Annotated in this window: 50 protein-coding genes and 1 riboswitch (2 of these 51 cut by a window edge); of the genes, 15 read left to right on the top strand and 35 right to left on the bottom strand. The window is 70.0% G+C overall.

Features of this window, described 5'->3' with window-relative positions; translation table 11 throughout:
- The 6 genes in view from CXP56_RS14725 to CXP56_RS14700 are tightly spaced (at most 19 nt apart) and all read right to left on the bottom strand, a layout consistent with a single transcriptional unit that may run on beyond the window.
- On the bottom strand, window positions 1–994 hold the 5' portion of the coding sequence (locus CXP56_RS14725; protein WP_028847842.1) for an extracellular solute-binding protein. The gene continues 299 nt to the left of window position 1, outside the view; only the first 994 of its 1293 coding nucleotides appear in the window; the start codon lies at window positions 992–994; the stop codon falls past the left edge of the window.
- Complete coding sequence (locus CXP56_RS14720) at window positions 991–2088, bottom strand: lactonase family protein (RefSeq protein ID WP_286901516.1); 1098 nt, start codon at window positions 2086–2088, stop codon at window positions 991–993. The genes CXP56_RS14725 and CXP56_RS14720 overlap by 4 nt, the downstream gene beginning before the upstream one ends.
- 19 nt (window positions 2089–2107) lie before the next feature.
- Window positions 2108–3556: a GntP family permease gene (locus CXP56_RS14715; RefSeq protein WP_286901537.1), complete on the bottom strand. Its 1449-nt coding sequence runs from the start codon at window positions 3554–3556 to the stop codon at window positions 2108–2110.
- Window positions 3557–3561: 5 nt separating this feature from the next.
- The gene (locus tag CXP56_RS14710) at window positions 3562–4215 is read right to left on the bottom strand and encodes a bifunctional 4-hydroxy-2-oxoglutarate aldolase/2-dehydro-3-deoxy-phosphogluconate aldolase (protein ID WP_038045048.1); all 654 of its coding nucleotides are present in this window, start codon (window positions 4213–4215) and stop codon (window positions 3562–3564) included.
- Window positions 4215–5801, bottom strand: coding sequence for an N-acyl-D-amino-acid deacylase family protein (locus CXP56_RS14705; RefSeq protein ID WP_028847839.1), 1587 nt, complete (start codon window positions 5799–5801; stop codon window positions 4215–4217). Before CXP56_RS14705 ends, CXP56_RS14710 begins: the two co-directional genes overlap by 1 nt.
- Before the next feature lie 15 nt (window positions 5802–5816).
- On the bottom strand, window positions 5817–7103 hold the full coding sequence (locus CXP56_RS14700; RefSeq protein WP_038045047.1) for an amino acid deaminase: 1287 nt from the start codon (window positions 7101–7103) through the stop codon (window positions 5817–5819).
- 96 nt (window positions 7104–7199) lie between these two features.
- Here CXP56_RS14700 and CXP56_RS14695 point away from each other — a divergent pair, with 96 nt between their 5' ends.
- The 4 genes from CXP56_RS14695 (at window position 7200) to CXP56_RS14680 (ending at window position 10652) form a co-directional block, all read left to right on the top strand.
- On the top strand, window positions 7200–8216 hold the full coding sequence (locus tag CXP56_RS14695) for a sugar kinase (RefSeq protein ID WP_038045046.1): 1017 nt from the start codon (window positions 7200–7202) through the stop codon (window positions 8214–8216).
- Window positions 8213–8968, top strand: coding sequence for an IclR family transcriptional regulator (locus tag CXP56_RS14690; protein ID WP_286901513.1), 756 nt, complete (start codon window positions 8213–8215; stop codon window positions 8966–8968). Before CXP56_RS14695 ends, CXP56_RS14690 begins: the two co-directional genes overlap by 4 nt.
- On the top strand, window positions 8968–9348 hold the full coding sequence (locus CXP56_RS14685; RefSeq protein ID WP_028847835.1) for a RidA family protein: 381 nt from the start codon (window positions 8968–8970) through the stop codon (window positions 9346–9348). Before CXP56_RS14690 ends, CXP56_RS14685 begins: the two co-directional genes overlap by 1 nt.
- Window positions 9349–9440: 92 nt before the next feature.
- Window positions 9441–10652, top strand: a complete 1212-nt coding sequence (locus CXP56_RS14680; protein ID WP_286901510.1) for a PP2C family protein-serine/threonine phosphatase — start codon at window positions 9441–9443, stop codon at window positions 10650–10652.
- A gap of 60 nt (window positions 10653–10712) precedes the next feature.
- Here the strand turns inward: CXP56_RS14680 and CXP56_RS14675 are convergent, their stop codons facing one another.
- Both CXP56_RS14675 and CXP56_RS14670 read right to left on the bottom strand, forming a co-directional pair.
- A complete protein-coding gene (locus CXP56_RS14675; RefSeq protein WP_051310192.1) occupies window positions 10713–11357 on the bottom strand; it encodes a class I SAM-dependent methyltransferase in 645 nt (214 codons plus the stop codon).
- A gap of 72 nt (window positions 11358–11429) precedes the next feature.
- Window positions 11430–12473, bottom strand: coding sequence for a glycoside hydrolase family 113 protein (locus CXP56_RS14670; protein WP_286901509.1), 1044 nt, complete (start codon window positions 12471–12473; stop codon window positions 11430–11432).
- 100 nt (window positions 12474–12573) lie between these two features.
- Between CXP56_RS14670 and CXP56_RS14665 the strand changes: the two genes are divergently transcribed.
- The 3 genes from CXP56_RS14665 (at window position 12574) to CXP56_RS14655 (ending at window position 14737) form a co-directional block, all read left to right on the top strand.
- A complete protein-coding gene (locus CXP56_RS14665) occupies window positions 12574–13230 on the top strand; it encodes a TetR/AcrR family transcriptional regulator (RefSeq protein WP_028847832.1) in 657 nt (218 codons plus the stop codon).
- Window positions 13231–13466: 236 nt separating this feature from the next.
- The gene (locus CXP56_RS14660) at window positions 13467–14147 is read left to right on the top strand and encodes a DsbA family protein (protein ID WP_286901507.1); all 681 of its coding nucleotides are present in this window, start codon (window positions 13467–13469) and stop codon (window positions 14145–14147) included.
- Window positions 14144–14737: a vitamin K epoxide reductase family protein gene (locus CXP56_RS14655; RefSeq protein WP_084609222.1), complete on the top strand. Its 594-nt coding sequence runs from the start codon at window positions 14144–14146 to the stop codon at window positions 14735–14737. The genes CXP56_RS14660 and CXP56_RS14655 overlap by 4 nt, the downstream gene beginning before the upstream one ends.
- Here the strand turns inward: CXP56_RS14655 and CXP56_RS14650 are convergent.
- Entirely contained in the window at window positions 14685–15293 is a 609-nt protein-coding gene (locus tag CXP56_RS14650; protein WP_084609276.1) for a sigma factor-like helix-turn-helix DNA-binding protein, read from the bottom strand. The two genes, CXP56_RS14655 and CXP56_RS14650, sit on opposite strands and share 53 nt — an antisense overlap.
- A gap of 61 nt (window positions 15294–15354) precedes the next feature.
- Here CXP56_RS14650 and CXP56_RS14645 point away from each other — a divergent pair, with 61 nt between their 5' ends.
- Window positions 15355–15996, top strand: a complete 642-nt coding sequence (locus CXP56_RS14645) for a zf-HC2 domain-containing protein (protein ID WP_286901490.1) — start codon at window positions 15355–15357, stop codon at window positions 15994–15996.
- 99 nt (window positions 15997–16095) lie between these two features.
- Here the strand turns inward: CXP56_RS14645 and metE are convergent, their stop codons facing one another.
- The 11 genes from metE to CXP56_RS14590 all read right to left on the bottom strand — a co-directional run bounded on the left by metE (window position 16096) and on the right by CXP56_RS14590 (window position 31165).
- Complete coding sequence (metE, locus tag CXP56_RS14640; RefSeq protein WP_028847829.1) at window positions 16096–18366, bottom strand: 5-methyltetrahydropteroyltriglutamate--homocysteine S-methyltransferase; 2271 nt, start codon at window positions 18364–18366, stop codon at window positions 16096–16098.
- 123 nt (window positions 18367–18489) lie between these two features.
- A riboswitch (cobalamin riboswitch) is annotated at window positions 18490–18709 on the bottom strand.
- A 219-nt stretch (window positions 18710–18928) separates the two neighbouring features.
- Complete coding sequence (locus CXP56_RS14635; protein ID WP_028847828.1) at window positions 18929–19543, bottom strand: GyrI-like domain-containing protein; 615 nt, start codon at window positions 19541–19543, stop codon at window positions 18929–18931.
- Between the two features lie 269 nt (window positions 19544–19812).
- Window positions 19813–21084, bottom strand: a complete 1272-nt coding sequence (locus CXP56_RS14630) for an acyl-CoA dehydrogenase family protein (protein WP_286901487.1) — start codon at window positions 21082–21084, stop codon at window positions 19813–19815.
- Window positions 21081–22610, bottom strand: a complete 1530-nt coding sequence (locus CXP56_RS14625) for a class I adenylate-forming enzyme family protein (protein WP_028847826.1) — start codon at window positions 22608–22610, stop codon at window positions 21081–21083. The genes CXP56_RS14630 and CXP56_RS14625 overlap by 4 nt, the downstream gene beginning before the upstream one ends.
- Before the next feature lie 18 nt (window positions 22611–22628).
- Window positions 22629–22988, bottom strand: a complete 360-nt coding sequence (locus tag CXP56_RS14620) for a hypothetical protein (RefSeq protein ID WP_156899218.1) — start codon at window positions 22986–22988, stop codon at window positions 22629–22631.
- 14 nt (window positions 22989–23002) lie between these two features.
- Window positions 23003–24019: a phosphotransferase family protein gene (locus CXP56_RS14615; protein WP_028847824.1), complete on the bottom strand. Its 1017-nt coding sequence runs from the start codon at window positions 24017–24019 to the stop codon at window positions 23003–23005.
- Between the two features lie 9 nt (window positions 24020–24028).
- The gene (locus tag CXP56_RS14610; RefSeq protein WP_084609220.1) at window positions 24029–25579 is read right to left on the bottom strand and encodes a sugar ABC transporter ATP-binding protein; all 1551 of its coding nucleotides are present in this window, start codon (window positions 25577–25579) and stop codon (window positions 24029–24031) included.
- Window positions 25576–26673 (bottom strand): SMP-30/gluconolactonase/LRE family protein, encoded by a 1098-nt coding sequence (locus CXP56_RS14605; RefSeq protein ID WP_084609219.1) that lies wholly within the window; start codon window positions 26671–26673, stop codon window positions 25576–25578. The genes CXP56_RS14610 and CXP56_RS14605 overlap by 4 nt, the downstream gene beginning before the upstream one ends.
- A gap of 12 nt (window positions 26674–26685) precedes the next feature.
- Window positions 26686–28812 carry an ABC transporter permease gene (locus CXP56_RS14600; protein WP_286901536.1) on the bottom strand — a complete coding sequence of 709 codons (2127 nt, stop codon included), beginning with the start codon at window positions 28810–28812 and terminating at the stop codon, window positions 26686–26688.
- Window positions 28813–29032: 220 nt separating this feature from the next.
- A complete protein-coding gene (locus CXP56_RS14595) occupies window positions 29033–30112 on the bottom strand; it encodes a sugar ABC transporter substrate-binding protein (protein WP_051310189.1) in 1080 nt (359 codons plus the stop codon).
- Window positions 30113–30166: 54 nt separating this feature from the next.
- Window positions 30167–31165 carry an ABC transporter permease gene (locus CXP56_RS14590; RefSeq protein WP_286901481.1) on the bottom strand — a complete coding sequence of 333 codons (999 nt, stop codon included), beginning with the start codon at window positions 31163–31165 and terminating at the stop codon, window positions 30167–30169.
- 136 nt (window positions 31166–31301) lie between these two features.
- On the opposite strand from CXP56_RS14590, the gene CXP56_RS14585 reads away from it, so the two are divergent.
- Together CXP56_RS14585 and CXP56_RS14580 are read left to right on the top strand one after the other, a co-directional pair.
- Window positions 31302–32489 (top strand): CaiB/BaiF CoA transferase family protein, encoded by a 1188-nt coding sequence (locus tag CXP56_RS14585; protein WP_286901478.1) that lies wholly within the window; start codon window positions 31302–31304, stop codon window positions 32487–32489.
- A 219-nt stretch (window positions 32490–32708) separates the two neighbouring features.
- Window positions 32709–33536: a TetR/AcrR family transcriptional regulator gene (locus tag CXP56_RS14580; RefSeq protein WP_286901476.1), complete on the top strand. Its 828-nt coding sequence runs from the start codon at window positions 32709–32711 to the stop codon at window positions 33534–33536.
- Here the strand turns inward: CXP56_RS14580 and CXP56_RS14575 are convergent.
- Window positions 33527–34546 carry a zinc-dependent alcohol dehydrogenase gene (locus CXP56_RS14575; RefSeq protein ID WP_286901474.1) on the bottom strand — a complete coding sequence of 340 codons (1020 nt, stop codon included), beginning with the start codon at window positions 34544–34546 and terminating at the stop codon, window positions 33527–33529. The two genes, CXP56_RS14580 and CXP56_RS14575, sit on opposite strands and share 10 nt — an antisense overlap.
- Before the next feature lie 20 nt (window positions 34547–34566).
- Here CXP56_RS14575 and CXP56_RS14570 point away from each other — a divergent pair, with 20 nt between their 5' ends.
- From CXP56_RS14570 to CXP56_RS14560, 3 genes are all read left to right on the top strand, one after another.
- Window positions 34567–35358, top strand: a complete 792-nt coding sequence (locus CXP56_RS14570; protein WP_342665112.1) for an SDR family NAD(P)-dependent oxidoreductase — start codon at window positions 34567–34569, stop codon at window positions 35356–35358.
- Between the two features lie 231 nt (window positions 35359–35589).
- On the top strand, window positions 35590–36402 hold the full coding sequence (locus CXP56_RS14565; protein WP_286901471.1) for a class I SAM-dependent methyltransferase: 813 nt from the start codon (window positions 35590–35592) through the stop codon (window positions 36400–36402).
- A gap of 271 nt (window positions 36403–36673) precedes the next feature.
- Window positions 36674–38200: an aldehyde dehydrogenase family protein gene (locus CXP56_RS14560; protein ID WP_286901468.1), complete on the top strand. Its 1527-nt coding sequence runs from the start codon at window positions 36674–36676 to the stop codon at window positions 38198–38200.
- 21 nt (window positions 38201–38221) lie between these two features.
- Here CXP56_RS14560 and CXP56_RS14555 read toward each other — a convergent pair whose 3' ends face one another.
- Window positions 38222–38848 (bottom strand): TetR/AcrR family transcriptional regulator, encoded by a 627-nt coding sequence (locus CXP56_RS14555; RefSeq protein ID WP_156899217.1) that lies wholly within the window; start codon window positions 38846–38848, stop codon window positions 38222–38224.
- 303 nt (window positions 38849–39151) lie between these two features.
- Between CXP56_RS14555 and CXP56_RS14550 the strand changes: the two genes are divergently transcribed.
- Window positions 39152–40747, top strand: coding sequence for a helix-turn-helix domain-containing protein (locus CXP56_RS14550; RefSeq protein ID WP_028847815.1), 1596 nt, complete (start codon window positions 39152–39154; stop codon window positions 40745–40747).
- Between the two features lie 196 nt (window positions 40748–40943).
- A complete protein-coding gene (locus tag CXP56_RS14545) occupies window positions 40944–42458 on the top strand; it encodes a class I adenylate-forming enzyme family protein (protein WP_286901465.1) in 1515 nt (504 codons plus the stop codon).
- Window positions 42459–42512: 54 nt separating this feature from the next.
- Here the strand turns inward: CXP56_RS14545 and CXP56_RS14540 are convergent, their stop codons facing one another.
- The 13 genes from CXP56_RS14540 to CXP56_RS14480 all read right to left on the bottom strand — a co-directional run.
- Complete coding sequence (locus tag CXP56_RS14540) at window positions 42513–43859, bottom strand: MFS transporter (RefSeq protein WP_084609217.1); 1347 nt, start codon at window positions 43857–43859, stop codon at window positions 42513–42515.
- A 43-nt stretch (window positions 43860–43902) separates the two neighbouring features.
- Complete coding sequence (locus tag CXP56_RS14535) at window positions 43903–45384, bottom strand: amidohydrolase family protein (protein WP_286901463.1); 1482 nt, start codon at window positions 45382–45384, stop codon at window positions 43903–43905.
- Window positions 45381–46322, bottom strand: a complete 942-nt coding sequence (locus CXP56_RS14530) for a fumarylacetoacetate hydrolase family protein (RefSeq protein WP_286901461.1) — start codon at window positions 46320–46322, stop codon at window positions 45381–45383. Before CXP56_RS14530 ends, CXP56_RS14535 begins: the two co-directional genes overlap by 4 nt.
- Before the next feature lie 116 nt (window positions 46323–46438).
- Complete coding sequence (locus CXP56_RS14525) at window positions 46439–47467, bottom strand: enoyl-CoA hydratase/isomerase family protein (RefSeq protein ID WP_286901460.1); 1029 nt, start codon at window positions 47465–47467, stop codon at window positions 46439–46441.
- Between the two features lie 91 nt (window positions 47468–47558).
- Window positions 47559–48716 carry an iron-containing alcohol dehydrogenase gene (locus tag CXP56_RS14520; protein ID WP_286901459.1) on the bottom strand — a complete coding sequence of 386 codons (1158 nt, stop codon included), beginning with the start codon at window positions 48714–48716 and terminating at the stop codon, window positions 47559–47561.
- Between the two features lie 99 nt (window positions 48717–48815).
- On the bottom strand, window positions 48816–49457 hold the full coding sequence (locus tag CXP56_RS14515; RefSeq protein ID WP_051310264.1) for a flavin reductase family protein: 642 nt from the start codon (window positions 49455–49457) through the stop codon (window positions 48816–48818).
- Window positions 49458–49462: 5 nt separating this feature from the next.
- Window positions 49463–50632 carry a thiolase domain-containing protein gene (locus CXP56_RS14510; RefSeq protein ID WP_286901457.1) on the bottom strand — a complete coding sequence of 390 codons (1170 nt, stop codon included), beginning with the start codon at window positions 50630–50632 and terminating at the stop codon, window positions 49463–49465.
- A gap of 5 nt (window positions 50633–50637) precedes the next feature.
- Entirely contained in the window at window positions 50638–51582 is a 945-nt protein-coding gene (locus CXP56_RS14505; protein WP_028847810.1) for an MBL fold metallo-hydrolase, read from the bottom strand.
- Between the two features lie 115 nt (window positions 51583–51697).
- Window positions 51698–53176 (bottom strand): amidohydrolase family protein, encoded by a 1479-nt coding sequence (locus tag CXP56_RS14500; RefSeq protein WP_286901455.1) that lies wholly within the window; start codon window positions 53174–53176, stop codon window positions 51698–51700.
- Window positions 53173–54039: an NmrA family NAD(P)-binding protein gene (locus tag CXP56_RS14495; RefSeq protein WP_286901454.1), complete on the bottom strand. Its 867-nt coding sequence runs from the start codon at window positions 54037–54039 to the stop codon at window positions 53173–53175. The genes CXP56_RS14500 and CXP56_RS14495 overlap by 4 nt, the downstream gene beginning before the upstream one ends.
- Entirely contained in the window at window positions 54036–55355 is a 1320-nt protein-coding gene (locus tag CXP56_RS14490) for an amidohydrolase family protein (protein WP_286901453.1), read from the bottom strand. The genes CXP56_RS14495 and CXP56_RS14490 overlap by 4 nt, the downstream gene beginning before the upstream one ends.
- A gap of 455 nt (window positions 55356–55810) precedes the next feature.
- Window positions 55811–56428 carry a TetR/AcrR family transcriptional regulator gene (locus tag CXP56_RS14485; RefSeq protein ID WP_028847809.1) on the bottom strand — a complete coding sequence of 206 codons (618 nt, stop codon included), beginning with the start codon at window positions 56426–56428 and terminating at the stop codon, window positions 55811–55813.
- A gap of 47 nt (window positions 56429–56475) precedes the next feature.
- Window positions 56476–57296 carry the 3' portion of an NADP-dependent oxidoreductase gene (locus tag CXP56_RS14480; protein ID WP_286901451.1) on the bottom strand. It continues 160 nt past the right edge of the window, so only the last 821 of its 981 coding nucleotides appear in the window; its start codon lies beyond the right edge, outside the window; the stop codon is at window positions 56476–56478.

Raw genomic sequence — 57296 nt, 5'->3', positions numbered from 1 at the left:
ACTCCACGGCCAGGCCGGACTTCTTGCTCGCCCGGAACACGCCGATCAGGTTGCCGCCGGCGAACGGCGGCGCGATCGAACCGCGTTCGGCGCCGGGCAGCGGGATCACCTCGTACTTGCCCTGCACCGCCCCGGCGTCCACGGCGGGCAGGTTGAAGTCCCCGCCGATCACCATGCCCGCTTTCCCCGCGGCGAACGCGGCCACCGCGTCGCTCCCGGTCATCTGCGCACACGCCGAGGGCGGGCAGATGTCGTCGGAGATCAGTTCCGCGTAGCGGCGCAGCCCCTCCTTGGCCTCCGGGGTGGTCAGCGTGGCTTTCCACGTGCCGTCCCGCTGCTCGGCCACGTCACCGCCGTAGGCCCAGATGTAGGGCAGGGCGGAGTAGACCGACTTACCACCGGTGGCGATGCCGTACATGTCCGGCTTGGCCTTGCGGATGGCCCTGGCCACGTCGGTCAGCTCGGCCAGTGTCTCCGGCGGCTCCAGGTCCAGCTCGTCGAACACGTCGGTGCGGTAGAACAGCGCACGCGTACCGGTGAACCACGGGATGCCGTAGACCTTGCCGTCGACCTTGGCGGTCTCCAGCACGCTCGGCACCAGGTCCTCCGCCTCCGGCCATGTCGCCAGCTCGTCGGTCAGGTCGGCGAAGCCGTTGGAGGCCACGTATCCGGCCAGGTCGGTGTTGCCGAACTCGGCGACGTCCGGTGAGCTGGTGCTGTCGTTGAACGCACCGTTGAACCGGTTGGCCCTGCCGTCGACCGGCAGGTACTCGACCTTGACCGTCACGCCGTCGTGTGCCGCCTCGAACTCCTTCTTCGCCTCGGCGACCACCTGCCGTTTCGGCTCGTCGTTGGGCTCGGCGAACAGCCACACCTGCAGCTCGCCGGTGGTCTCGCCGGGGCCTTGCGGCTGGTTGTGGGAGGCCTGGGGCGGCGCGCAGCCAAGCGTCATGGCTCCGACGGTGGCCAGCACGAGCAGGGCCGCACGTCTCATCTCCAGCTCCTTTCGAACAGCACGAAACAGACGGAGTCGACGGCCGTGCTGCCCGCGGGCGCGGTGAGCCGGCCGGTCCGGGGATCACGCGGCAGCCACGCGACGGTGTGCTGCCGCTGGTTGGCGACGTAGACCCAGCGACCGGTGGGGTCGATGGTCAGGTGGCGGGGCCACGAGCCGCCGCACGGTGTGGTGCCGGCGAAGGCGAGATCGCCGTTCGCCGTGACGTCGAAGGTCGCGATGCTGTCGTGGCCACGGTTGGACGCGTACACGTAGCGACTGTCCTGCGAGACGACGATCTCGGCGGGGTAGTTCTCGGGCGGCTGGGCGTCACCCAACGTGGAGATCACTTGCCCGGCGGTGAACCTGCCGGTCGCGGGATGCCACTCGGCCACGGTGATCTCCGACCGCAGCTCGCCGAGGATGTAGGCGCGGCGGCCGTCGGGGTGGAACGCCAAGTGGCGCGGCCCGTACCCGCCGGGCATCCGCAGCCGATGGTGGGGATGCAGCTTCCCGGTCTTCTGGTCCAACCGGTAGACGTAGACCGCGTCCGCACCGAGATCCACCGCGACGACCCAGCGGCCGCTGGGATCGGGGAGCACCTGATGGGCGTGCGGCTCCGGCCCGTCGTGCGTCCGAACGTCGGTGACCTCGCCGATCAGCCCGTCCTCGCCCAGCCGGTGCACGACGACCGAGCCCGACCCGTAATTTGCCGTGAGCAGGAACCGCCCGTGCACGCTGGTGTGCGTGGGGGCCGAGCCGTGGGTCGGCTGCCTGGTCAGGATGGTTCCGCGTGCCGCATCCACCGCCGTGACGGCACCCTCGGACAGCTCGTTGGTGACGTAGAGGATGCGGCGGTCGGCGGAGAAGGCGAACCACGACGCCTCCGGCACCTCTGGCACGGTGCCTGCCACCGTGAGCCGGCCGGTGGCCGGATCGGCCACCGCGCGCTGCATGCCCGCGCCGGGGCGGTCGCCGGAGGTGTAACTCCCCAGGTAGACGGTGAGCTCCCGGTGGTGGGCCGCCGCGGACCCCCCGGCCATCAGCGCCCCGGTACCGGCCGCCGCGAGTCCCAAGAACAGTCGTCTGGCCATGACGTGCACGCCGTCCCCCTCACACCACGGTGATCAGGATCGCGGCCACCGCGAACCCGACCACGGACAAGATCGTTTCCAGCACGGTCCAGGTCTTGAGCGTGTCCTTGACCGTCAGACCGAAGTACCGGGAGACGATCCAGAACCCGCCGTCGTTGACGTGCGAGGCGATGATCGATCCGGCGCAGATCGCCGCCACGACGAGTGCCAGCTGCGGCTGGGACATGCCCACCTCGGCCGCCGTCGGCCCGATGATGCCCGCGGTCGCCGCGATCGCCGCGGTGGCCGAGCCCTGGGCGATGCGCAGCCCGCAGCTGATCACGTACGCGGCGAAGATCACCGGCAGTCCGGCGTCGGCAAGCGACTCGGCCAGCGCGGTGCCGATGCCGGTGGCCTTGAGCACCGTGCCGTAGAACGCCCCGGCCCCGACGACCAGCAGGATCATCGCCACCGGTCGCAGCGCGACGGCGGCGATCTCGGCGATCTGCTCCCTGGTCATGCCCCGCCGGGACCCGAGCAGCCAGAAGGCCAGCAGCACCGCGACGGTCAGCGCGATGGCCGGGGTGCCGACGAAACCGGCCACACCCGCGGCCACCGACGTCTCGGGCAGCACGATGCTGCCGAACGTCCCGGCGAGGATCAGCACCAGCGGGATGGCGATGATGAACAGCACCAGGCCGAGGGCGGGTTCGGCATCGCCGGAGCCGCCGGGCTCGCCGGTGTCGTCGCCGTCCCCGGCCGTCCCGCCCGGCCGCACCTTGTCCCTGGCCAGCTGGGCGGCCGCCAGCATCTCCTCCGGCACCGCGACGTGGATGCGCCTGCCGATCCAGGACGAGAACAGCACCCCGCCGACGTACCAGGCGGGGATGGCGCAGGCGGCGCCCATCACGATCACCCACGCCAGCTCGACCTGCAGCAGGCCGGCCGCGGCGACCGGGCCGGGGTGGGGCGGCAGGAAGGCGTGCGTCACCGACAGCCCGGCAAGCAGCGGCAGACAGTACAGCAGGATCGACCTGCGGCCCTGTTCGGCCGCCACGTACACCAGCGGGGCCAGCACGAAGATGCCCACGTCGAAGAACACCGGGATGCCGAAGAGCAGCCCGGCCAGGCCCATCGCCAGCGGTGCGCGGTGCTCGCCGAGCAACCGCAGCAGCCGCCGGGTGAGCACCTGCGCCCCGCCGGAGGCCTCCAGCATCGCGCCGAGGATCGTGCCCAGCCCGATGATCGCGGCGACGTGGCCGAGAATCCCGGCGAAGCCGGACTCCAGCAGCGAATCACCGGGGTTCTGGGCGGAGCCGGTCAGCTCGGCCACCGGCACGCCGGCGGCCAGCGCGGTGAGCATACCGACGATCAGCAACGCGATGAACGGTTCCAGCTTCAGCCGCACGATCAGCACCAGCAGCAGCGCGATACCGGCGGCGGCGAGCAGCAGCAAACCGCCCGTGGTGTCCTGCAGCCAGCTCACCACCCCGGTCACGACTCCGCTCCTTGCCCGGCAGGCTCCCCCGGCCCGGCCGCCCGCTTGACCGCCGCGACGAACTGCTCTGCTCGCGCGCGGATCCCCGCCACGTCGGACGGATCCCTGCCGACCACCGCCGAGCCCGCGGTCACCGCGAGCGCTCCCGCGGCGAGATAGTCGGCGGCGTTGCCCGCGTCGACCCCGCCGCTGGCCACCAGCGGCGTATCCGGGTACGGCCCGAGCAATTCGGTGAAGTAGGACGGGCCCATCCGGGAAGCGGGGAACACCTTCACCGCCGCCGCGCCGAAGTCGATGGCGTCGGCCACCTCGGTGGGGGTCAGTGCGCCGAGCACGGTGGGCACGCCGAGCCGGGCCGCTTCCTCCGAGACCCGCGGACGCAGCCCCGGGGTGACCAGGTACCGGGCGCCCGCAGCGACGGCATCGCGCGCCAGCTGGGGCGTCATCACCGTCCCGGCGCCGACCACCGCGCCGTCCACCGTGGACGCCTGCGCGATGACCCGCAGGGCCTCCTGGTTCATCAGCGCGAACTCGACCAGGGGCAAGCCCGCGTCCACCAGTGCGCGGGTGAACCCGGCCGGATCCGGAACATGGTCGGCGCGCACGATGCACAGCGCGCGGTGGGCGGCCAGCTGGGCGAGCAGGTCCATCAGTTCCTCCGGTTGCGCAGCGAATGACCGGGCAGGGCTCCGGTCGGCTTGCCGTCGTCGATCACCGGGACGCCGTTGACCAGCACGTACGGGATGCCGGTCGCGGGCTGGCGCGGTTCGTCGAACGTCGCGGTGTCGGCCACCGTGTCCGGGTCGAACAGCACCAGGTCGGCGGCGTAGCCGGCCCGCACGATGCCGCGGTCGGCCAGCCGCAGCCGCTTGGCCGCCCGCCCGGTCAGGTGCGCCACGCACTCCTCCAGCCCGAGCACGCCGAGTTCACGGACGTAGCGGGCCAGATAGCGCGGGAAAGTGCCCCAGGCGCGCGGGTGGGGCCGTTCACCGACCAGCAGGCCGTCGCTGCCGCCGGTGTGCGCGGGGTGCCGCATGATGGCCTGCACGTTGTCCTCGTGGCCGACGTGCATCAGGCACGAGGTGCCGAGGCGCTCGGCGATCAGGGTGTCGAAGTACAGGTCCGCGGGCGCCACGCCCGCGATGCGGGCGGACTCGGCGACGCTGCGGCCCACCAGGTGTGCGTTGGCCTCCTCGCGCACCCCGTTGATCTCGATGGATTCCCAGTCGACCGGCACGCCGTGACATCCGTCGGAGCCGGTCTCTTCGATGTCGCGGCGGATCCGCTCACGTGTCGCGGGATCGGACAGCCGGGCCAGGGTCGCCTCCAGCCCGCCCTCGGCCGCCCAGCTGGGCAGCAGCGCGGACAGGTAGGTGGCGCCCGGCAGGTAGGGGTAGGTGTCCAGCGTGACGTCCACCCCGTCGGCGATCGCGTCGTCCAGCAGCGCCAGCAACTCGCCCGCGCGGCCCGCGTTGACCGGGAAGTTCATCGTGGCATGTGCCAGGTGCAGCGGGCAGCCGGACCGCCGGGCGACCTCGACCATTTCCGCGTAGGCAGCCAGCGCGCCCGCGCCGTAGCTGCGGTGGTGCGGGCAGTAGTAGCCACCGCCTTCGGCGACCACTTCGCACAGCGCCACCAGCTCGTCGGTGTCGGCATAGCAGCCGGGCGTGTAGGTCAGGCCGGACGACATGCCCACGGCGCCCTCGGCCAGCCCGGTCGCCACGATCCGGCGCATCCGGTCCAGCTCCTCCGGGGTGGCCGGCCGGTCGTCCCAGCCGACCACCAGCATCCGCACCGTGCCCTGAGGCACCAGGTAGGCCGCGTTGACCGCCACGCCCTCGTCGAGCCGGTCCAGGTATTCCCCCACCGTGCGCCAGTTCCAGTCGAACCCGGGCGGATCGTCGTTCCAGCCGGCCAGCTGAGCCCGCAACGTGTCCAGCACGGTGTCGTCCACCGGCGCGTACGACAGCCCGTCCTGGCCGAGCACCTCGGTCGTCACGCCCTGCGACACCTTCGCCAGGTGGTCCGGGTTCGCCAGGATCTGCACGTCGGAGTGCGAGTGCATGTCGATGAAGCCCGGGGCGAGGACCAGCCCGTCGGCGTCGACCACTCGCCGCCCGGTGAGCCCGCCCTGTTCGATGGCGGCGATCTTGCCGTCGGAGACGCCGACGTCCGCCAGGTAACCCGGCTGACCGGTGCCGTCGACCACCCGGGCGTTGCGGAAAACGATGTCCATGACTGCCCCGCCTCGTCAGAAGTAGGTGCGGATCAGGTCGACGACCGTCTCGCCGTCGTCGCCGACCACCGGGATCAGCGGCCACTTGTCGAACGCGGTGCACGGGTGCGACAGCCCGAGGCCGATCCAGTCCCCGACGCGGACACCACCGGCCGGCCGGAGAAACGCGTGCTGATCGTTGACCTTCGCGACCGCGCAACCGTCCAGGCCAGACACCTCGCCGTCCCGGCGGAGCACCTGGGGTACCGGCAGTCCTTCGTCGAACGGCAGATCGCGCTTGCCCGCGGTGAGCAACGCCAGATCGTGCGAGGGGCGGGAGGTGACCTGAGCCCACAGGCGCATCGCCGGGCGCAAGCCGGGGAAGCCGGTGATGCGCGGCTGCTCGCCGAGCGGCGAGATGCCCCGGTAGAAGCCGTCGTCATGGGTGACGTAGGCGCCGGAGCGCAACACCGGCAGCACGTCCATCGGCTCCGGCCACGGCGCGGTGAGCGCGCGGGTGACCTGGTCGAAGTAGGCGCTGCCGCCCACCGTGACGATCACCTTCGGCCCCTGGAACCGGCCGGCCAGCGCGACGGCCAGCTCGCGGATGTCGTGCAGGTAGCTGTCGATTCTCGCGCGGGATTCCGGCGAGGCGTCATGCGCCAGTGCGCCCTCGTAGCCGCCGACCCCGGTCAACCGCAGCCGCGGGCTCCGGGCAGCGGCTTCGGCGACCTCGACGGCGGCGTCCAGGCCGCGTGCCCCGGTGCGTCCGTCGTCGGCGCCGAGCTCGACCAGAACGTCCACCTGGACGTCGTCGTCGAGCACGTCGGTCATCAGCTCGACCCCGGCCACCGTGTCCACCCAGCAGCAGAACTCCAGGGACGGGTCCCTGCGCAGCTCCGCCGCCAGCCAGCGCAGCGCGGCGGGATCGACGAGCTGGTTGGCCAGCAGGATCCGCTGCACGCCGAACGCCCGGTAGACCCGGGCTTGGCTGGCGTTGGCGGCGGTGATCCCCCACGCGCCGTGCCGCAGCTGCCTGGCGAACAACTGCGGGGCCATGGTCGTCTTGCCGTGCGGCGCCAACGCCACGCCGTGCTGGGCGCACCACTGCGCCATCGTGGCGAGGTTGTGCTCCAGCGCGTCGTCGGCGAGCACCAGCAACGGCCCCAGGAAGCCGTCCCGGAACACGTTCGGCCGCCGCCGCACCGCCTCGTCGATCGACAAGCCGGCCAGCGACTCCGGCATGCCCTTGAAACGCCAGTCGATCACCTCGTCCCGGATGGCCGCGACGCGACGGTGATCGATACCCACCGGGTGGTCCATGATCCGCCTCGTTGCATATTCTGCAATGTCCGTTGCACAATGTGGCGAGAAAGTGTGTACCATCCGCTCGACGGCAGGTCAACGGATCGGAGGGATATGGGTACCGAGGTGCTGTGCCTCGGCGAGTCGATGGCCCTGTTCGTGCCCGCCGAACCCGGCGCGATCGAGCGGGTGCGCACATGGACCCGGACGGTGGGCGGCGCGGAGTCCAACGTGGCCTGCCATCTGGCCGCCCTGGGCCTGCGGACCAGCTGGGTCAGCGCCGTCGGCGACGACGCGTTCGGCCGCGCGGTGACCGCGGAAATCGCCGCGGCGGGCGTGGACGTTTCGCAAGTGACGGTCGACCCGCACCGCCCGACCGGCCTGTACGTGAAGGAATGCCACGTCACCGGAAGCACCGTGCGCTACTACCGCTCCGGTTCGGCCGCCTCCGCCATGGGGCCGGACCTGGTGGGCTCGTTGCGGCTCGACGGCGTGCGGCTGGTGCACGTCACCGGCATCACCGCGGCCCTGTCCGACAACTGCCTGGAACTGATGCGCGCGCTGGTCGCCGTCCCACGGGCCACGCACCGCTTGTCGTTCGACGTGAACTGGCGGGCCGTGTTGTGGGCGGGCCGCGATGTCTCGGTGCTCGGCGAACTGGCGAACGCGGCGGACATCGTGCTGGTCGGCGACGACGAAGCCGCCGAAGTGTGGGGGGTGACGTCGCCGCGAGACATTCGCCGGCTGCTCCCCCGGCCGGACACGCTGGTCGTCAAGCACGGCGGGCGGGGAGCCACCCTGATCGAGCGCGACCCCGCCAGCGGCCGGGATCGCGCTCCGCTCTTCCAGCCCGCGCTCGCCGTCGACGTGGTGGAACCGGTCGGCGCGGGGGACGCCTTCGCGGCGGGCTTTCTCTCCGCCACCCTCCGGGGTGCCTCCCCGCAGCGGCGGCTGCGGGCCGGGCACCTCCGCGCCGCGGGCGCCCTGCGCTCCCCCAGCGACCTCGGCCTGCCCCTGCCCGACGACGTGGTCGCCTGCCTGCTGGAAGCCGACGAGAGCACCTGGACCCGGGCGCGGATCACCGAGCACGGGCTGGCGGTCCCGGACGAAGGGCCGAAGATGAGCTCATGAGCCAGAGCCTTGACCGCGCACTGACCTTGGTGGAGCAGCTGGCCAGCGGGCGCAAGACGCTGAACGAGCTGGCCGCCGCCGTCGGGGTGCACAAGTCGACCGTGCTGCGGCTGCTGCGCACGCTGGAAGCCCATCGCTTCGTGCAGCGCGAGGGGCCGCACCACTACCGGCTGGGCACGGCGCTGTTCGACCTGGCCCAGCGATCGCTGGAGGACCGGGACGTCCGGCGGTGCGCGGAAGCCGCCCTGCGCGAGCTCAACCAGCGGACCGGCCACACCGTGCACCTGGCCAGCTACGAGGACGGCGAGGCGATCTACATCGACAAGTTCGAAAGCAAGCACGCCGTGCGGATGTACTCGCGGATCGGCAAGCGCGCGCCGCTGCACTGCACCGCGGTGGGCAAGGTGCTGGTCGCGGCGCTGCCACCGCAGCGCCGGCGGGTGATCGCGGAGAGCCTGGACTACCCGAAACTGACCGAGAACACCATCACCTCGGCCGAGGAGTACCTGGCGGAGCTGGAGAAGGTCGCCGAGCGCGGCTACGCGGTCGACAACGGCGAACACGAGGACTTCATCAACTGCATCGCCGCCCCGATCAGCGGACCACGTGGCGTGGTGGCGGCGGCGTCGGTGTCCGTGCCCAAGGTCATCGCCGGCCTGGACGAGCTGATGTCGCTGCTGCCCGACCTGCTGGCCGCGGCGGAGAAGGCATCCATCGAGTGCGGCGCCCCGGCGCCGGGAAAGGAGCGTTGATGTCCCGCACCGCCTATTACCCGGAAGGCGCCAAGAAGCCGCCCGCGCCGTTGTCCCCGGCGGTCCGCAAGGGCGCCTTCGTGCAGGTCTCCGGGCAGATCGCGGCCGACCCTGCCACCGGGGAGGTGGTGGGATCGACCGTCGGCGAGCAGACCAGGCAGGCGATGCGCAACGTGCTGGCCACACTGGAAGCGGCCGGGGCGAGCGAGTCCGACGTGATCATGTTCCGGGTGTATCTGACCGACGTCGCGCACTTTGCCGAGATGAACGCCGTGTACGAGGAATTCCTGTCGGACCCTTACCCGGCGCGGACGACGGTCTACGTGGGGCTGCCCCCTGGCCTGCTGGTGGAGATCGACGCGCTCGCCGTGGTCGGCTGAGCGCGGTCGACAGCCGATCACCACAGGTCACCTCGGGCGGTGAATCGCGTCGTACGGCCTTGACATCGGGTGTCCAGGGCTACGGTTAGGGAATGCCCCGTGATGCGCCCGATGTGGACAACCGCGCTGAACAGCTCGCGGTGGTCGCCGACACCGCGCTGTCGCAGTTCGACTTGGAAAGCACGCTCGGCGCTTTGCTCGGCCGGGTGCGGGAGCTGCTGTCCGCGGACGCCGCCGTCATCCTGCTCTGGGACGACGACGCCGAGCACCTGCGGGCCGCGGCGGCCAACGGGCTGGAGGAAGAAGTCCAGCAGGGCGTGCGGGTGGAACTCGGGGCGGGCTTCGCCGGGCGAGTCGCCGCCGAACGGAAACCGATCCACCTGCGGCACGTCGATCCGACCACCGTGGCCAATCCGCTGCTGTGGGAAAAGGGCCTGCGATCCATGCTCGGCGTGCCGCTGCTGGCCGGCTCGAAGCTGATCGGCGTGCTGCACGTCGGGTCGTTGCGCGAGCGCACGTTCAGCGACAACGACGAGCACGTGCTGCAGCTGGCCGCCGACTGGATCGCGCTGACCACCAGGGCCCAGCTGATGGCCATCGACCGGGCGGCCGCCTTAGCGCTGCAACGCAGCCTGCTTCCGCCGCGGTTGCCGCACGTTCCCGGGTTCGAACTGGCAGCGCGGTACGTGCCGGGCTCACGCACCGGCGTCGGCGGGGACTGGTACGACGTGTTCGAGCTGCTGGACGGCCGCTGGGGGGTCGCCATCGGCGACGTCGCCGGGCACGGGCTGGGCGCCGCCACGGTGATGGGGCGGATCCGCAGCGCGCTGCGGGCGTACGCGATCGAAAGCAGCGACCCCGCCGACACACTGATCCGGTTGAGCCGCAACATCTTCCACTTCGAGGCCAACGGCATGGCCACCGTCGGGTACGCGGTGCTGGATGCGGCAGGCGGCCGCGCATGGATGTCCAGCGCGGGACACCTGCGGCCGATCGTGGCCTCGGCGCATTCGCCTGCGGCACCGGCGGCGATCCCGGTGGACCCGCCGATGCACTCCGATCTCCGCCCGGTCCCCCGCCGCACCAACCCGGTGGATCTCGAGCCCGGCGCGGTGCTGGTGTGCTACACCGACGGGCTGGTGGAACGCCGGGGCGAGTCGATCGACGAAGGCATCCACCGGCTGTGCCAGCTGGTGACGCCGGACCATCCGGAAGGCGTGTGCGCGCGAATCATGGCTGACCTGGTGGGCAACAGCACCCCGGACGACGACGTGGCGCTGTTGGTGCTGCGCCGGACCGAGTAGCCGGGCCGCGCGGGCACGCACACCGCCGGATCGGTCTCTTCGCCCGGACACGCGGCCGCGTCACGAACCGCCGTCCGTGCCTGCCCGGCGGCTTCCGTTGCCGGATCCGGCCGAGCGTCGCGCGGAGATCGCTCCGTGCGACCGGGCATCCGTGTCCTTCCTGGTCTCCTTGCGCAGCACGTCGAACCCGGCGTCGCGGACCAGCTGCTCCAGCTCGTCGACCGGCCAGTAGTACGCCGTGGTCACCTGGTGGTCGAACGGCTCGACCTTGTCGCCGGTGAAGAAGCCGAGCAGCAGCCCGCCGTTCGGCTTGAGCGCCCGGGCAAACTCGGCGAGCACGTCCGGGATGCAGGGCGGTGGCAGGTGGATGAGCGAGTACCAGGCGAGAATCCCGGCCAGGCTGCCGTCGGCGTGATCCAGGTGCTCGGCGCGCCCGAGCCGGAAGTCGGCGTCCGGATAGTGCTGCCGCGCATGCGCGATGAACTCCTGGGCCGGGTCGATTCCCGCCACCTTCACGCCCTGCAGGCGCAGCCAGTGCGTCCAGTGGCCGGGGCCGCATCCGACGTCCAGGACCAGCCCCTTGGGGAGCCCGCGCGCCCAGGAGCGGACCAGGCGGCGGTCGTCCTCCGCGGTCGCGTCGATGCTGCCCAGTCGCTCGATGTACTCCGCGGCCCGCTTGCGATACGCCTCCTGCACACTGTCCACACTCGGATCATCGCAGCAGCCGCAGCGGGCGGAGGAACGCCCCCGGCCGATGTTCCTCCGCCCGCTCCCCCGTCACCGGCTTCGGCGTCGGTCGTCCTGCTTCCGGTAGTAGTCGGCCACGGCGGTGAACGCGGCCTTCGGCTCCCACGCCATGTCCGGATACGTCTCGCCGCGCCCGTTCTCGAGCACCTTCACGATCCCGACGCTGGCCAGGTCCAGGTCCCGCTCCGGGTCGTCGGGACGATGCGGGTACGACTCCAGCGCGAACAGGAACGGGAACGTCCCCTCGACCCCTGCCTCGTCGTAGATCTCCAACAGCTCCCGCAGGTAGGTGGCCTGCCCTTCCTCGTCGCGGACGTAGTCGCCGTTGATCCTGAGCGGACGCCCGTGCTCGTCGCAGTCGACGATCTCCATGCTGCGCGGCGCGATGTCCGCGGAGCCCTTCCAGGTGGCCGTGCCGAAGCCGGTGATCACCACGGGCTTGGGCTGGGCGACGAGGTTCCGTACCGCGTCGACGAACCTGTCCTGCACCTCGGCGGTGCGCATGAGCTCGACCGCGACGTAGTCGAACTGCGACCAGTCGACCCGCTCGAACGGAATGCACGCGTAGGTGAGCGGCCCGGCGAAGTGCTCCCGGACCACCGCGACCGCTTCGGCCAGGAAGTCGTTGAGCCGGGCACTGACCCCGGCGAAGTTCTCCGCGCGCAGCTTCGGGTCGCTCACCAGTGCTGCGACGCGTTCGGCCGGATCGTTTCCCGGCACGAACCCCGGGTTCATCACGGTGAGCTCCACCCCGGTGACGAACACGACGTCCGCGCCCTGTCGCCGCAGCCGCTCGGCCCGCTGGGCACAGTCGGCGAACAGTTCGAGCATCTGGTGACGATCGAGCTCGAGCGGGTACGGCGAGAACCAGACGGCGAGGCCGAGCTCGGCGGCGCACTGCGCGGCGAGCTCGAGCCGGCCCGGGTCACCACCCACGATGTGCACGGCGTTGCAGTGCAGGTCGTCGCGGATGATGGTCAGTTCCCGGCGCACGGTGGCCGGGTCGAAGTGCTCTCGCGAGCAGTTGCCCGGCCGGATGAAGCCGGTGTCGTAGGTCATTCCCTTGATTCGCATCGCCCGATCCCTTCCAGTCCTGTGGGCGACGGCCACGGTACGGAAAAAGTTGCGTGCACGCAAGTTTGCGCACACGCAAGATTCGTGCGACACTGGCCACGTGCCGAGCCGAACCGGTGGTTTGCGGGAACGGAAGAAGGAGGCCACGCGCAAAGCCCTCCGCGAGGCCGCCCTGCGGCTGGCCTTGGAACGCGGCGTGGACCAGGTACGGGTGGAGGACATCGCCGACGCCGCCGGGGTCTCCCCGCGGACCTACAACAACTACTTCGCCAGCCGGGAGCAGGCCATCGTGGCCGCGGTGACGGCCGAACGCGAGCAGCGCGTCGCCGAAGCGCTGGCGAACCAGCCGGCGACGGCCGGCCTCGCCGAGGCGGTGATCAACGCCGTGGTCAGCGAATTCACCGAGCCGTCCGAGCGGCACCGGGACACCTTGCTCACCATCACCGGCCACCCCGGCGTGCGGCAGGCCTACCTGGAGTCGGCGACCGCGATCGAGGCGCCACTGGCCAACGCGATCGCGGCCAGGCTGGGCGGCGACGAGGACACGCGGCGCCTGAAGGCGGAAGTGCTGGCCGCCGGTGTCGCGTCCGCCGTGCGGGTGGCGCTCCGCAGATGGGTGCAGCCGGCCGCCACGAGCAGCGCGCTGATGGTGCCGTCCGGTTCGCTCGCCACGTTGCTCACCGAGGCACTGCGCCAGCTCGCTCCGGCACTCGAGGCCGCGGAAGACGCCTGTGCCGGGGGTTCTTCGGAGGGGTAGCCGGGCGTCACCGCGCCGGCCGCCTGAGCGGGCACCTTCGGTGTCTTTGCGGGCCCATCGAGCGAGTCCATGGGAAAACCCGTCCGTGTGACGGTACCGGGACTTCACCGGAACTGTGCACCCTGCTGTCGACGATGTCGGTGAGCGTGATTGGTCAGGAGTGAGGAAGACACATGCCCACCCAGTCGCCCCGCCGGCGGAGCCCGCTGGACGGCCCCCGCCGACCGTCGATCAACGTGATTCTCACCAGCGTGGTGGTCGTGCTCGCGCTGGTCGTCTTCGGCGCGATCCTGCTTTTCGGCGGCGATGACGACAACGGCACGACCGCGGCCGCCCCGTCCGAGACGCTGGTACCCGAGGACGCCCACACGTTGAGCGAGGCGGACCCCGACGGTCCCCAGGTCACGCTGGTCGAGTTCCTGGACTACCAGTGCTCGGCGTGCGCGGCCTACTACCGCAACATCACCAGCAAGATCGAGAAGGACTACGCGGGCCGCATCACGTTCGTGCCACGCAACTTTCCGCTGGACATTCACCCGCTGGCCCCCCTGGCCGCACGCGCCGCCGAGGCCGCGGGCAAGCAGGACAAGTTCGCCGAGATGTACACGAAGCTGTACCAGAACTGGACGGACTGGGCCGTGCAAGGCGAGTCCCTGCGATCGGACCCGAAGGAAGCAGCGCGCCAGTTCGAGCGCTACGCCCGCGAGATCGGCCTGGACGTCGCACAGTTCCGCGCGGACATCGAGGCGGCCGATGTGAGCAAGAAGGTGCAGCGCGACATGGCCGACGGTGAGAAGCTCGGGGTGGAGGCGACGCCGACGTTCTTCATCAACGGGAAACGGTTCGAGCCGTCCGGGGAGACCTTCGCCGACGTCGAACGTCAGCTGCGCGCGGAACTGGACAAGGCGCTGGGATGAGCACACGAACTGAGACCGGCCGGCCTGCCGCGGAGGCTGCCGCCCCGTCCCGCGGGCTGGCGTGGCTGTACGTCATCGCGGGCGGCATCGGACTGCTGGCGTCGGGCGCGCTGACTCTGGAGAAGATCGCCAGGCTGCGCGATCCCGACTACATCCCGACCTGCTCGTTCAACCCCGTGTTGTCCTGCGGGTCGGTGATGGACAGCTCGCAGGCCGCGGTGCTCGGCTTCCCCAACCCGCTGCTCGGAATCGGCGGCTTCGCCGTGGTGGTCACCACCGGCGTCGCGATGCTCGCCGGATTCCGCCCGCCGCGGTGGTACCGCGCCGGCATGGTCGCGGGCAGCACCGTGGCGGTGGTGTTCATCCACTGGCTGATCGCGAGCAGTCTCTACGACATCGGCGCGCTCTGCCCCTACTGCATGGTCGTCTGGGCGGTCACGATCCCGATCTTCTGGTACTCGGCACTGGACGCCTGGCCGGCGCTGGCGCCGCTGCGCCGCGTACACAGCGCGATCCTCGCGTTGTGGTACGTGGTGATCATCGCGCTGGTGGTGCAGAGATTCTGGTCGTACTGGACCAGTCTGGTGTGAGTTGCGACCCCGCGCCCGCGGCCGCGTGATGCCCGGCGGCTCGCACCAGCTGAGCGCGGGCCCTGGCCACTCGCGAGCGGATCGTGGCCACCGAACAGCCCACGACCACGGCGGCTTCCCCATACGGCAGTGCGAGGGTCTGCGTCAGCACCACTGCTTCGCGGCAATCGTGATCGAGGGTGCCGAGCAGCAGGTTCGCCTCGACGAGATCGTCGGCCCCGGCTGGCGGCTGCTCTCCTGCCCCGCCCGGCCGCGGGGTGGCGGGCGCGGCCTGCGAACGCGTGCCGCCCCAGCGGAGGTGCTCGAGCACGACGCGGCGAGCGATGGCGAGCAGCCAGGTCCGCGCCGACAAGCGCCCGGAGTACCGAGGCAGGACGGCCATCGCCCGCTCGAAAGTCTCCACCGCGAGCTTCCCGGCGACCCCGACGTCTGCCAGCAGCGCCGCGAACCACCACACGTCGTGCTGGGTGGCGCGCACGAACCGGGCCAGCGCGCCGCGATCACCGGCGCGCGCATCCAGCGCCAGGCTGGTCACCCCGTCGAGATCGTCGTTCATTGCGTCGGATGGTATTGGGCACGGGCTGGAATTGCGTCGCCGTTCGACCCACCATGTCTTCGTGGACTGCGAAACTTCCCGTGAGGCTCTGTCGGCGCGTCTGGACGGCGAAGCCGAGCCCGCCCTGCGTGAGCATGTCGACCGGCACCTGGCGCAGTGCGGCGAGTGCAGGCAGTGGCACACCCAGGCGGATCAGCTGACCAGGCGGCTGCGCGTCCGGCCGGTGGCCACCGGCCCCGACCTGGCCGCCGCGGTGCTGGCCCGCCACCGCCCGGCCAAGGCGGACGACACCGGAACCCGCGCGGCACTGGGGGTGCTCGCGCTGGTCATCGGCGGGCTGGGGATGGCCGAGCTGCTGGCGGAGCCCGGTCCCGTGCACCAGGCAGGCACGACCTCCAGCCGCCTGGTCCAGGAGACCGCGACGTGCACACTGGCGCTGGCCGTCGGGCTGTTCGTCGCCGCCGCGCGGCCGCGCTACGCGGCGGCCATGCTCCCGGTGATGGTGTGCTTCACCGGGGTATTGACGGTGCTTGCCGCGCTCGATCTCGCCGCAGGGCTGGTCACCGTGTCCGACGTGCTGGCCCACCTGCCTGTCCTGGTCGCATCCGGCCTGCTTTACGCGGTCTACCGGAGCCGGCGCTGCGCAGCGCCGGCGGCCGCTTTCGACGGCTTGCCCGGGCAACTGCCGGAGCCGGCGCCGTGACGGCGGCAAGCACGTCGTCATCCATGCAGCAGGTGGTGGAGCGGGCGAGCACCGGACAGATCGGCGCCCGCCCGCCGCACAAGACCGACCGCGCCGAGGTCAGCGACGGGCTCGGGCTGCCTGCACCAGATTCCGCAAGGCCGGTTCGACTTCGGCGTACGCGCGGGTCTTCAGCCCGCAGTCGGGATTGACCCACAGCCGTTCCCTGGGCACCACGCGCAACGCCGCGTCCAGCAGCTCCCCGACTTCTTCGACGCTAGGCACCCGCGGGGAGTGGATGTCGTACATACCCGGTCCGACACCGCGGGCGAAGCCGGCGTCCGCCAGGTCGTCGAGCACCTCCATACGGGAGCGCGCCGCCTCGATCGTGGTGACGTCGGCGTCGAGCGCGTCGATCGCGGTGATCACGTCGCCGAACTCGGAGTAGCAGAGGTGGGTGTGGATCTGCGTGCCCGGGCTCGCCCCGCCGGTCGCCAGCCGGAAGGCGCCGACCGCCCAGTCCAGATACGCCTTGCGGTCGCGCTCCCGCAGCGGTAGCAGCTCGCGCAGCGCGGGCTCGTCGACCTGGACGACGGACAACCCGGCGGCCTCCAGATCCGCGATCTCGTCGCGCAGCGCCAGGGCGACCTGGTCGGCGGTGGCGGCCAGCGGCTGGTCGTCCCGCACGAAGGACCACGCCAGGATGGTGACCGGGCCGGTCAGCATGCCCTTGACCGGACGGGAGGTCAGCGACTGCGCGTACTTGCTCCACTCCACGGTGATCGGCCCCGGCCTGCTGACGTCCCCGTGCAGGATCGGCGGACGAACACAGCGCGTGCCGTAGGACTGGACCCATCCGTGCTGGGTGGTCGCGAAGCCCTCCAGCCGCTCGGCGAAGTACTGCACCATGTCGTTGCGCTCGGGTTCACCGTGCACCAGCACGTCGAGCCCGATCTCCTCCTGCAGGCGCACGACCGACTCGATCTCGGCGCGCATCAGCTGCCGGTAGGTCTGCTGGTCGATGCGTCCCGCCCGCAGGTCGGCTCTGGCCTTGCGGACCCGCCGGGTCTGCGGGAAGGAACCGATCGTGGTGCACGCCAGCGGCGGCAGGTCCAGCCGCTGACGGTGCGCGGCCGCTCGTTCGTGGTACGGGGGCCTGGCACGGTCCGCTGGGGAAAGCTCGGCCAGGCGCCGGCGAACGGTCTCGTCCCGGCGTGCGGCGCTCCGCCCGCGCTCGACGGCCGCCGCGGCGTCTTCCACCTCCGCCGCCACGTCCTCGCCACGGAGCGCCCGGCCGAGCACCACGACCTCGGCGAGCTTCTGCCTGGCGAACGCCAGCCGCTCGCGCAACGCCGGATCCAGGTCGGTTTCCCTCGCCAGGTCGTAGGGAACGTGCAGCAGCGAACACGACGTGGACACCGCCAGGCCCGCTACTGCGTCGCGCATCGGCTCGACTTGCTCCAGCGCGGCACGCAGGTCCGTCCGCCAGATGTTGCGTCCGTCGACCAGCCCGGCCACCACGATCTTGCTCCGCAACCCGGGAATCGCCGGAATCCGTTCCGCCGCCCCTGGCCCCGCCACGAGATCGACCGCGATCGCTTCCACCGCGGTCGAGGCCAGCACCGGCAGCGCGTCGCCGAGGTCACCGTAGTAGCCGGTGACCAGCAGCTTGGGACGGTGCGGCAGGGACGCAAGCCGGTCGTAGGCGCGGCGCAGCGCGGCCAGTTCGGCGGCGGAACGGTCCGCCGCGAACGCCGGTTCGTCGAGCTGGACCCATTCCGCTCCCGCCGCGGCGAGCTGGGTCAGCAGGTCGGCGTAGGCCTCCACCAACGGCTCGAGCAAGCTCAACGTGGTGAACCCCGGCTCGGAACCCGGCGCCGGTTTGGCCAGCAGCAGGAACGTCACCGGTCCCAGCAGCACCGGGCGGGTGGTGATCCCGGCCTGCGCGGCCTGCCGGTAGTCCTGCACCGGGACGTCGTTGCGCAACCGGAACGAGGTGGCTGGACCGAGCTCGGGGACCAGGTAGTGGTAGTTGGTGTCGAACCACTTGGTCAGCTCGAGCGGCGCCACCTCGGTCGTGCCCCTGGCCATCGCGAAGTACGTGTCGAAATCGCCGAGGCCCAGGTCGCGATACCGCTGCGGGATGGCGTCGACCATCACCGCGGTGTCGAGCACGTGGTCGTAGTAGGAGAAGGTGTTGCCGGGAACGCTGTCCAGACCGGCATCGGACAGTTCCCGCCACGTCGCGTGGCGCAGCTCGGCGGCGACGGCTTGCAGTGCGGGCTCGTCCAGGTCGCCGGACCAGTAGCTTTCGACGGCGCGTTTGAGTTCCCGGTTCGGCCCGATCCGCGGGTACCCCAGCACGGTGGCGCCGATGGCGGTTTCGGTCATTCGCTCTCTCCTCGCGAGCTGGAATGGACGCGCCGGCGCCGCGCGGGCAGCAGGCAGGGCGCCCTTGGCTCACGAGGGCGTGTCCGCAAGCCCACCCGAGTGGCGCCGGACCAGCGCACGCCGGCGGCGTGCGCGCCGATGGCAGGTCTTCGGACTCACGAGCACCCACCGGGCGACCGGTGGACCTACTGGCCGTCGCTTCCCAGGCGATGCGCACGCCCAGTGCTTCGATGACGGTGGTCGTTCTCGTTCACCGCTGCGGGGCAGTCCCGGATTCGCACCGGGTTCCCTCTTGCCCCGCCTCCGCGCGGCGCGGAGGCGGACCATCGGCGACAGTCAGCCTAGTCCCGCCGGGCAAGCCCGGCCACGTCGTGGAAAGCCCGGCCCCCGAGCGGCGCATTCGCCACGACCCAGCCGCGCAGGCAGCACAGGACGGGCACGCAACCGACACCACGACCACCAGCCAGCACTCGCCACGGCCCAGCCACACAGACAACACAGGACAGGCACGCAACCGACACCACGGCCACCAGCGGCGCCCACCCACGGGCCGCGGCAGCCGTCACGCCGGGCGCACCGGCTGCCGCAGGATGGTGCGCAACTTGTCCGGCGCGGCCCGCCGCAGATCGGACAGGTAGATCTCGTGGTGCTTGCCGGTCAGCGCGAAACCCTGGGCCGGGATGACGTCGTGGTGCATCGTCGCCAGCGTCTCGGCCTCCTCGTCGAACGGCCCGATGTGCAGCGTCTGCACACACCGGCCCTCCTCCAGGGTCTCCAGACGCACCTCGTCGAGCCGGGGCGCCTGCCCGGCCGCGGCCACCTTCCGTTTCGCGGCCTGCAACATGTCGCCGGTGATCCACTCCGGCTGCATGATCATCACGGTGAAATGCCACTTGGACTTGTCCCGCGCGGTGGTGAAGCTGTCCATGTCGTCCGCCCACCACAAGCCCTCCAGCGGCATGACGACGTAGTCCAGGCCCAGCTCCTGCTTGCTGGCGAACTTCAGCTTGTAGGCCAGCGGGAACAGCGTCTCGACCGCTTCCCGGAAGGACGCGCTGGTGTTCGGATCGCCGTATCCGTCGATCATCAGGTACTGCAGCGGCGGAACGTCGACGACGCGGAACTCCCCGCTGCGGGCGCGGTAGCAGTCGAGCTTCTTGAAATCGGCCTTGGACACGCGCGCACCTTAGCCGGAACCACCGACACCGACGACGCGAACGAGGGTGCCGATCCCCCGGCGACGGCTCTGCTCGGCGCGGTGGGACGGCCGACAATGCCTTTGTGGCTTTGTGGTCTTTGTAGCCTTTGTGGCGCCTTGCGGCTTTTGCGGCACCGTCGGCCGTCGCGGGACCGCATCGCCCGTGCACCTGGGCTCGCTTGCAGACCGCGATGGTGGTGGCGCAGCTCATCGTGCATCGCCCGTGCGCCTGGGGCTCGCTTCCCGCGTCACTCCGTCAATGCGAAGACCTCCATCGCCTTCTCCCGCCGCCGCGGCACCCACTCGGTGGGAAGTTCGTCGGCGGGCGCGGAGTACTCCCGCAAGACATGCCGGGCGACGACCTGCCGGTGCACCTCGTCCGGACCGTCGTAGATCCGTGCCGCACGCGCCTTCCGGTACATCTGCTCCAGCGGCAGGTCCGACGAGTAGCCGAGGGAGCCATGGGCCTGCAGGGCCCGGTCGATGACGTCGTGCAGGACCTTGGCCCCCCAGTACTTGATGGAGCTGATGTGCACGCGTGCCGCCCGCACCCCCTGGGTGTCGATGATCCAGGCAGCCTGCAAGGTCATCAGGCGCAGCGCGTTCAACTCGGTCCAGGAGTCGGCGATCCAGTTCTGGATGGTCTGCTTGTCGGCGAGCAGCGAGCCGTGGGTGAACCGGTACTTGGCCCGCTCGCACAGCATGTCCAGCGCCCGCTGCGCCTGCCCGACCCAGCGCATGCAGTGGTGGATCCGGCCGGGACCGAGCCTGCTCTGCGCGATGGCGAATCCCGCGCCACGCTCGCCGAGCATCGCCGACGCGGGCAACCGGACGTCGGTGAACGACACCTCCGCGTGGTTGTCCAGCCGGCCCGGCCGGGGCCGGGGATCCTCCATCGTGCCGAAATCCCGCTCGACCACCAGGCCGGGGGTGCCCGCGGGAACGATGAACTGCGAGGCCCGCTCCCGCGGCGGCGCGTCGGGGTCGGTGACCGCCATGACGATGAAGAAGTCGGCGACCGAGGCATTCGTGATGAACCACTTCCGGCCGTTGATCACCCAGTGGTCGCCGTCCAGTTCGGCGCGGGTGCTCAACAGGGTCGGGTCGGCTCCCGCGCCCGGCTCGGTCATCGCGTACGCCGATCGCAGCTTTCCGGCCAGCAGGGGCTCGAGGTACGTCCTGCGCTGCTCCTCGGTGCCGTAGCGCGCCAAGATCTCCGAGTTGCCCGAGTCCGGCGCCTGATTGCCGAACACGTAGGGGGCGACCCAGCTGCGGCCGATGATCTCGTGCATCAACCCCAGCTTGACCTGCCCGAACCCCTGTCCGCCCAGCTCCGGGTCGAGGTGGGCGGCCCACAGGCCGCGCCGTTTGACTTCCTCCTGCAGCGGCGCGATGGCGGCGCGGAAGGCGTCGTCGTCGAGGTCGACGGTCTCCAGCAGGGACACCCGCTCGTCGACGAACTCACGCATCCACTTCAGCTTCTCGGCGAATTCCGGCTCGGTGGCGAACTCCCACGTCATGACTGCAGCAACTCCTTGACACGGAACTTCTGAACCTTGCCGGACGTGGTGCGTGGCAACGGTTCGGTGGTCAGCGTGATGCGCTTGGGGATCTTGTAGTTGGCCAGCTCGGCGCGCATGTGCTCGAGCAGTTCGTCCTCCGTGACGGTCGCCCCCGGCCGGACGACCACCAGGGCGTCGCCGACCTCGCCCCACTTGTCGTCCGGTTTGCCGACCACGGCGGCCTCGATGACGTCGTCGTGCTGGGCCAGCACGCGTTCCACCTCGGCCGGGTACACGTTCAGCCCGCCGGAGATGATCATGTCCTTGGCCCGGCCGGAGATGAAGATGTATCCCTCCTCGTCGTAAGTGGCCAGGTCCCCGGTGTGCAGCCAGCCCCCGGCCAGCGCCGCCTTGGTGGCCTCCGGCCGGTTGTAGTAGCCGATCATATTCGCCGGGGAGCGGCAGATGATCTCGCCGACCACACCGGGCGGCACGTCGTTGCCTTTGTCGTCGACGATCCGCAACTCGGCCGCGCTGCACGCCCGCCCGGCGGACCCGAGCTTGCGAACCGCGTCCTCCGCGGGCAGGTAGCTCATCATGGTCGGGAACTCGCTCATGCCGTAGACCTGCAGCACGGCACAGTTCGGCAGCTTCCGCTGCGCGTCCTCGATCGCCGTCACCGGCACCGGCTCACCACCGGACACGATCAGCCGCAGCGACGAGGTGTCGTAGTCGCCGAGCGTCGGCTCGGCCAGCACCCGCTTGAGCACGGTCGGCACCATCAGCGTCGCGGTGACCCGCTCGCGCTGCACGGTGGCCAGCAGACGGGTGGGTTCGAACCCGGTGCTCGGGCTCAGCACCACCCGCCCGCCCCGCCACAGCGTGGCGAGCGCGATGTCGTGCAGCCCGGCCGCCCAGCACAGCGCGGGCACGATCAGGTAGACGTCCTTGGCCGTGATCTCGTAGTCGACGATCTGGTGGAAGCTGTTCCACAGCACCGTGGAGTGCGTGTGCATGGCCCCCTTCGGGGTGCCGGTGGTGCCCGAGGTGTACTGCAGCAACACCAGGTCGTCGGCCTTCGCGGCGTCACGGGGAGCATCGTCCGCATCGGCCGACAGCAGCTCCTGGTAGTCGATGCCGCCGTCGACGGAGGTGTCGATGGTGACGATGCGGCGTGATCCGTCCACTGGTGCCACGTCGGCCAGCGCCTTCTCGAACACCAGCCAGCGCGCTTGGCAGTCGTCGAGGATGAACTCGACTTCCTTGCGTTTCAGCAGGTAGTTGATCGGCACCACGACGCCGCCGAGCTTGGCGACGGCGAAGAACAGCTCCAGCCACTCCAACCGGTTGTACAGCAGCACCCCGACCCGGTCGCCGTGCGCGAACCCCCGGGCTCGCAACCCGGCGGCCACCCGGTCCGAGCGCGCGTCGAGCTCGTCGTAGGTCAGCGACGCCCCTTCGAACGTCACCGCGATCCGCTCGGCGTTCACACTGCCCGCCGTGCGGTGCTTGCGCAGCACCTCCGCCAACGTGTAGCGGTCCATCCCTCGCTCCGTTCCTCGTCACCGAGTTCGCTTCAACTGCAGCTCCAGGTCGGCGTGCAACACTCCGCGGATGTCCGGCAGCAGCGCGCTGTCCGCTTCCCCGTCCCAGATCCGCCTGATCAACTCCGTGATCGCGGCCAGCAACTGCCTGCGGTACTGGCGCGCGTCCGCCACCTCGTCGGGAACCTCCACCGGCCACCGCCGCACCCCGGCCGACAGCACCCGCACCGAGTCGGCCAGCCACGCGTCGTCCTCCCTGACCTGCAGGGCCAGCACGCCGAGGATGCCGACCGTCGCGATCACCGAGGAGCGCGCACGGTCGTCGGTGATGGCCGGCAGCACGGAGGTGGTCAGTTCCTTGCGGATCGCCAAGAGCATCTGTGCCGGGCTGATCATGTGTATGCGAGACAGTCGGCGACCATGGCGCGCATGGTCGGCATCGTGTAGTGCATTCGCGCGAGGCGAAGATCGTCGATCTGGCCGTCACGGACTTTCTTGCCCGCGTCCAGCCACATGACCGCGTGCCGGACCTGGTGGAACGTGATCCAGAAGTGCAGCGCGTCCCGGTCCACCCGGCATCCGGCGTGCCGCTCGTAGCGGGCCAGGAACTCCTCCTGGGGCAGGATCATGCACACCAGGTCGCTGTCGACGCGGTTGGACGGACAGCACACCCACCCGACGTCGTAGAGCGGGTCCCCCAACCGCGCGAACTCCCAGTCGATGACCGCGTTGACCCGGTCGTCGCCGAACAGCACGTTGCCGGTGCGGTAGTCGCCGTGCACCAGGCCGATCCGTTCGCTGGCAGGCACGTTGGCCCGGAGCCAGCCGAGGCCGTCGACGATGATCGGTTCCGGCTCGTCGGCGACCCGCCGCAGGTAGTCCTCCAGCTGGGCGATCTCCGCCTCGGCGAACGCCGTGCCTGCCGGCGGCACGCCGAGAAAGCCCACGTCCGCGGTGTGTTGGTCGATGGCGTGGATCTCGGCAAGGATCCGGCAGAAGTCCTCACCGATCGGCCCCCGGCCGACCTCGGCGAGGTACTTGCGCCCCTCCGGCGACCACGGCACCACGGCGATCCCCGGTACCCACGCCACGACCGAGTAGCTCTCGCCGAACAACGAACGATCCGCATCGAACCACAGCGGTTGCGGCACCGGGACCGGCGTGGCGGTCAGTGCCACCAGCAGCCGGTGCAGGCGCCGCGGATCGACCTCGTGCCGGGCCATCGCGCCGGGGCGGAACAGGCGCACGACCACCTTCCGCAGCTCGCCGTCGTCGTCCAGCACGAGCACACCGGTCTCGTCCGACAGGCCTTCCCCGGCCAGCTTGCGTTCCACCAGCCGTACCGGCCTGCCGAGCTGCCTGCCGAACCGTTCTTCGATCGCCTGTGGTGGCGCGTCCAGAATGCCCATGGCCCACCTTCAGAAGATCGCCGCGTACATGATCTTTTCCTGCGTGGCCTCTTCGGCGCTGAATTCCGCCACCGCCCGGCCGAACCGCGTGACCAGGATGCGATCCGACACGGCCAGGATCTCCGGCAGATAGGACGAGATCACGATCACCGCTTTTCCTTCGTCGGCCAGCTGACGGATCATTTGGTGGATTTCCTCGATGGCCCCGACGTCGACCCCGCGGGTCGGCTCGTCGAAAATCACCACTTCCGGGTCGGCGACCAGGGATTTCCCCACGACGACCTTCTGCTGGTTGCCGCCGGACAGCTCGACGATCTTGGCGTCGGAGTTGATCGCCTTGATCCGCAGCCGCTTGGTCCACTCCCGCGCGATCTCCGCCCGCCGCCTGCGGGACAGCAGCCATCGCTTGCGGCCGCGGCGCGACGCCAGGTAGCCGAGATACAGGTTCTCTGCGATGGTCATCGTCTCGAAGAACCCGTCGGCCTTGCGGTCTTCGGTGATGTAGACGATGCCGTCGTCGATGGCTTGCTTGGGCACCCGGTACCGCACCGGCTTGCCGTTCACCAGGACCCGTCCGCCGTGGATCCGGTTGCGTTTGAGCGCGCCCGCGATGATCTTGGCGGTCTCGGTCCTGCCGCTGCCGATCAGGCCCGCGATGCCCAGCACTTCCCCGGCGTAGGCGGAGAACGACATGTTCCGCACGACGTTGCCGAGGATGAGGTTTTCCACCTCGAGCACTTTCCGCCTGCGCTGCGGCTTGCCGTCGCCGCCGGACCGCCGCCGGGTCTGCGTCCCGGTCAGCGCCCTGCCGACCATGTGCTTGACCAGCTCGTCGCGCGTCGTCTTCTTGGCATCGAGGGTCACGATCCGCTCGCCGTCGCGCAGTACGGTGACCCGGTCGGCGATCTTGAGGGATTCCTCCAGCATGTGCGAGACGTAGATGATGCCCAGCCCCGCCTCGCGCAGCTTGTTGATGACGTCGAACAGGTGCAGCGTCTCTTCCGGCGTCAACGTCGCCGTGGGCTCGTCGAAGATGACGATGCGCGCGTTCGACCGCAACGCCCGCGCGATCTCCACCATTTGTTTCTGCGCCGCGCCCAGCGTCGACACGTAGGCCGTCGGGTTGACGTGGAAGTTCATCGACATCAGCAGCTGCTGGGCACCGATGTTCAGCGACCGGAACCGGGTCAGCAGCCGCTCGTGGCCGAGCTCGATGTTCTGCGCGGCCGTCATCGTCGGCACCAGGCTGGTCTCCTGGTAGACCATCGCCACGCCGTGCTCGAGCGCGTCGTGCGGCCGGCGGAACGACACCCGCTCGCCGGCGATGAACATCTCACCGGAGGTGGGCTGCACCGCGCCGGAAAGGATCTTGCACAACGTCGACTTGCCCGCACCGTTCTCGCCGACCAGGGCGTGCACCTCCCCCGCGTCGAGGGTGAAGTCGATGTCCTTGATGGCATGCACGCCCCGGTAGGTCTTGGTGACCTTGCGCAGATCGACCAGCCTGGTGTCCCGCTGGTCCGGGGAGATGTCGAGCAGGTCGACCATGGACTGGCTCATGGGTGACTCACCTCCACGACGCAGTCCCCGCCACGGGACGCGATCAGCACTCGCTGCCCGCACTGCCGCACCGACGTCACGCCGTGCCTGCTCCCTCCGCCTCTGCTGTGCAGGCTGCTCGCCGGATATCCGTCCGGGTCCAGCCGGACGGCCAGCCCGTAGGACCGCGGCGGGGCCCACGGCTTGACCACGCCGAGCTTGCGGATCTGACCGCCTTGCAGCGGCTCCAGGCCGCTGTTGAGGCCGCGCAACGCGGGCCGGATCCACAGGTCCGGCTCGATCGTGCGCATCATCTCCTCGACGTAGTAGCGCTGCGTGAGCACGAACTCCACCAGCTGGGTACGCAGCGCGAACATCGCCAGCCAGTAACCGCCGCCCGCGGCGGGCTGCAGCCGTCCGGGATAACCGGGCAGGTTCTGCTTCAGCACGCTCGGCTGCCCGCCGTCGAGCGGGAACGTGCTGATCCGGTGCGTCCAAGCCTCACTGACCACCGCGGCGGCGCCGTCCTCGGTCAGCGTCACCCCGCTGGCGTAGCCGAGTTCGTCGGCGAGCAGGTCGGCCGAGCCGCTGTCCGGGTCGAAACGCACCAGCCTGCCCAGCCGGTTGCACTCCATCAGGTCGTGCACCCACTGCTGCCCGGCGTGCTTGCTCGACCCGTCGGTGACGAGCACCGAACCGTCGGCAGCCACCGCGAAGTCGGTCGGACACCGCAATGGCCGTCCAGCCACCTGGTCCAGCACCACCTCGGTGCGGCCGTCCGCGGTGACCGCGACGACCCCGACGCCGGCGACCGCCACCAGCAACCGGCCGTCCACCAGGCGCGCCAGCGCCCCTGCCTCCCCGCCGAACTCGGCGACGGTGACCGGGTCACCGCCGTCGGCCGGCATGCGCAGCAGTGTGTTCCCGCTGGTGACGTACAGCTGATCGGCGTCGAGCAGCACGTCGTCCGGCTCGGGAAGCTCCACGACCAGCTTCGCTTCCTCCAGCGCGTCGTTGGGGGTCAGCCCGCCGTCGAGCGGCGGAATCGCCGTCCCACTGTGCCTGCCGGGGAACAGGAACTCCTTGATCAGCTGCAGAGCTTCGAATCGTGACACCGCCGGCTCCTTTCAGTTCGCCGCGGACCCGGCGACGGAACGCACCGCCCGGCCGGACGAGGAAGCCGTCGGCTCGGCCTCGTCCAGCTTGATCCGGCCGATGCGGTTGTTCTCCAGGCCGCCGATGTACAGGTAGCCGCCGTGCTCGCGCATCGAGGTGATCGTGGCGTGCGCGGTACCGCCCGGGTCCCACCACGTGCCGAGCACTTCGCCCTGCTCGGACACCTTGACCACGCAGCCGTGATTCATGCTCGGGTACAGCCACTCGTCCCGCGGGATGCGCTTCATCATGCGGCGGCGGAACGTCGGCATCCGCATGGCGAGGTCGTAGGCGGGGGAACGCATGCCGTTGAGCGCCACCCAGTACGCGCCGTCCGACGCCCGGTTGATGTTGTCCAGGTAGCCGGGGAAGTTCTCCATGAACACTTCCAGCCGGCCCTTGTCCGGGCCGTCGATGTGGAACCGCAGGATGCGGCACAGCCAGGTCTGCGCGATGAGCAGCGACTTGCCGTCGTGGCTGACGCACACCCCGTTGGGGAACACCAGGTTGCGGATGACCGTCCTGGTCTTGCCGGTCGCCGGGTCGTAGCAGAGCAGCCGCCCGTTCGGCCGCCCTTCGATCCCGTCCAGGATCCAGTCGGCCATCTCGAACCGGGTGGTCGCCTCGCTGAAGTAGATCTTGCCGTCGGGCGCGATGTCCAAGTCGTCGGCCAGGCGCAGCCGGCTGTCGTCGCGCAGCTGCAACCAGTTGCGGTTGGTCTCGTCGGTGAGCTTGCGCACCTCACCCTGCGGCGTCACCGCGTACAAGCCCATGCCTGCGACGCAGACGACGAGGTTCTCCTCCGCATCGAACGCCAGCCCCAGCGGATGGCCGCCGATCCTGGCGAAGATCTCCCGGTGCTCGAAGTTCTCCCCGGAGAAGCGGAGAATCCACCCCTGCCGCGTGCCGCAGTACAGGCGGCCCTGCTTGTCCAGGATCACGTCCTCGGGACCCTCGACCTGCCCGAGGCCGATCGCCTCGGCGCCGACCAGCCGGTCGTTCTGCTCGAACGGCGTGCCGGATCCCGGCCGGGTGTCCTGCAGCTCGCCGTACTCGACGATGGTGGGGTTGACGTAGGTCTTCTGGATCGCCTTGCCGCGGTTCTTGCCCCACTTCAGGTCCAGGCCGACGGCGACGATCAGCACCGCGGCCAGCACGGTCTGGAACACCTCGCCGCCGACGTTCATCAGCAGCAGGCCCTTGCCGAGCAGGCTGATCGTGGCGGCGCCGATGAACGCCCGCCACACCGTGCCCTTGCCGCCGGACAGGCTGATGCCGCCCAGGATCACCGCGGTGAGCACGGTCAGCTCCATGCCCTCCCCGACCCGCGCGCTGGCGCTGGACAGGCGCGATGCGTAGAAGATCGCGGCGAGCGCGCACAGCAGCCCGGAGAACACGTAGCTGATCAACAGCACCCGCTCCACCCGGATGCCCGCGTGCCGCGCGGCCCGCCTGCTGGCGCCGACCGCGGTGATGTGCCAGCCGAGCCGGGAGCGGCTGAGCACGATGTGGCCCACGATCAGCACACCGATCAGCGTGACGAAGCTGAACGGGATGCCCGCCACCTTGCCGGTGCCGAACCACTCCCACACCGGATCGGTCACGAACACGGTGGCGGTCTGCGCGGAGTAATTCAGGTCGAGCAGGTTGAGCACGCCGCGGAAGATGATCAGCGTGACCAGCGTGGTGAGGAACGGCCGTGCCTTGAGGTAGGCGACGATGCTGCCGTTGACCGAGCCGAGCAGGGCGCCGATCAGCAGGCCGAGGGCGATCGCCACGGGCACCGGCAGGCCGCTGAGGGTGACCAGCAGGATCACTGCCATGTTGCACAGGCCGAACATGGAACCGACCGACAGGTCGATCCCGCCCGAGATGACCACCACCGCCATGCCGAGGCACACCAGCGACAGCTCGGCCAGCTCGGCGGAGGTGGACAGCAGGTTCTCCTGGCTGGCGAACCCAGGTGTGGTGGCCGAGAAGAACACGAACACGCCGATCAACAGCGCCAGCGGGATGGCCGGCTCCATCCAGCGCTTCTCGAACAACTCGGCGAAGACCTGTTGCAGGGCGATGCGCCTGCGCAGGTGTCGCAGCTTCATCACGAGGGTCTCGTTCGCCGGCACGTTCCGTTCCGGCGGCCGGGATCCGAGACGCAGCCGTGGCACGGTTGCGGTCATGGCAATTCTCGCTCTCTTCATGGCACCGAGCGCGGCGGCCTTGACAGACGAGGTGGCTAGCGGAAGGTGAGGAGCCCGGGGCGCCCGCGGGGGCATGCACGAGCGCCCCGGACCGCAGTCGCGGATTCGTGCCGGACGGCGATCAGGAGACGGTCAGGCCGTCGGTCTTGCCGTCGTAGCACATGTTCGGTTCGTCCCAGTTGGTGCGATCGATCTTCACCAGCGGGGTGTAGTCGGCGATGCGGGACGACCCCGGCGGACGCCCGGACTGCAGCAACTGCTTGGCGATCGCGACGATGTCCGCTCCCTGGGTCGGCACCGAGTAGCCGTAGGACTGGTAGAACAGCTTGTCCCTGAGCGCCTCGCAGGTGATCGAGCTGTGGTCGGAGGTGAACACCTTGACCTGGTCGATCTTGCCCGCTTCCTTGATCGCGGTCGCCGCGCCGTACTGCATCTGGTCCCAGAAGCCCCAGCTGGCGCACAGGTCCGGGTGCTGCTGGATGACCGTCGCGGTGATGTCGTGCGCCTTGGTCCGGTCCCAGTTCGCCGCCTGGGTGGACACGATCTTGATCTCCGGGTGCTTGTCGAACACCTCCTTGGCCCCGGCCATCACGTCGAGCGTGAAACCGGAGGTGGCGTCACCCTGCACGATCTGCACCTTGTGCGACGTGTCGGTGCCCTTGCCGCACACCTTGACGATGTCGGTGGCGATCCGCCTGCCCAGCTCGATGGTGTCCGCGCCGACGAACGCATCGGACTTGTAGTTGGACACCATGTTGATCTGGATGACGTAGATGCCCGCCTTCTCCGCCTGCTGGATCAGTTTGGCCAGCACCTGCACGTCGAAGTTGTGCACGACCAGCACGTCCGGCTTTTCGTTGATCAACGACTGCACCGCCTCAGCCTGGCGCGCGGTGTCCCAGTTCGGGTCGCGGACGACGAACTTCATGCCCGCGGCTTCGAACCCGCGTTTCATCTGGCGCGCCCATTCCTCGGTCAACGGTGTGCCGAGGCCCACCGGGACGAACGCCGCCGTCTTGCCTTTCAGGCTGTCGATGGCGTGCTGGCGCAATTTCGCCGAGGAAACGTCCGGCGGCAGGCCCTCGCCTCCGTCGTTCCCGCCCGCGTTCGAATCGCCGCCGGTCGAACATCCGGCCAGCGCTATCAGCGCCGCGGCGGCGAACGCGACCGACCGCCGCGCTTTTCGGTGGACCGTGCGCATGACGACCTCCTTGTCGCAATGACCTCCGGGGTGAGTGATGGGTGATCGAGGCTTTCAGTCGCCTTGCCGAACCGTTTCTTCGTCTCGGGGGTGCAGCCGGTTGTCCAGGACCAGTGCGGCCAGCAGGATCAGCCCTTTGACGATGTCCTTTTCGTGGGTGTTCATGTTCAAGATCGTCATTCCGTTGAGCATCACGCCGATCAGTGCAGTGCCCGCCAGTACGGACAGCACCCCGCCGCGGCCACCCACCAGGCTGATGCCGCCGACGACGACCACCAGCAGCACGTCGTAGATCAGCGACCCGTCGATGATCTGGGTGTTGAATCCGCCGACCGATCCGGCCATGACCAGCCCGCCGCAGAAGCCGATCGCACCGGCGATCATGTACTCGATCAAGGTGAGCGGGCGGACCGGAATGCCGGTCAGCGCCGCAGCGCCCGCATTGTCACCGTGCGCGTAGATGAATCGGCCGGTCCTGGTACGGCTGAGCAAGAAGTGCGCCACCAGGGCCACGACGGCGAAGATCACGATCGGCGCGGGAATGCCGAACACCACGCCCTGCCCCAGCCAGCGCACGAACCCCCGGTCCGGCGGCAGCTCGACGATCAAGCCGTCGAGTACCAGCGTGCGCGCCACGCCGTAGATCAACAATCCGGAAGCCAACGTGGCGAACAGCGCGGGAATCTCCACGAACGCGATCAGGAAACCGTTGATCGCACCGAGCAGCAGCACGATGCCCAGGCCGATCAGCAGGGCTTCCGGCGTGCTCAGTTCCGAGCGCATGAGCTGAATGGCGATCGCGGTGCTCACGCCCATCGACGCCACCAGAGACAAATCCATCCCCCGGGCGATCACCACGACCGCCATCGCCACGCTCAGGATGCCGAGTGAGGAAACGCTGCGGAGCAGGTTCAGCAGGTTGTCCGCGGTGAAGAACCCGTCCAGCAGGACGCTGAACACCACGAACAGCGACGCCACGACGATGAGAATGATCTGCTCCTGCGACAACCGGAACCGGCCGTCGGCCCGAGCTTTCGCCAGAACCGCTCCCATTCGCACTCCCAGGCGATCCGTGGAGAAGGTCGTTTCGGGTGACGTACTTTTGTACTGACCGAACGGTACACTAAGTCGGACGTGAGTCAAGACACCCTTTCACTCGATTCGGTAGTCCCCGACGAAGGAGGCCGCCATGTCGCGCTCCGCTGACCGCCCCGGACCCGCGGGCCCGCTACGCGGAGTCCGGGTGATCGAATTGGCCGGCTTGGGCCCGGCACCGTTCGGCGCCATGCTGTTGGCCGACCTGGGCGCCGACGTGATCCGGGTCGACCGGCCCGAGGGCCGCGCGGCGGGCAATCCGCTCGACCACCGGCACGATCTGCTGGCCAGGGGGCGCCGCTCGGTGGCACTCGACCTGAAACGCCCCGCCGCCCGGGACGCGGTGCTGCGCCTGGTCGACGGCGCCGACGTGCTCATCGAGGGGTTCCGGCCGGGAGTGACCGAACGCCTGGGACTCGGACCGGACGTGTGCCTGGAGCGGAACCCGCGGCTGGTCTACGGCCGGATGACCGGATGGGGACAGCACGGCCCGCTGGCATCGCGCGCCGGTCACGACATCAACTACATCGCGCTGGCAGGCGGCCTCGATCCGATCGGCCACCGGAACGGCCCGCCGGTGATCCCGCTCAACCTGGTCGGCGACTTCGGCGGGGGCGGCATGCTGCTGGCGTTCGGCGTCGTCGCGGCGCTGCTGAGGGCGCGGGAAACCGGAAAAGGCCAGGTCGTGGACGCTTCCATCGTCGACGGCACGGCACTGCTGACCACGATCCTGCACGGCCTGCGCGCACAGGGCAGCTGGGTCGACCGACGCGAGTCCAACCTGCTCGACGGTGGCGCGCACTTCTACGCGGTCTACGAGTGCGCGGACGGCAAGTACCTCAGCGTGGGTGCGATCGAGCCGCAGTTCTACCACAGGCTGCTCGACCTGCTCGGGCTCGCCGACGACCCGGAGTTCCTCGCCGGCCACACCGACCGGGCACACTGGCCGAAACTGCGCAAGCGCCTGGCGGACGTCTTCATCAGCCGGCCGCGCCAGTACTGGCTGGATCTGCTGGGCGGCACCGACACCTGCGTCGCCCCGGTGCTGTCCATCGGGGAAGCCGTGCAGCATCCGCACAACCGGGCCAGGGGGACCTTCGTCGACGTGGCGGGCATCGTCCAGCCCGCGCCCGCGCCGAGGTTCAGCGAGGATCAGCCGACAGCCCCCCAGCCGCCGCCGCGCCCGGGCGAGCACGGCAGGGCGATCCTGGCCGAGATCGGGCTGACCGAGGAGGAGATCGAGCGGGCACTGGCCACCGGCGACCGCGGCGCGTCCGGCTAGCAGGCAGCCGCCGCCGGAAAAACGTCCAAAGTGCGCGAGCTGACAGATCGATCGGTACACTTCGACGCGTGACGGCGCGCGGGAACGATCTTCGGACAGCCGTGGGCGGTTTGTGCGAACCGCGCAGGCAAACGCGGCATCGTCGGTACCGTGAAATCACGAGAGAGCATCGGCCAGGCGCCGCCACGAGCGGCGCCGAAAGCAAGAAGGTGAGGGGTCATGCCGAAGCAGCAGGGGGTACGCGCAGCCGGATCCACAGCCACGACCGAATCGTCGCAGGCTCCGGCCGAACTCCCGCACACCGCGATCGGCGACGACGTCCCCGCCGATTCCGACCCGGTACCGGGCAGACCGTCCGCAGAATCGACCGCCCAGCCTGACGGGCACGCACCGGAAGCAGGGGCGCAGGACCAGGCACCTGCGGAGGAATCCACGCACGAGCGCATTCTGCGCGTCGCGGCCGAAGTGTTCGCTCGCAAGGGCTACCACGGCACCGGGGTGGCCGAACTCGGGGATGCGGCGGGCCTCAAGCGCGGCGCGCTCTACTACCACATCGGGTCGAAGGAAGACCTGCTGTACAACTTGTCCAAGCGGCACGTCGAGGAAGCCTTGGCCAGGGGCAAGCGGGTGGTCGAGTCCGATCTGCACCCGATCGACAAGCTGCGTGCGCTCGCCCGCGAACACATCAAGACGATCGCCGCACGGCGCGACGAGGTCATCGTCGTGTTGCGGGAAATGCACGCCCTGACCGGCAAGCGGGCCAAGCAGTTGGCGGAATTGCGCCATCAGCACCAGGACCTGTTCGCCCAGGTGCTGCAGGAAGGCGTGGACGCCGGTGTTTTCCGGTCGGCCGATTCGGTCGCCGTGATGAGCGTGCTCGGCATGCTCAACTGGACCTACGTGTGGTTCGACGCCACGAAGGGCCCGCTGACCCCGGAGCAAGTGGCGGACAAGATCACCGACATCGCACTGTACGGGCAGCTGCTGCCCACACAGCGGCGGTCCGGAAAGCGCAAGCCGAATTCCGCCGAGGCGGATCAGGAATAGGTGATCACGACGCGCACCGAACCCGCTCGCTTGGCGCGGGTTTCCTCGAGCGCGGTGCCGAAGTCCTCGGGCCGGAAACGGCCGCTGACGCTGTGGGAAAGGTCGAGACGGCCGCCGGCCACCAGTCCGGCAAGTTCCTCGATTTCCGCCCGGGTCGCTCCGAAACTGCCGATCAGCGACAGCTCGCGGGCGACGACGGTTTCCTGGCGCATGCGCAGATGCAGTCGGTCAGGAGTGATACCCACGACGACGCATCGCCCCTGCGGACGCAAGCAGCGCAACGCGGTGTCGATCAGGCCGGGCGAGCCCACCATGTCGAAAGCGGCGTCTGCGCCGTCGCGGCCGTCACGGGCCGATGCCGCCACGTCCGCCGCATCGGCGACGACGGCCTGAGCGCCCAGCTGGAGCGCCCGCCGACGCGCTTCCGGTCGCGGATCCACCCCGATGACCGCACAACCGACGATCTCGGTCAGCAGTTGCACCGTGTGCATGCCGAGGCCGCCCAATCCCAGCACGACGACCAGGTCCCCCGCCGCGACCCCACTCCTCCGGATCGCGTGCCACGGTGTGGCCACCGCGTCGGTGAGGATCGCGCCGATTTCGCTCGGTACGTCGTCGGGCAGGGGCACCAGGCACTCGGCAGGAACGACGACCAGCTCCGCCTGCGCACCGTCACGATCGACACCGAGAACGTCCCGCCGGGCACACGCCTGCGCCTGCCCCAGGGAGCAGAGCCGGCACGCGCCACAACCGACATAAGGCAGCACGGCGGCCCGCACCCCCTCGGTGACGCCGTGGACGCCTGGCCCACAAGACACCACCCGGCCCGCGGCTTCATGTCCGAGCACCACGGGGTATCGGCCGACGGTGCTGCCATCCACCAGGTGCACGTCGGAGCCGCACACCCCGCACGCCTCGACCGCGACGAGGACTTCGCCCGGCCCTGGCTCCGGCTCCAGCACGTCGGCGAGTTCGTAGTTGCCCGGTCCGCGCAAGACCACCGCGCGCATACCCGCCGCCTTTCGACACGTTGACAACGAAGTCTCGCGAGGGAAATGATTGTACCGATCAGTCAGTACCTGGAGGAGCTTTGTCGTCCGCACCGAGAACAGCGCTGGTCACCGGCGGTTCGCGGGGAATCGGCGCGGCGATCACACGGGCCCTGTCCGCTCGCCAGTTGCGCGTCGCCTGTACCTATCGGTCTAGCCGGGACGAGGCCGAGCGGATATGCACCGAACTACCGGTACAAGCTTTGGCGCTGCCGTTCCAGCTCGGCGACCCTGAATCGGCACACTCGGTCGTCGGCTCCGTCCTGCGCGAGTGGGGGCGACTGGACGCCCTGGTGCTCAACGCAGGCATGTGGCGAGGCGGCCGCGTCGACACGCTCGATCCGACGCAATGGTGGGGCGTGCTGGAAGCCAATGTGGGCGGTAACGCGCACCTGGTCCGCGCGGCCCTTCCCGCGCTCCGCGAAGGCACCAACCCCAGCATCACGTTCATCTCGTCGGTGGTGGGGTTGCGCGGCTTCGCTGGTGACACGGCTTACGGCAGCGCCAAGGCGGCACTCATCGGCTTCGCCAGGTCGTTGGCCAAGGAGCTGGGCCGCGACGGGATCCGCGTCAACGTCCTCGCTCCCGGCTACGTGGAGACCGACATGACCGCCGCAGTTCCCGACTCCTCGCGCCGGCGCATCGCCCAGCGCGTCGTCATGCGCCGGTTCGGCAGCGCCGACGAGATCGCCGCGGCGGCGGTCTTCTTGGCCGAGGACGCCACGTACTGCACGGGTACCGTGCTGGTCGTCGACGGCGGCTGGAGCCTGTGACTCCCCGTCGCCCGCCCGATCGGACGACTCCTGCCTGGCCGGTGGCCACTGGCCACGACCGGCGGCCGCGCGCCACGCGGCACGCGCCCATTCGGCCTACCGCAAGCGCCGGCCCAGAGCAATGGCCGGCCCAGCCACGACGAGGCGCAATTCCGGCACGGCAGACCGCGAACCACAGGGGGAACGCCGTTGCCCGCACCCCGCGGGTGACGCGGAAGCCGGAGGATCCTCATGACCAGCACGACCGCCTTCGACGAGATCAAGGCCAAGCAACAGAAGATCTGGAGCAGCGGCGACTACGGCAAGATCGCCTGGATCACCGTCCCGGTCGCCGAGACGCTGACCGAAGTCACCGAGCTGCGCCCCGGCGCGCGGGTCCTGGACGTCGCGACGGGCACCGGACACGTGGCGTTGTCCGCCGCGCGCAGGTTCTGCGCCGTGACCGGCATCGACTACGTCCCCGTGCTGGTCGAAGCCGCCCAGCGCCGTGCGGCGGCCGAAGACCTGGCGGTCGAGTTCCAGGAAGCCGACGCCGAGAACCTTCCGTTCGACGACGCCTCGTTCGACTACACGCTGTCGGCCATCGGCGTCATGTTCACCGCCGACCACCAGCGCACGGCCGACGAGCTGGTCCGGGTCACCAAACCCGGTGGGCGCATCGGCCTGGCCAACTGGACCGCGGCGGGATTCGTCGGCCGGTTGCTGCAGACAGTGGCCGCCCACGCCGCACCGCCCCCGGGCTCACTGCCGCCCGTGCGGTGGGGCGACGAAACGACCGTGGCGGAGATGCTCGGCGACCGCGTCTCGGACATCGGCTTCGCCAGGACCACGGTGACCCAGCGCTTCCCGAACGCGGAGTTCTTCGCGGACTTCTTCCTCGCCCACTACGGCCCGACCCACATGGCCGCGGCCCGCCTGGACGAGGACGAGCGTGCGGCCTTCCGCACCGACATGATCGCGCTGGCCGACGAGGCGAACCGGGCCACGGACGGCACGCTGGCAGCCGACTGGGAGTACTTGATCACGATCGCCACCAAGAGCTGACACCCGGCCCGCCAGCGCCCGCCTCGGAGCGCGGGCGTTCTTCCGCCGCTGCTCACTCCCGGGCGCCCTCCCCCTGAGCCACCCCGGATGCTTTCCACCTCCAGCCCCCCGGATGCCTTCCACCTCGGCCACCACAGGCACCCCCACCCCCAGCAACCCCAGTCACCCTCCACCCCCAGCAACCCGGATGCGTTTCGCCCATGGCCACACCCGGGTAGGCGGGGACAGCCCTTTCCACCCGCTTCTCCACCCGCTTCGGGACGGAGTGACCATGTCAGCCTCCACCGGCGTCGAGCCGATCCACACCGAACTGCTGATCGACGGCGCAGAGATCCGGGCAGGCGGCCAAGAGCCGGTACGCAACCCGGCGGCCCCGGACGAAGTCGTCGGGTACATCTCCGCGGCGACGCGCGAGCACGCCACCGCCGCCGTCGACGCCGCGGTCGCCGCGTGGCCGATCTGGAGCGAGATGTCCGCAGGCAAGCGTGCCGGGATCCTCACTTCGGCACTGCAGGGCCTCGGCCAGGAGCAAGCACGCGCCGAGTTGCTGACGCGCGAGAACGGAAAAGTGCTCCAGGAAGCGCAGATCGAACTCGGTGTGTTCGTCGCACGGTGTCAGCTCGCCGCGTCACTGGCCGATCAGCTCGGCACCAGTCAGGATCTGCCGGTCCCCGCCGACGACGCCGAGTCTGCGACGGCTCCGGCCCCGTCGCTGCCGCCGTTCCGCTCTCGGGTGGACGCCTTGCCGGTGGGAGTCACCACGATCGTCGTGCCGTACAACTGGCCGCTGGCGATCTTGGCGGCCAGCCTGCCCTACGCGCTGGTGGCCGGGAACCCGGTGATCGTCAAACCACCACCGACCAGCCCGCTTGCCGTGGTCGAGACACTGCGCCTGCTGGCGCGCGGGCTGCCGCCCGGCGTGCTGAACGTGGTCACCGGTGACAACGACGCCGTGGCGCCGCTGATCGAGGACCGGCGGGTCCAGAAGATCGTCTTCACCGGAAGCACGGCCGCCGGCCAGTACATGATGACCACCGCGGCCAAGAACCTCACCCGTGTCACGCTGGAACTGGGCGGCAACGACCCCGCCGTCGTGCTCGACGACGCCACTCTCGACGAAGCCGCCGTGCAACAGCTGGTCACCGGCGCGTTCCTGACCTCCGGGCAGGTGTGCATGGGCATCAAACGCCTCTACGTACATCGCAGCCGGTACCACGAGGTGCTCGACGGCATGTCGGACGTCCTCGGCGGATACCGCATCGGGAACGGGCTCGACCCCGGCACGTCCATGGGACCGCTCAACAACGCGCGGCAGCGCGACAAGGTGCGCGAGCTGTGCGACCAGGCGCGCGCCGCCGGGCACCCGGTACGGGAACTCGGCACGGTCGATCCCGCGGCGGAGTCCGCAGGCGGCTATTTCCTGCCCGCCATGCTGGTGCTCGATCCGCACGCCGACAGCGGCATCGTGACCACCGAGCAGTTCGGACCCGCGCTGCCGGTCATCCCGTTCGACGACGAAGACGCCCTGATCGACCGGCTCAACGACGAATGGGCCGGTTTGTGCTCGTCGGTGTGGACCGCGGACCCGGATCGGGCCGCCACGGCCGCGCACCGACTCCGCACCGGGACCGTGTGGGTCAACAACCACAACGCCGTGGCGCAGGACGACCGCGCTCCGTTCGGCGGCTTCCGGCACAGCGGTACCGGGCGCGAGCTCGGGGTGGAGGGCCTGCTCGACTTCACCGAGCCGCACACCGTGACCTACTCCGTGCCCGAGGACACCGGCGCGCGGTCCTGAGCCGGGCCGCCGGGGTTCACCTCAGCGGTGGGCACTCATTGGTGCGGGCGCGGGCTCCTCGGCGACGTCCACCCCGAGCGTCCGCCCGGCCAGCTCGATCAGCAACCGCTCCAACGCCCGGACGCCGAGCTTGCTGCGGTGGTAGGCGATGCAGTTCATGGTGCCGAACGCGGCCACCACCGTGGTGCGCGCTTCCGCGTCGGACACCTCGGGAACCACCTGCCGCAGCGTGTCGCACCACATCGCCAGGTAGTCGCGCAGCACCTGGCGGAACCGGCGCCGCTCCTGCGGCGGCAGGATCGACTCCTCGCGCTGGTAGATGGGGATCATGGCGGGCTCGCGCAGCGCCAGGCCGACGTGGAACCGCACCAGCGCGGCCAGCACCTGGCGCGGTGCCCCGGCCCGCGACGCATCCCGCATGCCCGCCGTGAGCTGGTCGCTCAACCGATCGAACAACCCGATGAGCAACGCTTCCTTACTCGGGAAGTGCCGGTAGATGCCGGTCGCGCTCAAGTTGCACGCGGCGGCGACGTCGCGCATGCCCACCGCGTCGTAACTGCGCCGGGCGAACAGGTCGAGCGCGGCGGACAGAATCGCCTCCCTGCGCACCGAGCCCGGCAGACGCTTGCGCGGGATCGTGTCGGTCATCAACCAGCCTCCTGCTGACAGCGCGACGAGCGCACGACACTGACCGTAGGCAATGATCGCCCCTTCCCCCCGCGCCGAACGGCCCGGGGTGGGCCGACAGCGCCGATCGCGCTGATCCGGATCGGCCGTGCGCTCGGGCCGACCACCCGCCACCGGCGGCACCGCCGATCGCCGGATCGGCACATCGATCGCACGAAGGCGATGTGACCAGGGAAAACTCCGGGCGTACCGGTGAGCTCGGCGGAACGCTCCTGGCACTGGCGACCTCCCGTTCCCCGCCGCCGTGCGGCCTAGACTGCGTCCATGTCGGCGACCACGGTGCGATACCTGCGTCGGCTACTTGCGGCCAGGGACCAGACCCAGGCGATGCAGGCGTGCGTCGATCACACGGCCGAGGTACTGGGCTGCGAGGTGTCCTGGACCGGCTTGGTCGACGGAGACCGGCTGGTCATGGGCGCCCACCGCGGGTTGGTGACCTCCGAAATGGCGTCGACCTGGCACCTGGGCGTCGGGGAAGGCATCGGCGGGAAGGCCGTCGCCGAACGCCGTCCGATCGCCAGCCGGGACTACCGGCACGACTCCCGCCGGGTGCCGCTGCTCAAACGGCTCATCGACGACGAAGGCATCCTCGCCACGCTCGCCGTCCCGCTCCTGGTCGCCGAGTCGGCCATCGGTGTCCTCTACGCGGCCAGGCGCCGCGTGCACTCCTGGACCGAGCGGGAGAAGGCGATCGCGCTGGAAGCCGCACACGACCTTGCCGTGCGGCTGCACCAGCTCCGCGGTCACGAGCAGGCCCTCGGCGCCCGCGACGATCTCCTGCGGGTGGCCGGAGAAGTCGCCGCGCTGGCCAAGAACCTCGACGTGTCCGCGCCGACCGCTGTCGTCGATTACCTGGCGCACCGCCTCGACGTACGCGTGGAGCTGCATGGCCCCCACGACCAGCTCATCCATGCCGCCGGGCAGGAACGGCCGGACGGCACGACGGCGTGGCGTGACCGGCTCAGCGACTCGCCCGCGACGACCCTGACGGTGGTCTCCGCCGGTGAGCTCGGCGAAAGCGGGCACGCCCTGGTCGAGCTGTGTGCGGCGCTGGCGCGGCTGCAGGCGCTTCGGGTCACCGAGCGCGAGCGCGTCGTGGAACGCATCACCGGTGACCTGGTCGACCGGCTGTTGTCCGGCCGGTTCACCGATCCCGCCGCGCTCGCCCGGCAGGCGGCCATGGCCGGGATCGACCTCGCACCGCCGTCCCACGTGATCGTCGTGCGCCGGCGCGACCGATCGGCGCTGGACCCGGCACAGGCCACCGCCGTGGCCAGGGCATTGCAGGCGGCCTTCCGTTCGTGCACGACGATCCTGCGGGACGACCGGCTGGCCGGCATCGTCGGCGAACCGACATCAGCCGACCTGACCAAGGCGCTCGCCGAGGCGTTGCGCGGGACCAAACCCCCCCTGGTGGCCGGCGTCGGCAGGCAGTGCCTGGAGATCGTCGACTACTCGATGTCCTACGACGAAGCGCGCGCGGCGGTCGAAATCGCCATCAACGACGGCAGCCCGGCCTCCGTGGTCTCCGCCTACGAGCTGGGCATCCTCGGGGTGGCCAGCCTGCCCGTCGACCACCTGCGCACCACCGTCCGGGATCTCCTCGGCCCCTTGGCGGACAGTGACAACGACCGGGGCACCGAGTACGTCGCCACGCTTCGGGCCTACCTGCAACACGATCGCCACCTCGCCCGCACCGCCGAAGCGCTGCACGTGCACTACAACACCGTGCGCTACCGCATCGCCAAGATCGAGCAGCTGCTCCGGGCGGACCTTCGTGACGTGGACGTTCGCTTCCGCCTGGAAACCGCGTTGCGCATGCACCGGCTGATCGAGGCCGTCGACACCGACGGGCCGTGAAACGTCATCGCAACAGTCACACCGCCCGGTTCGGGTGCGGCGTCGTCGTTGTTGTCATGGCGTGACAACGATCCACGGGAACGCTGGCGTGGCAAGCCGTCGCGGTGCGGCCGGCCCGACCGGCACGCTCGGTGCGTACCGATCGTCACTCCAGCGACCGAAGGGGTGCCATGACTCACCGGTGGATGTGGTCACGATGACCGTGTTGCGCGAATACCTCGTCGAAGCCGTGTCCCGGCACGGCGACCGGCCCGCCGTGGTGGACCGCGGCCGGACCTGGACGTACCGGGAGCTGCTGGCCGCCGCTGCGTCGGCGGCCAGGCATCTGCAGGACCTCGGCGCCGAGGCGGGCACGCCGGTGGCACTGCTGATGCACAACCGGGTCGAGTACCTGGTCGCCGACCTGGCCGTCGCGATGCTCGGCGCGGCCAAAGTCCCGCTCAACACCATGTTGTCCGCCCAGGAGCACGCCTACATGCTGCGCGACAGCGGCGCACGCATCTGCCTGGCCGAGCGCGAGCTGTGGACAGCGGCCGAGCAAGCGGCTGACGGCCCGCTCGATGCGACCGCGATCCTCGTCGAGGACGGCGCCTGGCAAGCGGTCGTCTCCGGGGCTCCGATCGACAAGCCCGGGCCGGTGGCGGACGACGACCACGGCGTGATCATGTACACGGGCGGCACGACCGGCCGCCCCAAGGGCGTGGTGCACACCCAGCGGTCCCTGGCCATGAACCTGCTGAGCCACCTGCTGGAAATGGACCTGCACGCCGACGACGTCCTGCTGCTCACCTCGCCGCTGCCGCACAGTGCCGGCTTCCTGGCCCAGGCGGCGCTGACCCGCGGCGCCACGGTGCACCTGGAGCAGCGCTTCGACCCCGCGGCGGTGGTGGACCGGATCGAGCGGGACCGGATCACCTACCTGTTCCTGGTGCCGACCATGATCTACCGGCTGCTCGACGAGATCTCCGGGCGCGCGAGCTTCGACGGGACGTCAGTCCGCACGATCCTCTACGGCGCAGCCCCCATCACCACCGAACGCCTGCGCCAGGGACTGGCCACGTTCGGCCCGGTGTTCGTCCAGCTGTACGGGCAGACGGAGGCGCCGAACTTCATCACCCGGCTCCGCCGCGACGACCACCGGGTCGATCCAGGCAGGGAACACCGCCTGCGCAGCTGCGGTCAGCCGGTGCTGATGACCCAGGTCCGGATCCGCCGGGAAGACGGCTCGGAGTGCCCGGCCGGGGAGGTCGGGGAAGTGACCGCACGCACCCCGTACACGACCGTCGGCTATCTGAACCGGCCGAAGGAGACCGGCGAAGCGCTCCGCGACGGGTGGCTGCACACCGGAGACCTCGGCTACGTGGACGAGGACGGCTTCCTCTACCTCGTCGACCGGAAGAAGGACATGATCATCACCGGCGGACTGAACGTCTACACCGCCGAGGTCGAGCGCGGCCTGAGCCAGATCCCCGGGGTGCGCGAGGTTTGTGTGGTCGGAGTTCCGCATCCGGACTGGGGCGAGGCGGTCGTCGCGTACGTCGTCGCCGAGCCGGAAGCGGACCTGACTCCCGAGAAGGTCATGGCCGGGGCCCGCGACCGCCTCACCTCCTACAAGCGCCCGAAGGCCGTCGTCATGACCGACCGCCTGCCCACCACCGCGGTCGGCAAGATCGACAAGAAGGCGCTGCGGGACCGGTGGCCCGGCTGGTGACGCACGCCAGCGAGGTGGCGCCGGGGGCCCGGCGCCACCTCGCTGGAACGGTGATCAGGCAGCCGGCGAACCTTGCGGCAGCGGCTCGTCCGCCACTGCAGGCGCAACCGTCCTTCCGGCCCGGCGGAAGTGCCCGACCGCGACGGTCAGCGACAGCAGTGCCACCACCACGTTGATGACCACCACCCAGGTCACCGAGCCGGTGGCGGCCACGATCGACGTCGCCACCAGCGGCAGGAACCCGGCGATGACGTAGGCCAGCGAGTAGGCCATCGAGACGCCGGTGTAGGCCACCTTGGTCGGGAACAGCTCGGCGAGTACCGAGCCGGCGGTCGCCTGGTAGGCGGTGACGAACACGTAGGCGGTGATCATGCCGATCGACGCGCCGAACAAGCCGCCGATGGTCAGCAGCGGGAAGAACACGATCGCGGCCGGGATCATCATGATGGCGATCCACAGCAGCGCGTACCTCCGGTGCTTGCCGTCCAGGTTCAGGCCGGTCAGCACCATCACCACCAGGCCCACGGCGCTGCCGAACGCGGTGGCCAGCAGCATGGTGTCCTGCGAGTAGCCCTGGGTGCTCACCGCCCAGCCGACGGCGTAGGGGCTGAGCGTGTAGCCCAGCACCGCCACGGACAGCACGTAGACCACGCCGCGCAGCAACGCACCGGGGTGTTCCTTGATCAGCGTGGCCAGCGGCACCCGCGGCGGTTCCTGCTCCACGGCCTTGGTGAACAGCGGGCTCTCGGTCAGCCTACGGCGGGCGACGAAACCGAACACCACCAGCACCGCGCTGAAACCGAAGGCGAGGCGCCAGCCGTACTCGACGAACCCGGCCGGGCCGACGTAGCTGGCCGCCAGCATCACCAGCACCGCCAGGAGAATGCCCGAGTTGGTACCCAGAGCGGGCGCGATCCCGTACAGGCCGCGCTTGTTCCGCGGTGCGTGCTCGACCGCCATGAGCGCCGCCCCACCCCATTCGGCACCCGCGGCCAGGCCCTGGATCAGGCGCAGGACGAGCAGGATCGCCGGCGCGGCCAGGCCGATGCTGGCGTAGGTCGGGACGAGCGCCATCGCCACCGTGGCCAGGCCCATCGTCAGGAAGGTCGCGATCAGCACTCGTTTGCGGCCGAACCGGTCACCGAAGTGCCCGCCGACCACCGCGCCCAGCGGGCGCACGACGAAGCCGACGGCGAACGTGGCCAAGGCGCCGAGCTGGCCGGCCACCGGGTCGCTGGCCGGGAAGAACTGCGGCCCGAACACCAGCACCGCGGCGAACCCGTACAGCGTGAAGTCGTAGAACTCGATGGCGGTGCCGACGACGCTGGCGCGCATCACCCGTCGTGCTTCGGCAGGTGAGACGTCGGCCCCAGTGGGAGGGTGGGCAGTACGGTCGCTCATGGGGCTCCCTTCGTCGTTGAACCGGAGTGGTGAGCGAAAACCTTCAGGCTCCTTGCCTGTCCCGCGTCTGGCGGACGGGGCGCCGCTCGACGCCGCTGTTGCTCAGCCGGTGCTCGGCGGGCGTGCCCATCCACGACGGCATCTCCGGCCACAGCCCGCCCGCCTTCTCGGCCTCCTTGCGGATCCACGCGGCGGATTCGTCCAGCGCGGCGATCGCCTTGGCGCTCAGTCGGGGGTCGAGCCTGCCGTTCGTCTTCACCGGGCGGCCGCCCACCAACACCGTGTCGACGTCGGCCACGGTCACCTGCATGACGATCGCGTCGATCACGTGCGCCGCGGCCCGCAACCGTGGCGTGTCGGTGCGGATGAACACCAGGTCCGCGGCCTTGCCCACCTCGATGGATCCGCAGACGTCGCCCAGACCGAGACCACGGGCGCTGCCGAGGGTCGCGAAGTGCAGGACGTCCTCGGTACGCAGCGCGACACCGTCCAGGCCGGAGGTTCCGGCGGTCTCGATGACCGGCTGGTGGTACCGGTGGCGTTCCGCGGACATCGCCAACCGCATGACGGCGAACAGGTCCGGACCGTTGTTGGACTGGATGTCCGATCCCAGGCCGGTGGTGACTCCGGCCCGGTCGGCGGCACGCACCACGATGTGCCCGATGCCCATGCCCAGCTCAGTTTCCGGTGTCGAGCTCACCGCGCAGCCGGCATCGGCCAGGATCTTCAGGTCCTCGGCGTCGCTGGTGTTGCAGTGCGAGTGCAGCTGGCCTTCCCAGATCAACCCGGCGTCGTGCCATCGCCGGATGTCCGACGGCTGCCCGCCGGCGTGATAGCGGGTGTTGGTGTGGGCGTGCACCAACGCGTTCAGCTCCCGGCCGGTCCGGAACTCGTCAGCCACCTGTTCCAGGGACGCACGGCCCATTTCGGTCAGCGCGACCCCGAACCGCACGTGGTCGTCGTCGGACGGGAAGTGCTGAGACCGCACACGCCGCGCGTCCGCGTACCGCTGCTCCGGTGTGGTGAACCATGGCTCGTCCAGCGGCGGGTCGTAGAAGCCGTAGCACCACACGCCGCGGATGCCCGACTCACGGAAGGCCTCGATGCCGGCGTCGGCGTGCTCCGGGGTGAGGATGCAGTGCGAGAAGTCGACGGTCGCGGTGATCCCGGCATCCAGCATGCCGGCCGCGCCGCCCAGCGTGCCGTTGTAGATGTCCACCGCGCGGTGCCGGAGCGAGTGGTTGCGGCGGATGGTCCAGAAGTACTCGTCGAGGGTGAAGTTCGCGGTCACCGCCCGCATGGTGGCCTGCCACAGGTGGTGGTGGCTGTCCACCATGCCCGGCATGATCCAGGCCCAGGAGACGTCCACCACGTCGGTACCGGGACCCGCCTCCAGGTCCGGCCCGATCCGGCTGATGATGCCGTCGCGCACCTCGATGTCGACCCGGCGCACGTCCCTGTCGCGCGGGTCGCCGAGCACGACCTCGGCACCTCGGTAGATGGTGCTGGAGCTGGTGCTGCTCATGCTTGCCTCCACTGCGCTCGCGTCGGGCTGGCCACCACCGGGCTGACGATCTCGCCGAGCGGCCCGGCATCCAGCCGCACCACGTCGCCGTCGGCGAGCCAGCCGCGGAAACCTTCGGTCGCGGAATGTTCCAGCAAGCATCCGGTGGGCACCGTGCCCGCCGCAACGACGTCGCCGGCGACCAGATCCGCCCCGATCGAGGCGAAGGCGACGATCTCCCCGTACGACCAGTCCATGCCGACGTAGCGAGTGCCCGGCGCCGTCACCCGCTCGCCGTTGACCGAGGCACTGACCGGGATGTCGAGGCCGTCCGGACGCCGGAACGCCGCCGCCTCGTCGGCGGAGAGAATCCACGGCCCGAGTGAGATCGCGGCGTCCTTGGCCTTGCCGAGGCCGATCTGCATGGCGCGCTCCTCGGCTTGGAAGTCCCGCGCGCTCCAGTCGCAGAACAGCACGTATCCGGCGATGAGCTGCTCGGCCTCCTCGGCGGTCAGGTCGCGTCCGCCTCCGCCGAGGACCGCGGCGATCTCCAGCTCGAAGTCGAACGCCTGGCAGCCGGGCGGGATCGTCACCGCAGCGGTGGCCGAGTGCACGGAGTTCGGGTTGGAGAAGTAGAAGCCGGGGCGCTGCTGCCACACCTCGCCGAGCGGTGCCAGATCACCACGGCTGCGCCGGGTGTTGCGGATGTGCTGGAGGAAACCGACGCAGTCGCGCATGCTCGCCGGCGTCGGAACCGGCGCCAGCAATTCCCACTCGTCCAGCGCGGACGCCGACGGCTCGGCGTCTTCCAGCCGGCCGGTGTGCAATGCGCGAACCGCGTCGGCGAAGCCCCAGTGCTCCGGAAGGCGATGCACCTTGTCGTCGACCACGAGGGCGAACCGAGCCGAAGGTGTGCCGGATGCGGATCGAGCTTGCTCGCGGACGCGGACCAGCTTCATCGCCACTCCAGATCTACACTCGAGCCTACATTTACACTGTAATGTAGATATTGCGCCTGCGTCTGCCGGGAGTCAAGAGGAAATACGTCCGTTTTGCCGCACGCGGGCGCCGGAACTCAAGACCGGTCGACGACCCAGCGGACGACACCGTCACGGCCGGTGCCCAAGTACTCCGACGCCGCCCACCTGGGCGACCGGTCCTTGTCGACCAGTACCGCGCGCACGCCTTCCAGAAAGTCGGGACTGGTCACCACGCGCCTGGCGGCCGCACGTTCGGCATCGAGGCATTCCCGCAGGCTGCGCTGCCTCCCCCACAGCAACAGGTCGAAGGTGAGGGCCAGGCTTTGCGGCGACATCGCTTCCAGCGTGGCCAGGGTCCGACGCGCCCACGCGCTCCCGTCGTGGCGCAGCCGCCGGAACACCTCGTCCAGGTCGGTGACGTCCCCGAACACCGCATCGATGGTGTCTCGGTGACGGGCCAGCCCGGACGGTTCAGGCCGCGAGACGTGCCGTCGCAAGATGGCGTCGACGGGGCCAGCCTCCTCCGCCAGTGCTTGGCGAACGGCATGGAGATCCGCGGCCTTCACGTAGTGGGTAGCCAGCCCCACGTCGAGGGCGTCCGCAGGGCTGAGCCGCGCGCCCGTCAGCCCCAGATAGAGGCCGAGGCCGCCGGGGAGCCGGGACAAGAAGTAGGACGCCCCGACATCGGGGAAGAAGCCGATGGCCGTCTCCGGCATGGCCAGCACTGCCCGTTCGGTCACCACCCGGAACGGCCCGTGCACCGACAAGCCCAGCCCGCCGCCCATGCACACGCCGTCGATCAGCGCGACGACGGGGATCGGGTAGGACGCCAGCATCTCGTTCACCCGGTACTCGGTGGCGAAGAACTCGTCGCTGGCGCGCGGATCGCCCTCCAGGGAGTTCTGCCGGACGCGCCGGATGTCCCCGCCCGCGCAGAAGACGCCGTCGACCGCGCTTTCCACGGTGATCACCCGCAGCGGCTCGTCCCGCCATTCCTCCAGGGCGCGGCGGATGGCCATGATCATGGGCAGGTTCACCGCGTTGCGAGCCTGCGGGCGGTGCAGCCGGATGCGCGCGACACCGCCGTCACGGGCGAACCGCACGCCGTCGATGTGCTCAGCCATGGTCCGGCCCTGCGAAGCCGGTGGACACCCGGGTTCGGTCGACGGCCGCGTACGGACCATCGGCACGCTCGCTCATCTCGGACGACCCTTCTCAGTAGATCTCACTGTAGATGGCGGCCACGTCGTCGGGCGTGGGGACGCGTGGATTGTTGGCGGGCGAGCCGGAGGCGATGGCCTGCTCGACCATCGTCGGGATCTTCTGCCGCCATGCCCGCTCGTCGATGCCGTACGACCGGGGGGTCGGCACGGCCAGGTCGTTGCACAGCGCTTCGAGCTCGTCGACCAGCGCCTGGGCGGCCGTGGCGTCATCGTCGTCGGCCGCCGCGCAGCCCAGCGCCCGAGCGCAGTCGGCATAGCGGGCCTCGGCCGCCGGAACCGAGTACCGCGTCACCGCGGGCAGGAGCATGGCGTTCGCCAGGCCGTGCGCCACGTGGAAGTGCGCGCCGATGGGGCGGCTCATGCCGTGCACCAACGCGACGCTGGAGTTGGAGAAGGCAATGCCCGCTTGCGTGGCGGCCAGCATCATCGCCTCCCTGGCCTGCCGGTCCGAGCCGTCGGCATACACCCGACGCAGCGCCGATCCGATCGTCCGGATCGCCGTCAGGCTCATGCCGTCCGAGAAGCGGTTGGCCTTGCGGCTGACGTAGGCCTCGATGGCGTGGGTGAGCGCGTCGATGCCGGTGTCCGCGGTGAGCCGGGCAGGCATGGTCAGCGTCAGCTCGTAGTCGACGATCGCCGCGGCGGGCAGGAAAGCCGGGCCGATGCACAGCATCTTCTCGTCGGTACGGCTGTCGGTGATCACGGTGAACTGGGTGACCTCCGACCCGGTACCCGCCGTGGTCGGCACGGCGACGATCGGCAATGCGGGTCCGTCGTTGCTGCGCGGCGCCTTGTACTCGGCCATCGCGCCGCCGCTGACGGCCAGGAGCGCGAGCGCTTTGGCCGTGTCGATCGGGCTGCCGCCGCCGAAGCCGACCAGCACGTCGGCGTCGTGCGCGGTCACCGCCGCCAGGCCGGCGGCCAGTGAGTCGGTGGTCGGGTCGGGAACAGTGCCGGACCACACCGCGGCGCTCAGGCCCGCGTCGGCGAACGTCTGCACCAGCTCGTCCGCGGCCCCGTTGCCCGCCAGGAAGGAGTCGGTGACCACGAGCGGGCGCCGCCCGCCCACCTCGGCCACCAGGGCGCCGGCCTTGTGGCGTGCGCCCGCTCCGATCAGGATCCGGCTCGGCTGGGCGACAGTGGAGATCATGCGACCATCTCCGCGGGAAAATCGGCAATCGACAAGGAAGGAACAGCAAGCAGGGAAAGGACGAAGAAGCGAAAAGCCGCACCGCCGCCCGAGGGCCGATCAGGCGCCGTTCTGCTCGGTGTACAGGGTGTGGGTGAGCGGCCGGAACGACCGGACCGGTCCGATGCCGGCATAGCGCGGGCCCGCCACCCGTCCCAGGGGTTCCAGCTCGGCGGTGTCGATCTTGCCGTCGCGGACCAGCCCGCGCTTGGCGTGCACGACCTTCACCTCGCCGACGATCAGCTCGGTCCTGGACAGGCCGAACTCGATGGCCTGGTCGAAGACGCACTCCATGGCGACGGCCACATCGGCCAGCCGGGGCACGGACACCGCCTTGCTCGGCACCGTCGCCAGCCCGAGCACTTCGACCTCGCTCACCCCGTGCGGCAGTTCTTCGGCGCTGAAATGCACCTGTTCGGCTTGCGACACGTGCGGCGCGTTCACCACGAATTCGCCGGTGCGTTTCATGTTGCGCGCGGTGTCCTTCACGTCGGCGCCGCGGCGGCCGACCGACACGCCGATCATCATCGGGTTGTTGGACAGGATGACGTAGGCGCTGAACGGGGCCAGGTTCACCCCGCCGTCCTCGCTGCACGTGGTGATCCAGGCGATCGGCCGGGGGACGACGATCCCGGTGAGCAGCTTGTATGCCTCCCGCTCGGTGAGGCCGTCGGTGAGGATCGTGTCGTACTCCCAGGTCATGACGATCACCCTGCCCGCAACACGGTGACGAAGTTGGCGATGCCGAGCCCGCCCATGTTGTGCACCGCGGCGACGCTCGCCTCCGGCAGCTGCATCGCCCCGGCACTGCCGGTCAGCTGCATGGCCGCCAGCACGAGCTGGCTCACGCCGGTGGCGCCGACCGGATGGCCTTTGGACTTCAGCCCGCCGGACGGGTTCACCGGAAGACGGCCGTCCCGGTAGACCGTGCCGTCGTCCAGCAGCGTGCTTCCCTTGCCCGCGGGGGCGAGGCCGAACGTCTCGTACAGCACCAGCTCGGCGATGGTGAAGCAGTCGTGCACCTCCACGAACGACAAGTCCGCCACACCGACACCGGCCATGTCCATGGCTCGCTGCCACGCCGTGGCACTGGCGGCGAAAGCGAGCGGATCGCGCTTGGCCGCCGGGAAGTAGTCCGTGGCGTGCCCGACCCCGGCGACGCTCACCGCCCCGCCGGCGGTGGCGTGCGGCGCGGAGCCCGCACTGAGCACCAGCGCCGCCGCGCCGTCCGACACCGGAGAGCAGTCCGTGCGTCGCAACGGGTCGGCCACCAGCGGATTGGCATCCGAGACCGTGCGGCAGAACTCCTCGTCGAAGTCCTTGCGCAGATGCGCATACGGGTTGTCCAGCGCGTTGCGGTGGCTCTTGGCCGCGATCCTGGCCAAGGTGTCGCCGCAATCGCCGAACCGGCGGGAATACTCCTGCGCCACCAGCGCGAACCGTCCGGCGAAGCCCAACGGGTAGTCTGTCCCGGCCTTTTCGTAATCGGCGCCGATGAGGGCCTTGCGCACTCCGGCGGCGTCGGTCTCGGTCATCTTCTCCACGCCGACGACCAGCACGTGCCGTGCGACACCGGAGCGCAGCGCCAGCAGTCCTTGGTGCACCGCCGTCGCTCCTGATGCGCAGGCATTCTCCACTCGCGTCGCGGGCACACCCCACAGGCCGTCGTCCGCCTGCAGCGGCAGCGCGGAACCGAACGTCAGCGGGTGCATGCCCGCGTTGTACTGGGCGTAGTAGATCGCGTCGATCTCCGACGCCTCGAGTTCCGCCGACGCCAGGGCGCCTCGCGTCACCTCGACGACCAGCTCTTCCAACGTGGCTGACAGCTTCCCGAAGCGGGTGTGCGCCCATCCGGTGATGTGCGCGTTCAGCGACATGACCATCACACCTTCGTCCGGATCGGGGCCCCCAGCCAGGCCAGGACGTCCTCGAAGGCCGTCGTCCGGTCGGCCTTGCGACCGGCCGCCTCGGCGTAGGCGCTGTGCAGGTTGAGCACCAGCCGCTCCGGATCCAGCAGATCGGCGAAGTCGCCCAGGTCGGCCGTGCGCGCCACCTCCAGCGGGCTCAGCCCGGCCTCCAGGCCGCGCTTGGCTTCGGCCTGCACGAACTCGTAGTAGCGGCGGTGCTCGTCCAGCACCCGGTCGATCTCGGCACGCCACACCACGTCACCGTGACCGGGCACGATCGCCTCGGCGTCGAACTCCGCGATCCAGTCCAGCACGCGGATCGCCCCGGTCGGCGCCCCGGCCAGGATCATCGGCGTGTGCCCGGGAAAGAGCAGGTCGCCGGCGAACAGCACGCGCGCGTCCGGCACCCAGGCCACCAGATCACCGTCGGTGTGCGCGGCGTACCCGGGGTGGATCAACTCGATGTGCCGCCCGCCGAGGTGCACCGTGACGGCCGATTCCACGGTCAGGTCGGGCACCCGGCGGTGCAGGTTGCCGAAGTCCGGCTTGGGCGACCAGTACGGCGGGAAGGCCTCGAGGGTGCGGTCGGCCAGCAGTGCTTCGCGCATGGCGCGGTGACCGATCAACACGGTGTGCGGCGGCAGCAGCGAATTGCCGAACGTGTGGTCGCCGTGGTGGTGGGTGTTCACCGCGTACCGCAGCGGCTTGTCGTGGCTGACCTGCGCGACCTCGTCGAGCAGCTCGCGCGTGCGGCGCTCCGTGGTGCACGTGTCGATCAGCACCGCCGCCGCGTCCCCGACGACGACGCCGGCGTTGTTGATCCACCACGATCCGTCCTGCTGCAGCCACGCGTGCACGCCGTCGGCAACTTCCACCAGCTCACCGGGGCCGAGCGACTCGGGCGCGTGGTCGTCTGTCATCGGCACTCCTTCACGGTCACCACGAGCGATAGATACACTCGAGACTATTTTTACACTCTGATGTAAATTTAGGGTCAGGGTCATGCCCTGTCAAGACGGCAGCGAGGGAGATCGCTTACAGCTCGGCGACCTCGCCGAGGCCGGGGACGCCCTTGTGGTTGGGCCGGATGGTGACGTGCGGCCGCGGCGGCATCCAGCCACCCCGCTCGCGGACGGCGCGTGCGACCCGGGTGCCCGACTCCTCGAGCAGTCGTTGCGCCCGGCGACTCAAGGCCGGGTCGAGCTCACCGTTGCGCTTCGCCACCCGCCCGTCGACCAGCACCGTGGCGATGTCGGCCACGCTGACCTGCAGCACGATCGCCGCGATCGGGTCGATCACCGGCCGCAGGCGCGGTGTCCTGGTGTCGATCAGCACCAGGTCGGCGGCCTTGCCCACCTCGATCGAGCCGCACACGTCGCCGAGGCCGAGCGCGCGGGCGCCGCCCAGCGTCTGGAAGTGCAACACGTCTTCCGGCCGCAGCGTCGGTTCGCCGTCCGGCGCGGGCACCGGCTCTTCCCGCACCGGGTGCGTGGCGTTGGCGAGCGCGGTCTGCATGGCCAGGCGCATGGACGTCAGGCTGTCCGGCGAGTTGTTCGCCTGGATGTCGGCACCGATGCCGACGTTCACCCCGGCGCGGTCGGCGCTGGCCAGGATGTTCGGGCCCATGCCCATGGCCAGCTCGGTTTCCGGGGTCGCCGACACCGCCGCACCGACCTCGGCCAGCAGCTGGAAGTCCCGCTCGGTGCTGGTGTTGCAGTGCGCGTGCAGCTGGTGCTCCCACAGGATGCCCTGCTCGTGCCAGACCTCGATGTCCGACCGGGCACCGGGGCGCCACCTGGTGTTGGTGTGCGGATGCACCAAGCCACCGGTCTCCAACCCGACCAGGAACTCGTTCTTGATCTGCTCGTAGGGGGCGCGGAACGTCTCCGTCGGCGACACCCCGAAGGTGACCCGGCCACCCGGCGACGGGAAGTACGTCGACGCGATGCGGCGGGCATCCCGGAATCGCTCCTCGACGAAGGCGAACGCCGGTGTCTGCGGCGACGGGGACCAGAAGCCGTAGCACCAGACAGCGCGCCCGCCGACGTCGATGATCGCCTCCACCCCGGCGTCGGCGTGCTCGGGCGTGTTCACGCAGTGCGAGAAGTCGACCGTGGTCGTGACCCCGGCGTCCAGCTGAGCCACCACCCCACCGAAGGTCGACGCGTACACGTCGGCTGCGGTGTAGGCGAGCATGTGGTTCATCCGGATGCACCAGAAGTAGTCGTCGAGCAGCCAGTCGCCGGTCAGCGCCCGCATGGTCGACTGCCACAGCGTAGTGTGCGTGTCGACGAACCCGGGAATCACCCAGTGGTCGGTCGCGTCGATGACCTCGGCGCCCGCGGCAGCACCACCGGCGCCGTTCCCGGCATGCGCGTCGGCGGACAGGACGCCGTGCGGGGTCAGCTGGCTGATTCTTCCGTTCTCGACCAGCACGTCGACCCGCCGCAGATCGCGCCGCCGCGGATCACCGACCAGCACCAGGCCGCCGGTGACGAGAATCTTCTTGGTCATCTGACGCTCCCGGTCTGTGCGTCGCGGACATCGCGAGCGACGACGTCGGCGAAAGGAGTCGGCTTGCGGCCGAGCAACAGCTCGGCGACCGTGCTCGATCCGAGCAGCCCATGTGCGTCGTATTCCTGGCACATGAGGGCGTACTCGTGCCTTTGCCGCTCTCCCCAGGCGGGCGGCAGCGGCAGGGTCTTCGGGTCGACCTGGACGATGCGCCGCGGCTCCCCCAGCACACGGTCCATCGTCGCGGCCATCTCCCGCACGCTTTGGATCTCGGCACCCGCAAGCTCGTAACACGCGTAGACGTGGGCATCGTCGGCAAGCACCGAGGCGGCGCAGGCGCCGATGTCGCGCACGTCGATGACCGCGAACTTCGCGTCCGGGTCGTACGGAACGTGCAGCTCACCGTCGCGGGACCGCTGCCGGATCCGTAGCACGGTCTGGGCATACATGGCCGGCTGCAGGATGGTCCACCGCAGTCCGGAGGCGCGGACCAAGATCTCCGCCTTCGCTTTCCGCTCGTGATGCGGCATCGACGGCGTGTACGGGTGAAGCACGGAGTGGTACACGAACCGATCGGCACCCGAGCCGGTGGCTGCACGCAGCATGACCTCGACCCAGCGGGGTTCGCTTTCCCGGTAGGAGGCCGCAACGAAGTAGATCGCGTCGACGCCCTCGGCAGCACGCCGTACGGACTCCTCGTCGTCGTAATCGGCGACGACGACTTCCTGCGCCCCCAGTGCCGCCGCTTCGTCTTTGCGTTCCGGCCGGTGCACCAGGGCGCGGACGGCGAACCCGCGTTCGCTCAGCACGGATGCGACGGTGTTGCCGCTGATCCCGCCGACCCCGCAGACCAGAACCTTCATGCGGAGACCTCCCTCATGGTGCCCGGAACCAGCCGGGCCTGCGCGGCGTCCAGCGCCCTGATCGCCCGTCCGGCGAGGTCGCCGACCAGCCGGCCGTCGCGCTTGCGGAACTCGCCTGCCACCAGCACCGCGTCGATGTCGGCCACGCCCATGTGCATGACCAGCGCGACCATCGGATCGACCAACGGGACGAGGCGGGGCGTGTCCGGCCTGAGCACGACCAGGTCCGCCGCCTTGCCCACCTCGATGGAGCCGCACACGTCACCGAGGCCCAGCGCCCTCGCCCCGCCGAGCGTGGCGAAGTGCATCACCTCGTCAGTGCGCAGCGCTATGCGGTCCAAGCCGGACGTTCCGCGGGACTCCGCGACGGCCTGCTGATGCCGCATCCGCTCGCTCTGCATGCCCAGGCGCATCACGGCGAACATGTCGGCCGACGCCACGGCCTGTGAACCCACGCCGAGCGCGGTGGTGACGCCGGCTTGATGCGCGTGGCGGAGCGGCGCATAGCCGAGGCCGCCGCCGAGTTCGAGGTCGGGCGTGGAGACCACCGAGCAGCCCGCGCCGGCGAACTCGGCGAACATCTCCGGCGGAGTCGCGGTGCAGAAGGCGTGGATGTGGCGCGGGGACAGCAGGCCGGCTTCCCGCCACTTGGCGCTGTCGTGCGACCGGACGTCGGTGTGGGTGAGGACCGGGGCGTTCAGGCCTGCGGTCAGATCGAGTTGGGCGGCGAACGACTCCAGGTCGCCATGCCATGCCGCGGCCAGACCGAACGACAGCAGCGGGTGCTCGGCGAGCAACTGGGTGAACACGGCGGCATCGGCCAGGCGGCCTTCTGCCGCTCCGGCAGGCGAATCGAATCCGTACGCCCACACCCCGCGGATGCCCGCCTCGCTGAGTCCGTCCACCGCTGCGCGGGCGTGTTCGAACGTGGCTATCGCGTCGCAGTGGTCGAACGTGCAGGTGATGCCCGCGTCGAGCATCGCGGCCGCCCCGCCGAAGGTTCCGGCGAAAACGTCGTCCGGCGCGAGCGAACTCGCCACGATACGCCGGATCTCCGCCTCCGCGGCGTCGTGCGAAACGCCTGCCAGCATCCCGCGCAGCACCGACTGCCACACGTGCTGGTGCGCGTCGACGAAGCCGGGGATGATCCAGCAGCCGGAGTAGTCGACGACTTCGGCATCGCCCACCGCCAAGCCGGATCCGATCTCGGCGATCCGGCCTGCCCGCAAACGAAGATCGACGTCGGCGAAGTTCTTCTCTGCCGGGTCGCCCACGAGGACGGTGCCGCCCCGCAGGAGCAGTTCAGGTGATGACACGGCGAGCCTTCCGCGTACGCCGGACGCGCGTCCCGCATCCGGCTTATTTACACTCGGATGCAAATATGTGTAGCGTGGGCGCTGGGCGGTGTCAACCGGCCATGACCGGGCGGCCAGCGCCGGGGATGTCAACCGGCCATCACCGGGCGGCCAGCACGCCGGACAACGACCACCGGAGCGTCACCGCGTGACGGCAACCAAAACTGGCCGACACCACACAACCGGCACAGCGGGCACAAGCGCGCGGCCAGCGTCAGCGCATGCGCGGACGGTCTCGGATGTCGGAACCTGGACCAGCAACGCATGCTGCCGGTGTGAGCGCACGCGCGGACGATCTTCGTGCCGGACTTGCCCGCTGCGGTCCGGGGAACAGGCGACCTCCGGCCATGTAGCGGCGTTCACCGGGTTCGCCGCCGAGGCCGGAGCGAACCCGCTCAGCGCGAACGGCTGCCAGGCTAGAACGAGCGGATGCCGTCCAGCACGACGTCGATGAGGTGCATGAACGCGTCGTGCAGATCGAACGGCGGCTGGTCGTCCGGCCCCTCGCACCAGTCGTACAGCAGGCCGAAGTAGCTGCTGTACAGGATCGTGGCCACATGCGAGGCGTTGACCTTGGACGAGATCTCGCCGCGCTCGATCGCGTCGGTGAGGAACCCGCGCAGCACGTCGACCAGCTGGTGGGGGTCGGCGTCGAACGGGCCGCCTGACTGCCGCCACCCGAGCGACATGCGGATGGTCAGCGCGCGTTCGGCCACGTTGATCGCGGCCAGCTCGGCGAAGTAGCGGCGGAGCACAGGCTCGAGCCTGGGGTCGTCGGCCAGCTCGGCGGAGATCGCGTCGATCACCCGCTGCCTGCGGCGGCGGCCCCACTCGGCGATGAAGTCGCGCTTGCGCGGGTAGTGGTTGAACGCGGTCTTGCGGGCGACGTCGGCACGTTCGGCGATGTCATCGACCGACGTGTTGGCGTAGCCGGATTCCAGGAACAGCTCGCAGGCCGCCTGGTACAGCCGGTCGTGGGCCTCGTGCCATCGCCGCTGACGTCGATCCTGCTTCGCCACCTCGGGGGTGGTCATCGCTCGCAATCCTTTCTCTCCCCTCGACAAGCGCTACAAGTGGGCCTTCATGACCAGCCCAGCACCAGCCGACCACGTAGTCCTCCGGCCTCGAGAAGCCTATGCGCTTTCGCCACTTCCTCGGGCGGGAAGACCTCGTTGACGCGAGCCGTGATCACACCCGCCTCGGCATGCTCCCGCAGCCGCTCGAGCAGATCCGTGCGTTCGGCGACCTCGAGCACCGAGATGGGCACCACCCGGATGCGCGACGTGCCGTCCCCGGTGTACCGGCGGAACGTGGTGACGGTGCCACCGTCGCGAACCGCGTCCAGCACCTCTGCGTTCTGGATCGCGGCATCCGCCAGCCCGTCCACGCCATGCGGAAACCGCTCCCGCACCGCTGCGGCGAATCCCGGGCCACGCGGCAAGATCACATCGGCACCCAGCGAAGCCACCAGCTCGCGGTCGTTCTCCGCCGCGTCCGCCACCACGCGCAACCCCGCGTGCTTGGCGAGCTGGACGACGTATCCGCCGACCGCGCCTGCCGCCCCGGTCACGGCGACCACGTCCCCGGCGGACAGGTTCATCGCGTCGAGCGCGTGCAGGGCGGTCAAGCCGTTCATCGGAATCGTGGCCGCTTCGACGTCGCTGAGGTTGGACGGCGAACGGACGACCGAGACGGCGGGCACCACCACGTCCGCGCGATGTCCGCCGTGCTCCCCCGCGGGTGCGACGATCGCCATCACCCTGTCGCCCACGCCGACCGACGTCACGCGCGCGCCGACTTCGGTAACGAGCCCGGCGACCTCCATGCCAGGAACATCCACCGTCTCCGGCCTGCCGCCGGTGGCTCGCTGCCCAGCGCGGCGGACCACGTCCGTCGGATTGA

Origin of the sequence: Thermocrispum sp., assembly GCF_002919275.1 — a bacterium.
In the GTDB taxonomy this organism is placed as follows: Bacteria; Actinomycetota; Actinomycetes; order Mycobacteriales; family Pseudonocardiaceae; genus Thermocrispum; species Thermocrispum agreste.
The sequence above is the reverse complement of the archived record's forward strand: the minus strand, read 5'-3'. Positions and strand labels throughout refer to the sequence as shown.

What these genes read in the sequence shown, in the direction of transcription:
- CXP56_RS14720 (WP_286901516.1), bottom strand. Translation starts at nt 2,088, where the DNA reads ATGGCCAGACGACTGTTCTTGGGACTCGCGGCGGCCGGTACCGGGGCG.
- CXP56_RS14710 (WP_038045048.1), bottom strand. Translation starts at nt 4,215, where the DNA reads ATGGACCTGCTCGCCCAGCTGGCCGCCCACCGCGCGCTGTGCATCGTG.
- CXP56_RS14705 (WP_028847839.1), bottom strand. Translation starts at nt 5,801, where the DNA reads ATGGACATCGTTTTCCGCAACGCCCGGGTGGTCGACGGCACCGGTCAG.
- CXP56_RS14700 (WP_038045047.1), bottom strand. Translation starts at nt 7,103, where the DNA reads ATGGACCACCCGGTGGGTATCGATCACCGTCGCGTCGCGGCCATCCGG.
- CXP56_RS14695 (WP_038045046.1), top strand. Translation starts at nt 7,200, where the DNA reads ATGGGTACCGAGGTGCTGTGCCTCGGCGAGTCGATGGCCCTGTTCGTG.
- CXP56_RS14690 (WP_286901513.1), top strand. Translation starts at nt 8,213, where the DNA reads ATGAGCCAGAGCCTTGACCGCGCACTGACCTTGGTGGAGCAGCTGGCC.
- CXP56_RS14685 (WP_028847835.1), top strand. Translation starts at nt 8,968, where the DNA reads ATGTCCCGCACCGCCTATTACCCGGAAGGCGCCAAGAAGCCGCCCGCG.
- CXP56_RS14680 (WP_286901510.1), top strand. Translation starts at nt 9,441, where the DNA reads ATGCCCCGTGATGCGCCCGATGTGGACAACCGCGCTGAACAGCTCGCG.
- CXP56_RS14670 (WP_286901509.1), bottom strand. Translation starts at nt 12,473, where the DNA reads ATGCGAATCAAGGGAATGACCTACGACACCGGCTTCATCCGGCCGGGC.
- CXP56_RS14655 (WP_084609222.1), top strand. Translation starts at nt 14,144, where the DNA reads ATGAGCACACGAACTGAGACCGGCCGGCCTGCCGCGGAGGCTGCCGCC.
- CXP56_RS14650 (WP_084609276.1), bottom strand. Translation starts at nt 15,293, where the DNA reads ATGAACGACGATCTCGACGGGGTGACCAGCCTGGCGCTGGATGCGCGC.
- metE (WP_028847829.1), bottom strand. Translation starts at nt 18,366, where the DNA reads ATGACCGAAACCGCCATCGGCGCCACCGTGCTGGGGTACCCGCGGATC.
- CXP56_RS14630 (WP_286901487.1), bottom strand. Translation starts at nt 21,084, where the DNA reads ATGACGTGGGAGTTCGCCACCGAGCCGGAATTCGCCGAGAAGCTGAAG.
- CXP56_RS14625 (WP_028847826.1), bottom strand. Translation starts at nt 22,610, where the DNA reads ATGGACCGCTACACGTTGGCGGAGGTGCTGCGCAAGCACCGCACGGCG.
- CXP56_RS14620 (WP_156899218.1), bottom strand. Translation starts at nt 22,988, where the DNA reads ATGCTCTTGGCGATCCGCAAGGAACTGACCACCTCCGTGCTGCCGGCC.
- CXP56_RS14615 (WP_028847824.1), bottom strand. Translation starts at nt 24,019, where the DNA reads ATGGGCATTCTGGACGCGCCACCACAGGCGATCGAAGAACGGTTCGGC.
- CXP56_RS14610 (WP_084609220.1), bottom strand. Translation starts at nt 25,579, where the DNA reads ATGAGCCAGTCCATGGTCGACCTGCTCGACATCTCCCCGGACCAGCGG.
- CXP56_RS14600 (WP_286901536.1), bottom strand. Translation starts at nt 28,812, where the DNA reads ATGAAGCTGCGACACCTGCGCAGGCGCATCGCCCTGCAACAGGTCTTC.
- CXP56_RS14595 (WP_051310189.1), bottom strand. Translation starts at nt 30,112, where the DNA reads ATGCGCACGGTCCACCGAAAAGCGCGGCGGTCGGTCGCGTTCGCCGCC.
- CXP56_RS14590 (WP_286901481.1), bottom strand. Translation starts at nt 31,165, where the DNA reads ATGGGAGCGGTTCTGGCGAAAGCTCGGGCCGACGGCCGGTTCCGGTTG.
- CXP56_RS14585 (WP_286901478.1), top strand. Translation starts at nt 31,302, where the DNA reads ATGTCGCGCTCCGCTGACCGCCCCGGACCCGCGGGCCCGCTACGCGGA.
- CXP56_RS14580 (WP_286901476.1), top strand. Translation starts at nt 32,709, where the DNA reads ATGCCGAAGCAGCAGGGGGTACGCGCAGCCGGATCCACAGCCACGACC.
- CXP56_RS14575 (WP_286901474.1), bottom strand. Translation starts at nt 34,546, where the DNA reads ATGCGCGCGGTGGTCTTGCGCGGACCGGGCAACTACGAACTCGCCGAC.
- CXP56_RS14565 (WP_286901471.1), top strand. Translation starts at nt 35,590, where the DNA reads ATGACCAGCACGACCGCCTTCGACGAGATCAAGGCCAAGCAACAGAAG.
- CXP56_RS14560 (WP_286901468.1), top strand. Translation starts at nt 36,674, where the DNA reads ATGTCAGCCTCCACCGGCGTCGAGCCGATCCACACCGAACTGCTGATC.
- CXP56_RS14555 (WP_156899217.1), bottom strand. Translation starts at nt 38,848, where the DNA reads ATGACCGACACGATCCCGCGCAAGCGTCTGCCGGGCTCGGTGCGCAGG.
- CXP56_RS14550 (WP_028847815.1), top strand. Translation starts at nt 39,152, where the DNA reads ATGTCGGCGACCACGGTGCGATACCTGCGTCGGCTACTTGCGGCCAGG.
- CXP56_RS14545 (WP_286901465.1), top strand. Translation starts at nt 40,944, where the DNA reads ATGACCGTGTTGCGCGAATACCTCGTCGAAGCCGTGTCCCGGCACGGC.
- CXP56_RS14540 (WP_084609217.1), bottom strand. Translation starts at nt 43,859, where the DNA reads ATGAGCGACCGTACTGCCCACCCTCCCACTGGGGCCGACGTCTCACCT.
- CXP56_RS14535 (WP_286901463.1), bottom strand. Translation starts at nt 45,384, where the DNA reads ATGAGCAGCACCAGCTCCAGCACCATCTACCGAGGTGCCGAGGTCGTG.
- CXP56_RS14530 (WP_286901461.1), bottom strand. Translation starts at nt 46,322, where the DNA reads ATGAAGCTGGTCCGCGTCCGCGAGCAAGCTCGATCCGCATCCGGCACA.
- CXP56_RS14525 (WP_286901460.1), bottom strand. Translation starts at nt 47,467, where the DNA reads ATGGCTGAGCACATCGACGGCGTGCGGTTCGCCCGTGACGGCGGTGTC.
- CXP56_RS14520 (WP_286901459.1), bottom strand. Translation starts at nt 48,716, where the DNA reads ATGATCTCCACTGTCGCCCAGCCGAGCCGGATCCTGATCGGAGCGGGC.
- CXP56_RS14515 (WP_051310264.1), bottom strand. Translation starts at nt 49,457, where the DNA reads ATGACCTGGGAGTACGACACGATCCTCACCGACGGCCTCACCGAGCGG.
- CXP56_RS14510 (WP_286901457.1), bottom strand. Translation starts at nt 50,632, where the DNA reads ATGTCGCTGAACGCGCACATCACCGGATGGGCGCACACCCGCTTCGGG.
- CXP56_RS14505 (WP_028847810.1), bottom strand. Translation starts at nt 51,582, where the DNA reads ATGACAGACGACCACGCGCCCGAGTCGCTCGGCCCCGGTGAGCTGGTG.
- CXP56_RS14500 (WP_286901455.1), bottom strand. Translation starts at nt 53,176, where the DNA reads ATGACCAAGAAGATTCTCGTCACCGGCGGCCTGGTGCTGGTCGGTGAT.
- CXP56_RS14495 (WP_286901454.1), bottom strand. Translation starts at nt 54,039, where the DNA reads ATGAAGGTTCTGGTCTGCGGGGTCGGCGGGATCAGCGGCAACACCGTC.
- CXP56_RS14485 (WP_028847809.1), bottom strand. Translation starts at nt 56,428, where the DNA reads ATGACCACCCCCGAGGTGGCGAAGCAGGATCGACGTCAGCGGCGATGG.